Source organism: Roseicyclus sediminis, from assembly GCF_025515305.1.
In the GTDB taxonomy this organism is placed as follows: domain Bacteria; phylum Pseudomonadota; class Alphaproteobacteria; order Rhodobacterales; family Rhodobacteraceae; genus Roseibacterium; species Roseibacterium sediminis.
The window spans coordinates 1-55,753 of sequence record NZ_JAOPHT010000010.1 but is presented as its reverse complement, the minus strand read 5'-3'; the positions used below and the strand labels follow the sequence as shown (position 1 = coordinate 55,753).

The window sequence follows — 55,753 nt, the reverse complement described above, 5'->3', positions numbered from 1 at the left end:
AGAACGGGGGCGCGCGGAACCGCAGAGCGCAGGAGACTGCCCGATGACCGACACATCTCCGCTCGACGTCGCCCGGCCCGAGGACGAGCACCGGTTTCCCTGCAGCCAGTGCGGCGCCGACATGCGCTTTGCACCCGGCGAGGGAAAACTCGTCTGCGATCATTGCGGCAACGTCGAGGAGATCACCTCGGGCGAGACTTCCGGGCCGTGGGGCGACGGCACGGGCGGGATCCGGGAACTCGACTTCCGCACCGCGCTGCGCGACCGGCTGTCGGCCTCCGAGATGGAGGAAACCCGGGTCAGCCAGTGCCCCTCCTGCGGGGCGCAGGTCACTTTCGCGGCCGACGTCCACGCCCAGGAATGCCCCTTCTGCGCGACACCGGTCGTGACCGACACGGGCACGCACCGGCACGTCAAGCCACAGGCCGTCCTGCCCTTCGCCCTGACCGAGCGGCAGGCGCACGAGGCCATGAACAAATGGCTCGGCCGGCTGTGGTTCGCGCCGAACGGCTTGCAGGAATATGCCCGCAAGGGCCGCAAGATGGATGGGATCTACGTCCCCTACTGGACCTACGACGCCGACACGCGGACGCGGTATACCGGGCAGCGCGGCACCGCCTATTACGTCACCGTGCGCGGGCCGGACGGAAAGACGCGGCGCGAGCGGCGCATCCGCTGGACCCCGGTGTCCGGCCGCGTGGCGCGCGCCTTCGACGACGTCCTCGTGCTGGCCTCGCGCTCGCTGCCAAAGCGGTTCACCGATGGCCTTGCGCCCTGGTCGCTGAACGCACTGGCGGAATATCGGCCCGACTACCTCTCGGGGTTTCGCGCCGAGGGCTACACCGTCGATCTCGACGAGGGGATGGACGAGGCGCGCCTGATCATGGACGCCACGATCCGCAACGACATCCGCCGCGACATCGGCGGCGACGCGCAGCAGATCGGCCACGTCGACACCGACGTGTCCAACATCACCTTCAAGCACATCCTCCTGCCCGTCTGGCTGGCCGCCTACCGCTATCGCGGCAAGCCCTACCGCTTCGTGGTGAACGCGCAGACCGGCAAGGTGCAGGGCGAGCGGCCCTGGTCGGCGATCAAGATCGCGATTGCCGTGATCGTTGCGATCATCGTCGGGATCGCGGTGATCTACGGGCTGGACCTGGTGGACCAGGGCGGGTTCGACACCGGCTTCGGCACGGATTTCGGGACGGGGTTCTCCCCCGCCCCGATCGCGCCGACCGTGTCCAAGTAAGGCTCGCGCCTAACCTTTTCGGATCTGCACTTTCTTCGCGCCCTCCGGCGCCTTCTCCGCCTTTTTCGGCACCGTGATCGTCAGGAGACCGTCCTTCAGATCGGCCGCGATGGCCCCGGCATCCGCATCCGGCGGCAGGCGGAACGACCGCGAGAACGATCCGTAGGCGCGCTCGGAAAAGAACCAGGTCTCGCCCTTTTCCTCGCGTTCGGCGGTCTTCTCGCCCGAGACCGTGACCGCGCCGTCGTGGACGCGGATGTCGATGTCCTCCTCCGCCACGCCCGGCAGCTCCAGCGCGATCCGGTAGTTCGATCCGTTGACCGAGGCCTCCGAGGCGGGGGCGAACCAGTCGGCGACCCGCGTGCCGAGGCTGCGCAGGGGATCCATGAGCGAGGGAAAGAGACCGGACTTGTGGGACGATTCGACCATGGAAACCTCCTCCTCCATGTGGGTGATTGACCAGCGCGATTTTCACGATCGAAGGGAAGGCGTCCTTGACGTGCGTCAAATCCGCTGGAAGCGGACGCGCACGGGCGCTAGCAAGGGCGGGACGTCACACGGAGACCGCCATGATACTTTGCGCCGGAGAAGCCCTGATCGACATGCTGCCGCGCAAGACCGAGGAGGGGGAAAGCGCCTTCGCACCCTATCCCGGCGGCGCCGTCTTCAACACGGCAGTGGCGCTGGCGCGGCTGAAGACGCCGGTGGCGTTCTTCTCGGGCCTCTCGGATGACCTTTTCGGCGAAAGACTGAGCCGGGTCCTTGCGGTCAATGGCGTGGACCACGCGCTGGCCGCACGCTCCTCGCGGCCGACGACGCTGGCCTTCGTGACGCTGCACGACGGTCATGCAAGCTACACCTTCTACGACGAGAACACCGCGGGACGGATGCTGGGCGAGGCCGATCTGCCCGCCCTGCCCGAGACCTGCACCGCCGGTTTCTTCGGGGGCATCTCGCTGGCCGTGGAACCCTGCGCCGAGGCCTATGCCGCCCTGGCGGGTCGTGTCGCGGACGCGGGTCTTCCGGTGATGCTCGACCCCAATATCCGGCCCGGTTTCATTGCCGACGAGGCCCGCTACAGGGCGCGCATGGATCGGCTCCTCGCGATCGCCGATATCGTCAAGGTCTCCGACGAGGATCTCGAATGGCTGATGGGCGGCGCGGATATCGACGCCAACGCCGCCGCCCTGCAAGAGAAGGGGCCCGCGCTCCTGCTCGTCACCCGGGGCGCGGATGGCGTCAGCGCCTACGGTCCAGGCGGCACGCTTCACCACCCCGCGCCCAAGGCGAAGGTCGTGGACACGGTCGGCGCGGGCGACACCTTCAACGCGGGGCTGCTCGCGGGCCTTCACGAGGGCGGCGCACTGACGAAGCAGGCCCTTCGCGCCGGCCTGTCCGAGGATGCATTGCGGGCCGCGCTCGACCTCGGGGTGCGTGCGGCGGCGGTCACCGTCTCGCGCGCCGGGGCCAACCCGCCGACGCGCGACGAACTGGCATGAGGGCGCTGGTCCAGCGCGTGACCGGGGCCGAGGTCGCCGTGGACGGCACGGTGATCGGGCGCACGGGGCCGGGCCTGATGATCCTCGTCTGCGCGATGCAGGGCGACACCGAGGCCGAGGCGGAGAAGCTTGCCGCGAAGGTCGCCAAGCTCCGCATCTTCGAGGACGAGGCGGGCAAGATGAACCGCGCGCTCCTCGACACCGGGGGCGGCGCGCTGGTCGTCAGCCAGTTCACGCTCGCCGCCGACACGCGACGCGGCAACCGTCCGGGTTTCTCGACCGCGGCCCCGCCCGAGACCGGCGAACGGCTCTACCTCCACTTCGCCCGCGCGCTTGCGGCCCTTGGCCCCGCGGTCGAGACGGGACAATTCGGCGCCGACATGAAAGTCTCGCTGACGAACGACGGGCCGGTTACAATCTGGCTCGAAACCGAGGCATGATGCACAATAATTGGGCATCATGCGGCCTGCAGCCACCTCCTGCCTGCGGCGTGCTGGCGCTTTGCCACGGTTTTTGCAGCGATGACGGGAAGGGAGAGACGAGACATATCCCATGCAGAACCGACCCGGTTTCTTCGACGAAATGATCGGCGCGGGCGACACCGCCCGTGAGCCCTACACGTCCTACAATTCCTGGTTCTCGGGTGAGGACCTGAAGGAGCTGCGCAAGAAGTCGCTCGACGCCGAGACCTTCTTCCGCCGCACGGGCATCACCTTCAACGTCTACGGCGCGGCCGAGGCCGATGAACGGCTGATCCCCTTCGACATCGTCCCCCGCATCATTTCGGCCCGGGAATGGGCGCGGCTGACGCGCGGGATCGAGCAGCGCGTGCGCGCGATCAACGCCTTCCTGCACGACATCTACCACCGGCAGGAAATCCTGCGCGCCGGTCGCGTGCCTGTGGATCTCATCGCGCGCAACGAGGCCTTCCTGCCGCAGATGATCGGTGTGGCGCCTCCGGGCGCGGTCTACACCCATATCGTCGGCATCGACCTTGTGCGGACCGGCGAGGACGAGTTCTACGTGCTCGAGGACAACGCCCGCACGCCCTCCGGCGTCTCCTACATGCTGGAGAACCGCGAGACGATGCTGCAGATGTTCCCCGAGCTCTTCAGCCGCATCAAGGTGCAGCCCGTCCAGGACTACCCGCGCAACCTGCGACGCTCGCTGGCCGCCTCGGCGCCGCCGCGCTGCTCGAACGACCTGACCGTTGCGGTGCTGACGCCGGGCATCCACAACTCGGCCTATTTCGAGCATTCCTTCCTCGCCGACCAGATGGGCGTCGAACTGGTGGAGGGCCACGACCTCAGGATCGTCGACGGCAAGGTCGCGATGCGCACGACGCAAGGCTACAAGCCCATCGACGTCCTCTACCGCCGGGTGGACGACGATTTCCTCGACCCGATGAACTTCAATCCCAACAGCATGCTGGGCGTGCCGGGGATCATGGACGTCTACCGTTCGGGCGGCATCACCATCGCGAACGCGCCGGGCACGGGCATCGCCGACGACAAGGCGATCTACAGCTACATGCCCGAGATCGTGGAGTTCTACACCGGCGAGAAGGCGATCTTGCAGAACGTGCCGACCTGGCGCTGTTCGGATGCCGACAGCCTCGCCTACGTGCTCGACCACCTGTCCGAGCTCGTCGTGAAGGAGGTGCACGGCTCGGGCGGCTATGGGATGCTGGTCGGCCCCGCCGCCTCGAAGAAGGAAATCGCGGAGTTCCGCAAGAAGCTCGAGGCGCGGCCCGGCAACTACATCGCGCAGCCGACGCTCGCGCTGTCGACGGTGCCGATCCTGACGAAGGCGGGGCTGGCGCCACGCCATGTGGACCTGCGTCCCTTCGTGCTGGTGCGCCCCGACGGCTGCACGATCACGCCCGGCGGTCTGACGCGCGTCGCGCTCAAGAAGGGGTCGCTGGTGGTGAACTCGTCCCAGGGCGGCGGCACCAAGGACACCTGGGTCCTGGAGGAATAGGCGGATGCTGGGCAAGACCGCAGGCGGCCTCTTCTGGATGTTCCGGTACCTGGAGCGGTCCGAGAATACCGCGCGCCTCGTCGAGGCGGGGTTCCGCATCGCGCTGACCCGGCCCGACGGTGCCGACGACGAATGGGCCAGCGTGCTGCAGACCGCCGCCGTCGCAGGTGCCTACCAGGCGCGCCATGGCGAGGTGGAGGCCGCGCGCGCCATCGATTTCCTTCTGCGCGACACCACGAACTCCTCCTCGGTGCTGTCCGCGATCGCGTCGGCGCGGCAGAACGCGCGGCTGGTGCGCACCGCCCTGACCCGCGAGGTCTGGGAGGCGGTGAACGACACCTACATGATCCTCAAGGAGACACTGGCGCGGCCGGTGCGACCGCGCGACCTGCCCGAAGTGCTGGCCACGATCCGGCAGCAATCGGCGCTGGTGCGCGGCGCGCTGCACGGCACGATGCTCAGGAACGACATCTTCGACTTCTGCCGGCTGGGTACCTTCCTCGAACGCGCCGACAACACCGCGCGCATCCTCGACGTGAAATACTACGTGCTCCTCCCCTCGATCAGCCAGATCGGATCCTCCCTCGACAACGTGCAGTGGGAGACGATCCTGCGGTCGGTCGCGGGGCAGCGCGCCTATCGCTGGATCACGCAAGGCGAATCGAGCCCGATGGGCATTGCCGATTTCCTGATCTTCGACGGGCGCATGCCGCGCTCGCTTCGCTTTTCGGTTTCGAAGATCGCCACCAACCTCGCATATCTCGAAACCGGCTACGGAACCCGCCTGCCCAGCCGCGACCAGATCGACGTCCTGAAGGCGCGGCTCGACACCATGACGATCGAGCGGGTCTTCGAGGACGGCCTTCACGAGTTCATCATCGACTTCCTCGCCGACATCGCCAGACTGGGCCAACAGATCGAGAAGGACTACCGGTTCCTCGGATAGACCCACCCCATGCGCCTCAAGATCCTGCACACAACGACCTATCACTTCGACCAGCCGGTTCCCTACGGACTCCAGCAGCTGCGGCTGATCCCGAAAAGCCGTGCGGGACAGGCCGTGGTCGAATGGAAGATGGACATCGAGGGCGGCGTGGAACAGTTGCAGTTCAACGACCACCACCAGAACCGCGTCTCGCTGCTCTCCTTCGATCCGGGCGCGACCTCCATCGTGGTGCATTGCGAGGGCGAGGTGGAGACGGCGGACCTGCATGGCGTGATCGGCAAGCATGCCGGTTTCGCGCCGCTCTGGCTGTTCGGGCGCTCGACCGAACTGACGCGCGCAGGCCCCAATGTGCGGCGCCTCGCCAAGGGCCTGCGCGAGGAACACGACGAGGACATCCCGCGCCTGCATGCCCTGATCCGGCGCATCCTCGACGAAATCCCCTACGAGATCGGGACGACCAATTCCGACACCACCGCGGAAGAGGCGATCGAACATGGCTGCGGCGTGTGCCAGGACCATGCCCACATCTTCCTCGCCGCGGCGCGGTCCATGGGCTACCCCGCGCGCTACGTCTCGGGCTACCTGATGATGAACGACCGCGTGCACCAGGATGCGAGCCACGCCTGGGCCGAGGCGCATGTCGAGGGAATCGGTTGGGTCGGCTTCGACGTGTCGAACGGAATCTCGCCCGACGCGCGCTATGTCCGGGTCGCCACGGGGCTCGACTACCGCGAGGCGGCGCCTGTCTCGGGGCTCAGGTTCGGGCATGGTGGCGAGGCACTGAGCATCGACATCCAGGTGCAGCAGCAGTAGCTCTTCGAGGCGAGGGGCAAGGGGCAGGAACAGGCGGCGATGACCTATTGCGTGGGGCTGAAGCTCAACCGCGGACTGGTGTTCATGTCTGATACCCGCACGAATGCGGGCGTCGACAACATCAGCGTGTTCCGCAAGATGTTCCTCTGGCAGACCGAGGGCGAACGCTCGATCACGCTGATGACGGCGGGCAACCTCGCCACGACGCAGGCCGTCGTGAGCCTGCTGAGCGAGCGGGCCAAACCGGCCGATGAGCGCGGCGCGCCCTCGATCCTCGAGGCGCCGTCCATGTTCCAGGTGGCGCGGCTGGTGGGAGAGACCCTGCGCGAGGTGATCGCGCAGCAATCGGGCCTCGACGGGCCGCAGGCCGACAGCCCGTTCTCGGCGACGCTGATCCTCGGCGGCCAGGTGCGCGGCGGCGAGCCGCGGCTTTTCATGATCTACCCCGAGGGCAATTTCGTCGAGGCGAGTGCGGACACGCCCTTCTTCCAGATCGGCGAGACGAAATACGGCAAGCCCATCCTGATACGCGCCTACGACGCCGACATGAGCTTCGAGGAGGCGGTCAAGCTCCTGATGCTGAGCTTCGATTCGACGATCAAGGCGAACCTCTCGGTGGGCCTGCCACTCGACCTGCACCTCTACCAGGCAGACAGCTTCCGGACCGGCGCGCTGCGCCGGATCGAGCGCGACGACGTCTATTTCGAAACGATCTCCTCGGGCTGGGGCGAGGCCCTGAAGGAAGCCTTCCGGCAGATGCCTCCCTATTCGCTCGGCTGAGGAGTTTCGCCCTTCGGGCGACCCGCGCGAGAGGGGCTTCGCCCCCCTCGCGCTCCATTGCTCTTTGCGAGAGGGGCTTCGCCCCCCTCGCGCTCCACTGTTCTTTGCGAGAGGGGCTTCGCCCCCCTCGCGCTCCCCCGGGCGTATTTGAGGAAAGATGAAGCGTCAGGACTTCGTCACGTCGTGGCCGTGCACCCATTCGAAACGGGCCGTGACGAGGTGCGGCGCGGTGCGGGCCGCGAGGCGGAGCGCGGAATGGGCGGCGAAACGCAGCGGACCCGGCCGCAGGTGATAGGCGGTCGCGTTGTCTTCGGCGGCCTGCACGATCCGGGCGCAGCGGGGGCGGCGGAGCGCGGCATAGGCGGCGAGCGCCGCGGCGGTGTCCGTATCCTCGGCGAGGCAGCGGACCAGGACCCAGGCATCCTCCAGCGCCATGTTGGCGCCCTGCGCGAGAAACGGCAGCGTCGGGTGCGCGGCATCGCCCAGAAGCGCAAGGCGCCCGCCGGTCCAGACCGGTGCCACTGGATGGCGGAAGAGGCCCCAGAGATGCGCCGTCCCGACGCGCGCGAGGAGGTCGCGCACCTCGGGGCAGAAATCGGCGAAGGCGCGGGCGAGGTTCGCGGGATCGTCGGTGTGGTGCCAGCCCTCCGCGGCCCAGTCGTCGCGTTCCTCGACCGCGACGATGTTCACGAGCCGCCCCTGGCGCAACGGATAGCGCACGAGATGGCGGCCGGGGCCCATGAAGACATGCGCCTCGGCCGGCAGGCTGCCGTCATCGGGAAGCGTCGCGCGCCAGGCGACCTGGCCGGTGAAATAGGGCCTGGACCTCGCGTTCAGCGCGGTGCGGGCCGGCGAGGACAGACCGTCGGCGGCAAGGGTCAGGCCGTGGGTCTCCACGGTGCCGTCCGCGAGGGTGAGGCTGGTCTCGTCGCCATCGATGGCCACGGTCTCGACACGGGTTCCCAGGCGCAGGCGCACGCCCGCCGCGCGCGCGGCATCGGCCAGCGTATCGACAAGATCGGCGCGGTGGACGAAGTGCCAGGGCCGGTCCTCACGGGTGAGCGGGAAGGAGAAGACCTCGGCGCCGCGCCGGAAGTCGCGCAGCCGCACCGCCCGCGACCGCGGCGCCTTCGCCGCGATGTCTTCGGCGAGGCCCAGCGCCTTCAGGACGGCCCAGCCATTGGGACTGACTTGAATGCCTGCGCCGACCTCGGTGATCCCCGGGGCCTGTTCCAGCAAGGTGACCTCGGCCCCGCGGAGCGCCGCAGCCAGAGCCGCCGCGAGGCCGGCAATGCCGCCGCCAATGACCGTCACCCGTTGTCCCAGAAGCATGCCGCCCTCCGTCGCCCCCGAAAAGCAAAGGCGCCCCGGCGGGGCGCCCCTTGGTCTTCATCGCCGTTCGGCCCCGACCTCAGTCGTCGCGGTGGACCTTCTCGCGCCGCTCGTGACGCTCCTGCGCCTCGAGGCTCATCGTGGCGATGGGGCGCGCGTCGAGACGCTTGAGCGAGATCGGCTCGCCGGTCACCTCGCAATAGCCGTATTCGCCTTCCTCGATCCGCCGCAGCGCGCTGTCGATCTTGGCGATGAGCTTGCGCTGGCGATCGCGGGTCCTGAGTTCGAGCGCGCGGTCCGTCTCCTCGCTGGCCCGGTCGGCGACGTCGGGAATGTTCCGCGTGCCGTCCTGCAGCGTCTCGACCGTCAGGCGGCTCTCCTCCAGGAGATCATTCTTCCAGGTCAGAAGCTTGCGGCGGAAGTATTCGAGCTGACGCTCGTTCATGAACGGTTCGTCCTCGGCGGGACGGTAGTCTTCAGGCAGAAAGACTTCGGCTTTCATGGTGCTCCCCTCTGCGGAGCCGGTATCAAGAAATGGGTCTGTCATGAAATCCCCTCCGGCCACCGCGGCCCGATTACAAGACCGGACCCCGATTGTCACCACCCTTGTGGGAGAAGCGCATGGATTCTCATCGCGCCCGGGGCGGGCCTGCGCAAAATGAGGCAGAGGGTGCGCGGCTTGCACCAGCGAGGACCGTCCGCGCGCTGGACTCCGACGCGCCCTCCGCCTAGGTCGCAGGAACGAGGGACCGAGAGATGAGGGGCCGCCCATGCGCTTCGAAGGCACCGCCGACTACGTCGCCACCGAGGACCTGACCGTCGCGGTCAATGCCGCCGTGACGCTGGAGCGCCCGCTTCTGGTGAAGGGGGAGCCCGGGACCGGCAAGACCGAGCTCGCGCGCCAGGTCGCGGCCTCGCTCGGGCTGCCGATCATCGAGTGGCACATCAAGTCCACGACCCGCGCCCAGCAGGGGCTTTACGAATACGACGCGGTCAGCCGGCTGCGCGACAGCCAGCTCGGTGACGAGCGCGTGCACGACGTCCGCAACTACATCCGCAAAGGCAAACTCTGGCAGGCCTTCGAGGCGCAGGGCAAAACCGTCCTGCTGATCGACGAGATCGACAAGGCCGATATCGAGTTTCCCAACGACCTGTTGCAGGAACTCGACCGGATGGAATTCTTCGTCTACGAGACCGGCGAGACGATCCGGGCGCGAACGCGGCCCATCGTCATCATCACCTCGAACAACGAGAAGGAACTGCCGGACGCCTTCCTGCGCCGCTGTTTCTTCCACTTCATCCGCTTCCCCGACATGGAGACCATGCAGCGGATCGTGGAGGTGCATTTCCCGGGGCTGAAGGGGCAGCTTCTGACCACGGCGCTGACGCAGTTCTACGAGATCCGCGACCAGCAGGGCCTGAAGAAGAAGCCCTCGACCTCGGAGGTGCTCGACTGGCTGAAGCTTCTGCTCGCCGAGGACCTCTCGCCCGAGGACCTGCGCCGCGACGGCGCCTCGGCGCTGCCGAAGCTGCATGGCGCGCTGCTGAAGAACGAGCAGGACGTGGCGCTGTTCGAGCGGCTCGCGTTCATGGCACGGCGGCAGCGCTGAGGCGGGGACACAGCCGCCACACCCCGCCGCAAATCTGTGCGGGACGCGGCGGGAAATTGCTGTCTTGTTCACCGATTGGTGCCACATTGGCCCGATAAGTGCCGGCACAGGCACGAGCGAGACAACGACAAGGGCGACAAGCCCGGGCAGGTTCTGACGTGACGGACGGCATCGAGATCAGACCCCTGGAGTCCGGGGATCGCGCGGATTGGGACCGCCTGTGGCGGGCCTATCTCGCCTTCTACGGGGCCGAACGTCCGGCCCATGTCTTCGACACGACCTTCGCGCGCTACACGGATCCGGCGCGGACCGACATGCTGGCATGGATCGCCCGTCATGCCGGGCGGGCCGTGGGCCTCGTCCATGTCATCGTCCATTCCCATGGCTGGCAGGAAGCGCCGGTCACCTACCTGCAGGACCTCTATGCCGATCCCGACACGCGGGGGCGTGGACTTGGCCGCGCCCTGATCGAGACGGTCTATGCCGACGCCGACCGGGCCGGGCGGCCCAACGTCTACTGGATGACCCAGACCGGGAACGCGACCGCGCGGCGGCTCTACGACCGGATCGCGGTGGCCACCGACTTCATGAAATACAGCCGGAGCTGACCGCCTTGTCCCTGTCCCGCCGCATCCTGCGTGCCTCTGCGCTGCCTCTTGTCCTGGCTCTCGCGCTCGGCGCCTGCACCCCGAGCGTTTCGACCTCGGCCATCGCCGAGCGGCGGGCCGACACGCTTGCGGGCGATCTGCCGGGCATGAACCGCTTTGCCGGGTCCGCCCCCATGGCGCCGGGCCGCGCGAACAGCGAGATCGCCGCCGATTTCCTCGATCTCGCCTTCGCCATGGAATCGGGCCGCCCGATCACGGGCATGAGCCGGTTCGAAGGCCCGATCACCGTCACGGTGACGGGAACGCCGCCCGCGACCCTGACCGCCGATCTCGACGCGCTCATCGCCCGGCTGCGGGCGGAGGCCGGCATCGACATCGCGCGGATCGGCGCGGGCGACGGCCCCGCCGGCATCACGATCGAGACCCTGCCCCGCGCGCGCATGCAGCGCGTCGTGCCGCAGGCGGCCTGTTTCGTGGTGCCCCGCGTCAGTTCCTGGGGCGAGTTCCGCCGCGCGCGCAACAGCCGCGATCTCGACTGGACCACCCTCGCCGCACGCGAAAGGGTTGCCGTCTTCATCCCCTCCGACGTCTCCCCGCAGGAGGTGCGCGATTGCCTCCACGAGGAGGTGGCGCAGGCGCTGGGGCCGTTGAACGATCTCTACCGCCTGCCCGATTCCGTCTTCAACGACGACAATTTCCATGCCGTGCTGACCGGCTTCGACATGCTGGTCCTGCGGGCCTACTACGACCGCGAGCTTGCCACGGGCATGACCCGGGCCGAGGTCTCCGCGCGGCTGCCCGGCATCCTCGCGCGGCTGAACCCGCGGGGCGAGCGCGCCTCGCGCACGACCGTGCGGGCCACGTCGCGCGCCTGGATCGACGCGATCGAGACAGCGCTCGGGCCCGGAACCTCCGAAGCCGCGCGCATCCAGTCGGCCGAACGGGCCGTGACCATTGCACGCAACGCCGGATGGGACGACACGCGCCTCGGCTTCAGTTTCTTCGCGCTCGGCCGCCTGACGCTCAGCCGGGACGCCGACCGCTCGGTCCAGGCCTTCCAGACGGCCGCGGCGATCTTCGAGCGCGACGCGCCGGGCGGCATCCAGCTGGCGCATGTGGACATGCAGCTTGCCGCCTTCTCGCTGTCGGCGGGCCGCGCCGAGGAGGCGCTGCGCCTGACCACGCGTGCGATCCCGGCGGCGACACAGGCGCAGAACGCGGCGCTTCTCTCGACGCTGCTGATGATCCGCGCCGAGGCGCTGCAGGATGTCGGCCGCGCAAGCGAGGCGCGCGCGGTGCGCCTCGACAGCCTGGGATGGGGCCGCTATGGCTTCGGCTCGAACGCGGCGGTGGGCGCCCGGTTGACCGAGGTCGCCGCGCTCTCGCCATGAGGCGGGACCACGCGGAGGTGACATGCTGAACCTGATCGGAGCCCTGGGCGGCGCGGCGCTTGGCGTGCTCGTGGCGCGGCGGCGGGGCGGCAACCGCCTCGACATGGCGCAATACGCGGCCGTCTTCGCGATCCTCGGCTTTCTGCTGGGCACCTTCGCGATGCTGATGCTCCCCGCGCCGGGCTGAGGCGCCGCCGGAAACCCAGCTTTTCCGCCCCTCGAAGCCGCGGGGTCGCGCGGGCGGTCCGACACGACGATTCCCGTTTCCCCCGCCGCGCGACTGCCCTACCTTCGCGCCCATGTTCCTGCCCTTCTTCGACGCCCTGCGCTCTGCGCGCCTGCCCGTCTCGCTCCGGGAATACCTGAGCTTTCTCGAAGGCGTCTCCGCGGGCCTCGTGACCTATGACGTCGACGGGTTCTACTACCTCGCGCGCGCCGCGATGGTGAAGGACGAACGCCACCTCGACCGCTTCGACCAGGCCTTCGCCCATGTCTTCGGCGGGCTCGAGGCGATCACGCCCGAGGAGATGCTGGAGGCGACAGAGATCCCGCGCGAATGGCTGGAGAAACTCGCCGAAAAGCACCTGACGCCCGAGGAGCGCGCCGAGATCGAGGCGCTCGGCGGGTTCGACAAGCTGATGGAGACGCTGCGCGAGCGGCTGCGGGAACAGCAGGGCCGCCACCAGGGCGGGAACAAGTGGATCGGGACCGCCGGCACGTCCCCTTTCGGCGCCTATGGCTACAACCCCGAGGGGGTGCGCATCGGGCAGGATCAAAGCCGCCATCGCCGCGCGGTGAAGGTCTGGGACAAGCGCGAGTTCCGCAACCTCGACGACAGCGTCGAGCTTGGGACCCGCAACATCAAGGTCGCCATGAAGCGCCTGCGCCAATGGGTCCGGCAGGGCGCGCATGAGGAGCTCGACCTCGACGGCACGATCCGCGCCACGGCCGAACACGGATACCTCGACGTCAAGACCCGACCCGAGCGGCACAACGCGGTAAAGGTGATCCTGTTTCTGGATGTCGGCGGGTCGATGGACGACCATATCCGCGTGGTGGAAGAGCTGTTCTCGGCCGCACGCACCGAGTTCAAGCACCTCGAATACTACTATTTCCACAACTGCCTTTACGAAGCCGTCTGGCGCGACAACAAGCGCCGCTGGACCGAGCAGATCCCGACCCACGAGGTGATGAACACCTACGGATCGGACTACAAATGCATCTTCGTGGGAGACGCCTCGATGAGCCCCTACGAGATCGCCTTCGCGGGCGGTGCGAACGAGCACTGGAACGCCGAGGCGGGCCAGGTCTGGCTGGAGCGCGCGCGCACCCAGTGGCCGGACCATGTCTGGATCAACCCCGTGCCCGAGCGCTACTGGGACCACACCCAGTCGATCGGGATGATCCGCCAGATCTTCGAGGACCGCATGGTGCCGATGACGCTGGAAGGGATCGACCGCGGCATGCGGGTGCTGGGGCGCTAGCGGATGGCCGAACCCACCCAATCCGCGCTGGTCTTTCTCTGGGAGAGGCATCGGCCCGCGATGATCGCGCTGGCCCTTGCCGTGATCGTCGCGGGTTTCTTCGCGGTGCGTCTCGCGCTCTTCACAATCTACTGGTCCGACCCCGCGCATCGCGAGCAGCCGCTCGAAGGGTGGATGACGCCGGGCTATGTCGCCCATTCCTACGGGCTCGACCGGGACGCCTTCCGCGATGCGCTCAGGATCCCGCCGGGAACGCGCGCGACATTCGAGGAGCTTGCCGCCGCACGCGGCGTGCCGCTCGAGGACATGCTGGCCGGGGTTGAGACCGCCATAGCCGCGGTACGCTCCGAATGACCGAGACGCTTCTCGCGCTGGTCCCTGTCTACGGCCTCGGGCTTGTCGCGGTCGCCACCTTCCTCTCCTGCCTGGCGCTGCCCGTGCCGAGTTCATTGGTGATGCTGGCCGCGGGCGGCTTCGCGGCGGCGGGCGACCTCGTGCTGTGGCAGGTGGCGGGTGCGGCGCTCGTCGGCGCGGTCGCGGGTGACCAGGTGGGCTACCGCCTCGGGCGCGTGGGCGGGCGCCTCTTCGCGGGGCGGAGCCTGTCGCCCGCCCGCGCACGTCTGATGGGACAGGCGGCGGACTACCTGCGCACCCGCGGCGCCACGGCGGTCTTTCTCAGCCGCTGGCTCTTCTCGCCGCTTGGCCCCTACGTGAACTTCGCGGGCGGCGCGGCGGGCCTGCCACTCGGCGCCTTCACGCGGGCGGGCGTGGCGGGAGAGGCCGTCTGGGTCGCGCTCTATGTCGGCCTCGGCGCGGTCTTCGCCGACGACCTCCTCGCGCTTGCCGACATCCTCGGCAATGCCTCGGGACTCCTTGCAGCGCTTGCGGTGGCGGTGGCGCTGATCTTCTGGCTTCGCGCCGCGCTGCGCCATCGGCACCGGCCGGCCTGAAGCCCGCCGCTTGACAGCGCCCTGCCCTGCGCGCCCACTCGGGGGTGGAGGAGATCCCCATGCCCGACGCCCCCGTCTTCGAGGTCGACCCCAGGGCCTTCTGGTCCGACCCCTACCCCGATCTCGCGCGCATGCGGGCCGAGGCCCCCATCGCGCGCGTTCCGCAACTGGGCGGTGCGGTGCTCATGACGCGGCGCGCGGACATCCACCGCGAGGAGAAGAGAATCGAGGTGTTCTCCTCCCGCCAGCCCGAGGGCCTGATGACGAAGCTCATGGGCGAGAACCTCATGCGGCGGGACGGCGAGGCGCATCTCTCCGAGCGCCGCGCGCTGTTTCCGGCGCTCAGCCCCCGCACGGTGCGCGAAACCTGGCTGCCGCTGTTTCGCGAAAGGACCGCCGCGATCCTCGACGACCTCGCCCCGCGTGGCGAGGCCGACCTTGTGCGGGACTATGCCATGCCGGTCTCGGCCGAGGCGCTGAAGCTGATCACCGGGCTCACCAACATGGCCGCCGCCGAGATGGACCGCGTGAGCCAGGGCATGATCGACGGCTGTTCGAACTACGCGGGCGACCCCGCCATCGAGGCCCATTGCCACGACTGCACGGCCTCGATCGACCGGCATATCGCCGAGAGGATGCCGCGCCTGTCGGCCGCGCCGGACATGTCCGCGATCTCGGTCATGGAACGCGCGGGCCTCGGCCCCGACCGGATCTCGGCCAATACCAAGCTCATCATATCGGGCGGGCAGAACGAGCCGCGCGACGCCATCGCCGGTGCCGCCTGGGCCGTTCTGCGCCATCCCGAAGTGCGCGACGCGGCCGTGGCGGGGCTTCTCGGCTGGGACGCGGTCTTCGCGGAATATGCACGGTGGATCAGCCCCATCGGCATGTCCCCGCGCGAGGTGGCGCAGGCCGACACGGTCGAGGGCATCGACTTCACGCCCGGAACGCGCGTCTTCCTGATGTTCGGCTCGGCCAACCGGGACGAGGACGCCTTCGACGCGCCCGACCGCTTCGACCCCTGGCGCGACACCAGCGCGGCCATCCCCTTCGGCGCGGGTCCGCATTTCTGTGCGGGCGCTGCGGCGTCCAGGGCGCTGATCGCCGAGGTGGCGCTGCCCATGCTGTTCGAGCGGCTGAAGGGGTTGAGGCTCGCCGGGGAGGCGCCCTTCGGGGGCTGGGCCTTCCGCGGCCCGCTGGCGGTGCCCGTGGCCTGGGACGCGTGAGCGCGCGCACCGGTCCTGGCATACGAAAAACGCCGCGCCCCCGGGGGGACGCGGCGGCAGCGTGCAGGGCGAAAGGGTCAGGCCGTCTTGCGACGGCGGCGGGTCACGGCGATGGCGCCAAGCCCCGACCCCAGCAGGAGAATCCCGGCCGGAAGCGGAACGGGCGCGACCTGCCCGGTCAGGAGGTCCTGGTTGGTCCCTGAGGCGAAATAGGTGATCTCGTAATTCTCCTCCTGCCCGAGATTGGACAGCCAGGAATTGGCCTGCGCGACGACGCCGGAATTGTTCCAGGCCGAGAAGAGCCCGGTGCTCACGTCGAGCGGCCCCGAGAGGTTCTCGTAGACGATCTCCCAGATCGCGACCTGGAAGGCGGCGCCTTCCACGCCGGTATCGATGTCGTCGTAGTAGCTGGTGAAAAGCCGGTTCAGCAGCCCTTCGCGCGCCGAGCCGAGCGGGTTGCCCGCCACCTGGTAGCTGACGCCATCGGCGACGTTCTGGGCGATGTCGAAACACCAGGCGAAAAACTCTGAGACGCCGTCAGTAACGTGGAAGGGACCGGCCCGGACACCGATCGGACCGCGAACGGGGCTCTGGATGGTCACGTTCTGGGCCAGGTTGGGGGCGCCGAAGGCACCGGGGCCGACATAGTCGAGCGTCACGGTCGAGGCGGCGGCGGGTCCCGCCACGAAAAGAGAGGCCGCGGCTGCGGCAAGAATACGCTTCATCGAAATCACTCCAAAAAAAATGGCACGCGAGAATATGGCGACATTTGGGCAGACATGGCGGGCAAAAGCCAGCACCTCGTGCGGCGGGGCCACGGACGGCGGAAGGGCGAAACGGATTTAAAATACTGTTTATTAACAATTTTCAGAAAGTTTTCAACAATGGAACAACACCGTTTCCCGGTGTCTCACCGCCGCATTTTCGCCCGGTTTCCCCGCGGATGGCGGAATCGTCCGGACCATTGCCGCCCGCCGTTTCGCGCCCCATATCCGCCCCATGTTGAAGCTCACGCCGATCCTGCTGGCCGTCCTTTATGCGATCGCGATGTTCCAGTTCTCGGCCTGGCGCACGCGGCGAGAGCTGGACGCGCGCTCGACCGAGCTTGCGGATGCGCGGCTGAAGGCGCTGACCGACCGGATGGCGCAGGCGCTGGGGATCGAACGGATCCGCGTGAACCTCTACGAGGTCGAGGTGGTGAACGGCCTCGCCGCCCCCGATGGACGCATCTTCCTGACGCGCGGTTTCTTCGAGAAGTACCGGCGCGGCGAGGTCACGGCCGAGGAATTGTCCAGCGTCATCGCCCATGAACTGGGGCACGTCGCCCTCGGCCACACGCGGCGGCGGATGATCGACTTTTCCGGCCAGAACGCCATCCGCGTGGCGCTTGCCACGGTCCTCGGCCGCTTCCTTCCCGGCCTTGGCGTGTGGATCGCCAATGCGCTGGCGACGCTTCTGGCCGCGCGGCTGAGCCGCCAGGACGAGTACGAGGCCGATGCCTATGCCTCGGCGCTGCTGGTGAAGGCCGGGATCGGCACGGGTCCGCAGAAAAGCCTTTTCGGCAAGCTCGAGGGGCTGACCGGAATGGGCGGGCGCGGCATTCCAGCCTGGCTCATGAGCCATCCCAAGACGACCGAGCGGATCGCCGCCATCGAGGCGCTGGAGGCCCGCTGGTCCCGGGAACTGCCGCGGGAGTGACGCAGGCGGGCGTCGCATTGCGTATTTTCGGAAAGATGAAGCCGGGCTCAGGCGGCGAGCGCCTTGCCGAGCCGCGGCAGGCGCGCCCGTTTCAGGAGCGCGCGCAGGTCGAGGACCTGGCCTGACAGATGCTCTGCCTCGGCGTGGACGTCGCGGACGACGCGCTCCACCGTCTCCGGCGTCGCCGCGAGGAGGCCGAGGAGAAACGGGTCGGGATGGAGCGCGACGACGTTCAAAGGCAGGAGCTCGGCGCGGGGGAAGTCGCGCAGGTTCAGCGTCACGATCCCGTCGGCGCCCGCGGCCCGCGCGGTGGCAAGCACGTGGATGTCGGCGGGGTCCGGTAGCCAGAGCGCGGCCTCGGAGGCGGGATCGTGTCGGACGGACGCGCCGGGGAAACGCGCGGCAAGCCGCGCGATCTCGCCGCGCGCGATGGCCTCGTCGCCCGCACTGCCCTGCCGCGCGGCGGTCCGCGCCCATTCCTCCATCAGGCGATCCGACCAGACCGGCGCGAACAGCCCGCCGGACGCGCAGCCGATCAGGATCTCGCGCAGGACAGTGGGATAGAGGACGCAGGCATCGAGGACGAAAGCCCCGCCCGTCATGGCATCAGCCGGAACGCCAGCGCCTTGAGATACCCCGTCTCGGTCAGGGCCGGGTGCTGCGGATGGTCGGGACCGGCGAACCCGGTGTGGATCAGCCGCGGATCGCGGCCCGCCCGGCCGAGGCCGCGCAGGCACGCCATGCGGAACTTGGAAAGGTCGGCGGCGTGCGAGCAGGAGCACAGGATCACGATGCCCCCCGGCGCCACGAGGTCGGCGGCAAGCCGCGCCGTCCGCTCGTAGGCGCGCAGTCCCTGGGTCAGGGCCTGTTTCGACGGGGCGAAGGCCGGCGGATCGCAGATGACGAGGTCGAAGGTCGCGCGCTCGCCCGCCAGCGCCGTCATCGTGTCGAAGGCGTCGCCCGCCCGCGTCCCGAACCGGTCGGCGACGCCGCTTGCCTCGGCGCCCGACCGCGCGAGCGCCAGCGCCGCCTCCGAGGCGTCGACGGCAAGGGCCGAGGCCGCGCCGCCGGCAAGGCAGGCCAGCGCGAAGCCCCCGACATGGGAAAACACGTCGAGCACGCGCGCGCCGCGTGCCATCGAGGCGGCGAAGGCATGGTTCGGGCGCTGGTCGAAGAAGAGGCCGGTCTTCTGCCCGCCGGTCACGTCGGCCTTGTAGACAGCGCCGTTCATCGGCACGTCGAGCGCCGCCTCAGGGGCCTTGCCCACGAGGATCGTGGTCTCCTCCGGCAGGCCCTCGGCGGCGCGTGCGCGCCCCGTTCCGTTCTTGACGATGCAGGTCGCGCCCGTGAGCCCGGCCAGGATCCCGGTCAGGTCGTCGAGCCGTTCCTCCAGCCAGATCGCGTTCGGCTGGATCACGATCGTGTCGCCGAAGCGGTCGGCGATCAGGCCGGGCAGCCCGTCGCCCTCGGCATGGACAAGCCGGTAGAAGGGCGCGTCGAAGGCGCGGCTCCGCAGGTCGAGTGCCGCCGAGAGCCGCGCACGCAGCCAGTCACGGTCGATGAGGGCGCCGGGATCGCGGTCGAGAAGCCTGAGGCCGATCTTCGCCTCGACCGTGGCCACCCCCACCCCCAGCGCCACGCGCCCCGCATCCTCGAGAACAGCGAGCGCGCCGGGCGCGATCCCGCGCGCGCGCCGGTCGAGCACGAGGTCGTCGGACCAGGCCCAGGGATGGCCGTGGCGGATGCGGCGCGCATCGGCCTTGGGCTTCAGTCTCAGAACGGGAAGAGGGGATGGCGTCATGCCATCCCCTTTACGCCCGCGCGCGGAGACGCGAAAGGGCCGGCGCGCGCGTCAGGCGCGGACCGGCATGGCCTCAGGCCCGGAATTCCGTCGCGACCCAGGCCACCAGATGCTCGGTGATGCGGCTGCGTTGCGTGATGCCCTGCTGTTCGGCCTCGACCGCCTGGCGTCCGCCCAGCGCGCGGAAGGTCAGGTCGACGGAACGCGGAGCGGAGAGGACCTCGCCGGTCTCGGCATGGCGGACGGTGACGACGAATTCGATCTCGTGCTGCCCGCCGACCGTGTATCGCGCGCGCTCGGTCAAGGCATGGAAACGCGTGACCTCAATGTTCATCTCGACCGGGACGCTGCCCTGGAACCGCGCGAAGGCCGGTTCGAGCGCGCCGCGCATGATCGCCTCGACCTGGACGTAGCGGTCGCCCGGCGCGTCCTCGCGCCAGACGATGTCGGCCCGCGGCTTCAACCCGTGCGCTTCGGAAACGGAGAGACTGCGCGGCACCGTGATGTTCACGGCCGCGACCCCCCAATCATTGCTGAATGCCGGAAGCGGTGCCGCGGAAACGCCGCGGTCAATGTCTGTCTCGCCGCGGTCCGCGCGCGTCACGTTGCCCATGTTCGCGCAGCCAGATACCGCCATTGCCGCACACAGGACTCCTGCGGCGAAGAGCCGGTTCGCATTGATGCTCATATTGCCTGCCTCTTTCTCAGGACACTCACGAAAGCGCCCGAACTTCGTCGGATCGATACAATTCCACATATACTTTAGTATTGGTGGCGGAATGAGGGCGGCAAATAAGGCGATTTCAAGGCGAACGCCCCGGTCTTCAGAGGCTCAACCGATCTCGCGGATCCCCGAGACGGCGCGGCGCGCGCCCTGGAGCATCCAGGCGTGCTCGGAGGCGATGAAGAACCCCGTCACGCCACATTCCGCATGCAGGGCACGGGCGCGCTCGGCATCGGCGACGAAGGTCATGAAGGCACGACCCGAGGCGCGCGCGGCCGCCCCGGTCCGGGCATAGGCGCGGGCGACATCGGGGTTGTCCTGCACGCTGTGGCCATATCCCACGGTCAGGTCGGCGGGTCCGAGAAACAGCGCGTCGATCCCGTCGGTCGCCGCGATGGCCTCCACCGCCTCGACGCCTTCGGGGTCTTCGATCTGGGCGATGACGAGGGTGTCAGCGCTCTCGGCAAGGAGGTCGGGCATCGTCCGCGTGCCAAAGCCCGCCCAGCGCGTCGATCCCGCATAGCCCCGCCCGCCCGGACCGAAGCGCGCGGCGCGGGCCACGCGGGCGGCCGTCGCGGCATCGGTCACATGGGGCACGACGATACCGTGGGCGCCCGCGTCGAGCGCCATGCCGATCTGCTCGGCGGTGCCGGATGGCACGCGGATCACGACCGGGAAGTCCGCCGCGCGCGCCAGGGCGCAGAGCGCGTTCAGGGACGCGCGGTCGAAGGGGGCATGCTCGACGTCGAGGCAGACGAAGTCCAGCCCCGCCAGGATCAGGACCTCCAGCACGTCGACGGCGGGGGTTTTCATGAAGGTTCCGGCCAGGCACTCGCCCGCCATCACCCGGTTCCGAAAGGTCTTGCCGCTCATGTCGTCCGCCTCCACCCGCCAATGCGCGCGACGGAGACTGCAGCCCGCATGGGATGAATGCAAGAAGCCCGGGTCCTATGAACCGGGCGGGGACGGATCGACGGGCATGCTGCCCGGCGCGAAGTCCAGGGGCAGGTCACCTTCGGCCTGTGCAAGCTCGGGGTGCGCGCCGGCGACCATCGGCAGGGAACCGGGCATCGCGCCCGGCGGGGCGGGCATGGGCGCGGGCGCGGTCACGGGCACCGGCGTCGGGCCGTGATCGGGCGGCAGGTCGCGGACCATCGGAACCATGGCCGGCCCCTCGCCCACGACGGCGGACCGCACCCCGACCGCGCCATCGTCGAGGCGAAGCGCGCGCTGACCCCGGACCTGTCCCAGGCGCGCCGTCATGACACGCTGACCGGCCGGCGTTTCCAGCCGCACGCGCGCAAGGTCGGATGCGTCGAAGCCGATGAGGTCACCGGGCTTCAGCGCCTCCACCTCGCACAGGGGACGTCGCGTGCGCAGGAGGACCGCGACAAGGTCGAGTTCGGCTTCCTGCAGCGCGAGGGCGAGACCCTCGCGCCATTCCTCAGGCTGGCCGGGCGGCGGAGGACCGCCGGCATCGCCCGCCGCGATCCGCGGCACGGCCAGCACCACTCTCCCCTCGCGCGCGCCCTCCGCGCCGAGGCGAAGATCGGCCGTCAGGACGTGAAAGCGCGTGTCGGGCAGAAGCAGGTTCAGCTGCGCGCGGTCGGCGATGCTGCTGCCGAAGCTCAGGCGTTCGGGCCAGTCGCGCCCGCCCATCGCGTCGGTTTCCCGGGCGAAGGCGGCCAGCACGAGATCAAGGAAATCGCGGCAGAGCGCCTCGTCTATGCGGGTGACCGGGCGCGGCGGGAGTGTCTGCGCCTCGACCCGGCCGGTCGTCTGCACCTCGATCAGTGCGTCGACCAGGCCGTGGGAGAGCGCAAGAAGTCCGCGCCGCCCCTCCCGATCCTCCAGCGCCGCGACAAGTCCGTGATCGGGCAAGGCGGCGATGGCGCGGGCGAGGCCCATCCCCTCCTCCGCCGTGACCTCGTCGAGGACCGGATCGAGCCCGCGAAACGGCACCGCGGCATGACGAAGGGCCCGCCCCCAGGTGCGGGTCAGTTCGGGCCGGCGGTCGCGCGCTTCGGCCGCGCCGCGCCGATGGGCTGCGACGATACGCGAAAGCACGCTGGCCCGTTGCGGGGTCGCGGGGTCCTGGGTCTGGGTCATCTGTCGCGTGATCGGCGGAAAGCGGGTTCATCCGGTTCTGGCATGCCGCCGGTTAACAAACCGCCAACCGGGACCGGGACAGCCTCAGGCGGCGCGCCGCGCCCGCGCCGGCAGACGGACCGAGAAACTCGTGCCGCGCGTCCCCGGTTCGTGGACGAGGCTTCCGCCCAGCCGGGCCATGATCTCGCGGCTGATCGCAAGGCCGAGACCGGCGCCGGGGGCGCCCTTGGCGGTGTCGAGACGCGCGAATTTCTCGAAGATCAGCGCCCGCTGCCGCGCCGGGATGCCTTGCCCGTTGTCGGTGAAGGAGATCTCGACCGTATCGCCCCTCCGCGCCACCTCGATGCGCAGTTCCGGCGCCTCGGCGTCGCAGTATTTCTGCGCGTTCGAGATGAGGTTGATGAAGACCTGCGACAGCCGGTCGGCATCGGTGACGATCTCGATCCGTTCGGCGTCGCGGTCCCGGCGGATGGCGATGCGCCCCCCCTCCTCCAGCGCGCCCGCGGCGTAGATCGCCCGGTCGAGCACGTCGCCGAGTTGCGCCGGCGCCTCGTGCAGCGTCACCAGACCGTTCTCCAGCACGCTGAGGTCGAGCAGGTCGTCGAGAAGCCGGGTGAGCCGCAGGCTCTCGTCGTGGATGATCCGGCTGAAGCGCGCGCGGGCGGCGTCGTCGAGCGGATCGGACTGCATCAGGATTTCCGAGAACGATCGGATCGAGGTCATCGGCGTCCTGAGTTCATGGCTGATCTGGCTGAGGAAGGCGTCCTTCTGGACCGACAGCTCGGTGAGCTTCTGGTTCGCCTCGCGGAGCCGCGCGGCGGTCTGGGCAAGCTCGGTCGACTTGGCCTCGAGCTGGCTGGAATATTCCATGATCTGCGCCGTCTCGTCGGCCACGGCGAGCAGGTCGCGCACGCTGACGCTCGCGCCGCCGGTGATCTGGGCCACCATCGCGTGGGCGGTCGCGGCCCCGACGGAGCCCGCAAGCTCGCGCTCCAGCCGTTCGAGGAAGTCGGGCGTCGGTTCGGGCAGGTCGCCATCGCGGCCCTGCCGGCGCGCGGCCTCCTGGAAGAGGCGCCCGGCGCGGCCCGCGCCGAGGATGCGCTGCGCCATGGTCAGAAGGTCGTCCGCCGTCCCCGCCGCCCCGCGCCAGCCCAGAAGCGCACGGGAATGGTCGTAGACGTTGACGAACTGCGCGCCCTGCAGGCGCTCCAGCGGACTGGGGAAGGAAAAGAGCGAGCCGAGTATGAACAGAAGCGTGTTCACCCCGAGCGACAGCATCATGGCCGTCAGCAGCGGGTCCGTCGCCTGCAGGCCGAGGGGGGTCGCGGGGCTGAGCCAGGCGATGCCGAAGGGCCCCGCGTCGAGCACGGGCGGCACCAGCCCCCCGGTTTCGGCGATGTTCGGGATCAGCAGAAGCCAGGCCCAGATGGCAAAGCCCGAACCGATGCCGATGGCCGCGCCCGCCCGCGTCGCCCCGCGCCACAGGATGCCGCCGAGCAGTGCGGGCAGAACCTGCGAGACGCCGAGAAACGCGATCAGCCCGATCTCGGCCAGCGCGTCGGCACCGCCGGACAGCCGGTAGTAGCCGAGCCCGAGGAACAGGATGCCGCCGATCGACAGACGCCGCGCCGAAAGCGCCACCCGCCGCATGTCGCCCGACATCGGGTCCTCGTGGCGCGTCGCCCGGAGCCAGAGCGGCACGATGATGTGGTTCGAGACCATCGTCGACAGCGCGAGCGCCGCGACGATCACCATGGAGGTCGCCGCCGAGAACCCGCCGAGAAAGACGAGAAGGGCAAGGCCTTCGCGCCCGAGACCCAGAGGCACGGTCAGCACGAAGAGATCGGGGTTCGTCCCGGCCTCAGGCAGGCTGAGCCCGACCACCGCGATCGGTACGACGAAGAGGCTGATGAGAAAGAGATAGAGCGGAAAGGCCCAACTCGCCGTGGCGAGGTGCCGTTCGTCGGAATTCTCGACCACCAGAACCTGGAACATGCGGGGCAGGCAGAGGATGGCGAAGGCCGAGAGCGCGGTCAGCCCGAGCCAGCGCGCGCCGTTCCAGTCGGAGGCCGCGAGCGGGCTTTCCTCGATCCGGCGCATGATGTCGCCGGGTCCGTCGGCCACCCCCCAGACGACGAAGATGCCGACCGCAAGGATTGCGCAGAGCTTGACGATCGCCTCGAGCGCGATGGCCGAGACGAGACCGGGATGACGCTCGTTCACGTCGAGCGAGCGGGTACCGAAGACGATGGTGAAAAGCGCGAGGCCGGCCGCGACCCAGATCGCCGTCGCCTCCGTATCGGGCGCGCCGAGGGCGCCCGGGCGGGCGAAGACCGAGAAGCTGAGCGTCACGGACTGCAGTTGCAGCGCGATGTAGGGGGTCGTCCCGATGACGGCGAGCACCGTGACGAGCGCGCCGAGCCCGCCCGACTTGCCGTAGCGGCTGGAGATCATGTCGGCGATCGAGGTGATCCGCTGCGCCCGCCCGATCCGCACCATCTTGCGCAGGAGCCAGTACCAGCCGATGAAAATGAGCGTCGGGCCAAGGTAGATCGTTAGGAATTCCAGGCCCGAGCGCGCCGCCGATCCGACCGCGCCGTAGAAGGTCCAGGCGGTTGTGTAGATCGACAGGCTGAGCGTGTAGGTGATGGGCGAGTTCAGCCAGCGCGCCTTGCCTTCCATCGCGCGCTTCTCGGCCAGGAAGGCAACGCCGAACAGCCCCGCCACGTAGAGGACGCAGACCGCGACAAGGCCGTCGAAGCTCAGCATCTCAGGCCCGCGGCTCCGGGCCGGGCATGTCGGCGCCGGCCTCTGCGGACGCGGTGCCCGACGCGGTGTCGGGCGGGTCCTCGGCCAGTGCGCGGCTGACCAGCATGGTCACCGCGATCAGACCCAGCCAGACGACGAAGCAGTAGACCAGCCATTCCGCGAGGCCCGCGCCCTGCCCTTCCTCGCCGCCGATGAAGACCGGCCCGAAGAACAGGATCATCCCCAGCACCGGCAAGAGGCGCGCCGCGTCCTGCAACCGGTTCTTGCGGTAGGTCCTGCGTTCGAGAAAGAGACGCCGCGCCATGGTTCCGCCGCCCGCCGCCGCGCCCTCAGGCGTCGTCCCGCGGCGTGTCCGCGGGCTGTGCCGTTCCGGTCGCGTGGCCATTGGCCAGGGCGCGCACCGTGGCGATCAGTTCGTCGTTGGAGAACGGCTTGGTCAGGAAGGCGTTCGCGCCCAGCGACATCGCCTGCTCCCGGTCCCGCGCCTGGCCCTTGGCGGTCAGCAGGAGGACCGGAAGGTCCCGGGTCTCCGAGCGTGCCCGCACGTCGCGCAGGATGTCGAGGCCCGACCGGCCGGGCAGCATCACGTCGAGGACCAGCACGTCCGGTGCCACGCGATCGATTTCCTCGATCGCGGTCTCTCCCTTGCCATGGCCGCGCACGTCCCATCCGTCCCTCGACAGGATGAAGCCGATCGCCTCGAGGATGTTGGCCTCGTCCTCGACCAGGAGAATACGGTTCGCCAAGGGTCCGGCCTCCCTCCGGATTTAGGGGGCCAGTGTGCGAGATGCCCGTGATTTAGGCAATGGCCAAGTCGGGCCGCCGTCCGGGCAGACGCGGTCAGCGGCGCGCGGGGCAGGTTTCGCGCGGACAGACCGCGCAGCCGGGACCCGCAAGGATGGGCTGCGCCGCGAGGTTGCCGCCGGCAGAGGCCGGGCCGGTCGCCTCGTGCGGGGCGACCAGCATGGTGGCCTGTACGACGGGGGCGGTGCCGAACCCCGTCTGCGCCACGGGTTGCGCCACGGCCCAGACGCGAAACCGCGCGCCCTGCGGCATTTCCAGCAGGCCGGCGTCGGGCTGTCCGGGACGGGCGAGCGCGGCATAGAGCGGCCAGAGCGGGCATCCCGGCCCGAAGCGCGGGATCGAGAAGGACGCAAGCCGACGGCGGAACAGAAGCGCACCGGAGGCGTCGCAGATCGCAAGGCCGAAGGACGGTGCGGGCTCGGCCCGCGGAAGCGCGGCGAGCCGGCGCAGGACAAGCGCCACGTCGCCCGCACCCAGCCCCAGAAGCGCGCCGGGATCGAAGCCGCAGGCCCGCGCGGCCGGAAGCAGGCGCGACAGCGGCAGGCGCTGCGCATCCTCCGCGTAGCGCGACAGCATCCGTTCGCCGAGCGCGCGGGTCGCCGCGTCCTCCATGCCGGGACTGCGGGCAAGAATGGCCGGGATCGCCTGCGCGCCCGCCTCCTCGATCTCGGGGAAATGGTGGGCGGAGGCGTCGAACAGGGCCTCGACCGTCTCGATCGGCGTCGCCGAAAGCGCCGCGCCGCGCGCGTCGGGCGCCTCGAAATGGCCCAGCATCGCCGTGGCGCGCGCCGACAGCCGCTCGGCCTCCTCGTGGAGGTTGCGGTGGAACCGCGCGCGCCAGGCGGCGTCGAGGTCGCGCTCGCGGGCCAGGATATCGGCCGTGGAACGGATCGCGGCGACCGAGGACAGGACCTCGTGCATCGCCTCGGCCAGCACGGGGTCGTGCGAAAGCCGGTCGCGCAGCCCCTCGACGGCGGCCTCCAGCCCGGAAATCCGCTTCTGCTGGGCCGCGATGAGGCCGGTCCATCCCGGAAACCGCGCCGCGAGGTCGTCGATCCGTCCCGTCTCGGGCACGGTGCCGAAGCTGTCGACGGCCGCGCGCGCCGCGGCCTGAAGCGTGTCGTGGATCGTCGCGTCCGCGCCATCGGCGAGAAAGCCCGGCTCGACCTCGAGCGTGCGGGCCAGCTGGACCAGTAGCTTGCCGCCGATCTTCCTGCGGTTGTGCTCGATGAGGTTGAGATAGGAGGCCGAGATTCCCGCCGCCTCGGCGAGCGCGGCCTGTTTCATGCCGATCAGAAGCCGCCTTTCGCGGATGCGATGTCCGGTAAGGTGCGCCCGCGGCGTCGGATCGGGTAACGGCGGCATCGTCTCACCCCGGCTGGCTTTACAAATGTGCTTAACAGCTTTGTATCGACGAACCAAGGGCTTGACCGTGCGATCGCTGGCCTTTCTGTAAAGTCGCCTGCGACCATCCCCCGCTTGCCTCCGCCGCGGCGATGCGGAACACTCGGCCCGAAGCCCGGGACACGAGGGAGACGTCCGGGCGCCATGCACCGACCCCTGGGAGGAGACCCCGAGATGTCTGACGCCACCACGCCGCCGTCCGCCGCGTTCGCCTCTGAGGCGCATATCGACGCCGCCGGCTACGAGGAGATGTATGCCGCTTCGATCGCCGATCCCGAGGCCTTCTGGGCCGAGCACGGGCGGCGGATCGACTGGATCAAGCCCTACACCAGGGTGAAGGCGACGAGCTTTGCGCCCGGCAACATCTCGATCAAGTGGTTCGAGGACGGAACGCTCAACGTCTGCGCCAACTGCGTCGACCGGCACCTCGCCACGCGGGGCGATCAGACCGCCATCATCTGGGAGCCGGACGATCCCAATGACGCGGCGCGGCACATCACCTACCGGGAGCTTCACTCCGAGGTGTGCCGGATGGCGAACATCCTCGAGGACATGGGCGTTCGCAAGGGCGACCGGGTGGTCATCTACATGCCGATGATCCCCGAGGCGGCCTATGCGATGCTGGCCTGCGCGCGGATCGGCGCGATCCATTCCATCGTCTTCGCCGGCTTCTCGCCCGACGCGCTGGGGGCGCGGATCAACGGCTGCGACGCCAAGGTGGTGATCACCTCCGACGAGGCGCCGCGCGGCGGCCGCAAGACGCCGCTGAAGTCGAACACGGACGCGGCCCTTCTGAACGTGCTGCACGAGGTCAAGGTGCTCGTGGTCAAGCGCACCGGCGGACAGACCACCTGGATCGACGGCCGCGACTACGATTACAACGAGCTGCGGCTCGAGGCGGACGACCACAACACCCCCGCAGAGATCGACGCGGAGGACCCGCTCTTCATCCTCTACACCTCGGGCTCCACGGGCCAGCCCAAGGGCGTGGTGCACACGTCGGGCGGCTACCTCGTCTATGCGGCGATGACGCACCAGTACACGTTCGACTACCATGACGGCGACATCTTCTGGTGCACCGCGGACGTCGGCTGGGTCACGGGGCACAGCTACATCGTCTACGGGCCGCTTGCGAACGGGGCGACGACGCTGATGTTCGAGGGGGTGCCCACCTACCCCGACGCTGGCCGGTTCTGGGCGGTCTGCGAGAAGCACAAGGTCAACCAGTTCTATACCGCCCCCACCGCGATCCGGGCACTGATGGGACAGGGCGACGAGTTCGTCACGGAATACGACCTGTCGTCCCTGAAGCTTCTCGGCTCGGTGGGCGAGCCGATCAACCCCGAGGCCTGGAACTGGTACAACACCGTGGTCGGCAAGGGGAAATGCCCCATCGTCGACACCTGGTGGCAGACCGAGACCGGCGGCCACCTCATCACGCCGCTTCCGGGCGCGATCCCGACCAAGCCGGGCAGTGCGACGAAGCCCTTTTTCGGTGTTCAGCCCGTGGTCCTCGACGCCCATACCGGCCAGGAGATCACCGCGACCGAAGCCGAGGGTGTCCTGTGCATCAAGGATAGCTGGCCGGGCCAGATGCGCACCGTCTGGGGCGATCACGAGCGGTTCGAGAAAACCTATTTCTCGGACTACAAGGGCTACTACTTCTCGGGCGACGGCTGCCGCCGCGATGCCGACGGCTACTACTGGATCACGGGCCGGGTCGATGACGTCATCAACGTCTCGGGCCACCGGATGGGCACCGCCGAAGTCGAAAGCGCGCTCGTGGCCCATGCCAAGGTCGCCGAGGCGGCCGTGGTCGGCTACCCGCACAACATCAAGGGCCAGGGCATCTATGCCTACGTCACGCTGATGAACGGGGTCGAGCCCACCGACGAGCTGCGCAAGGAGCTCGAGGTCTGGGTCCGCACCGAGATCGGCCCGATCGCCAAGCCCGACCTCATCCAGTGGGCACCGGGCCTGCCCAAGACACGCTCGGGCAAGATCATGCGCCGCATCCTGCGCAAGATCGCCGAAAACGACTTTGGCGCGCTCGGCGACACCTCGACGCTGGCAGAACCCGCCGTGGTGGAAGATCTGATCGCCAACCGCATGAACAAGGCCTGACGCAGGCGCGGGAGGGGGGCCGGCGCCCCCTCCCGCTTCCGCCTTCCCCGCCGTCATCGGCGGAAACCGGCGCTTGAGCCACCGCCCCCGGGCCGTTAAGTGCGGCGCATCCGAAGGGGACCGCCATGTCCGCAGTGCTCAAAATCGCCATCGGCAGCCTCGTGGTCGGGACCGCCGTTCTCGGGCTGAAGGCGCTGGCCTGGTGGCTCACGGGGTCCGTCGCGCTTCTTTCGGACGCGCTGGAGAGCACGGTGAACCTCGCGACGGCCTTCGCGGCCCTCGTCGCGATACGCGTGGCCGCCCGCCCCGCCGATGCCGAACACCCCTTCGGTCACCACAAGGCGGAGTTCTTCAGCGCGGTGCTGGAAGGCGTCATGATCATCGTGGCCGCCCTCTTCATCCTGCACGAGGCGTGGTCAGGCTTCCTCGAGCCGCGCGTGATCGACGCGCCGGTCGAGGGGCTGCTCGTCAACGGTGCCGCAACGGCGCTGAACGCGGCCTGGGCCTTCATCCTCGTCCGGCAGGGGCGGAAGCTGCGGTCACCGGCGCTTGCGGCGGACGGACGCCACCTCTGGGCCGATGTCGTCACCTCCGCCGGCGTGGCGGTGGGTGTCGTCCTGGCCGTCCTCACCGGCTGGTGGGTGCTCGACCCGATCATGGCCGCGCTCGTGGCGGTGAACATCCTCTGGTCGGGCTCGCGCGTGGTGAGGGAATCGCTCTCGGGCCTGATGGACGAGGCGGTGCCCGAGGAGACGCTCGGCCGCATCCGCGACGCGATCTCGGCCGAGGCCGACGGCGCGGTAGAGGCCCACGACCTCAGGACCCGCCATGCCGGAAGCGCCACCTTCGTGGAGTTTCACCTCGTCGTGCCGAGCGACATGACGGTCTACGACGCCCATGAGATCTGCGACCGCGTCGAGGCGGGGATCGCGCGGGCCGTCCCGGATGTGCGCGTCACGATCCACGTCGAGCCCGAGCACAAGTCGAAGCAGACGGGCATCGTCATCGTCGACTGACCGCCCGACGCAATGTGGCGGAACCGTGGAGTTTGCCGCGAATTCTCGGAATCCCCTTGGTGCGCAGGGGCTTTCGTGGCATGACACCGGACGCGGTGGGGGCTCTGTCAGATGGAGCGATGGTGATGACACCGACCGCACCCTCCGGCCTTCCCGCCGCCACCGGCTCCGCGCCGCAAGCGGCAGCGCCGCGCATGAGCCCGACGGGCGCCGAGCCGCCCGCAGCCCCCAGGCCGGAACTTGCCCGGGCCGCCGTCACGCAGGCCGAGGCGACGGCGAAGGCCGCGCTCGGCGTGCCGGGCGCAGGCCGCCCCGTGCCGGAAATCCCGCCCGACCCTCCGCCGGTCAAGGGCCTCGGCATTCCGCCGCTCGACACCGCGCGGGTCGGCGACTTCGACCGGCGCGAGCCTGCCCCTCCCCCGCCCGAAGCGCCGCCGCCGGCGATGAGCGACCTGTTGCAGGCCTTGCAGGACCGCGCGCCGCCGGGCCTCGACCGGAAGGCCTGAGACGGGCGGCCATACGAAAACAGCCCCGGCGCGAACCGGGGCTGTCTCCTGGTGTCGGAAAGCCGTGCTCAGTTGGCGAGCGCGGCGTCCGTGATGATGTGCGTGAAGGCACCCTCGGGCGCAGCCGAGATCACCGGATCCGAACCGCCGGCGAGCAGCGTGTCGACCGTCCGCTGATAGGCGGCCTCGTCGAGCGCGCCGTCACCGCCTTCCACGAGCAGGCCGATCTCGCGCATCATGCGCAGCTGGTGCTGCTCGGTCTGCGCGCCGGTCTCGTCGTAGTCGAGCACGATCATCGCCGCATCGTCGGGGTTCTCCGCCGCCCACTGCCAGCCGCGCATCGAGGCGCGGACGAAGCGGACCATCTTGTCGACGAAGGCCGGATCCTCGAGGTTCTGCTCGAGCGTCCAGATCCCGTCTTCCAGCGTGGCGACGCCATAGTCCTCGTACTTGAAGGTCACGAGCTCGTCGGGGCTGACGCCCGCGTCAATGATCTGCCAGTACTCGTTATAGGTCATCGTCGAGATGCAGTCGGCCTGCCGCTGCAGCAGCGGATCGACGTTGAAGCCTGCCTGCAGCAGCGTGATGCCCCCTTCGGACCCATCCACCGGGATGCCGAGCTGGCTCATCCACGACAGGAACGGATACTCGTTGCCGAAGAACCAGTGCGCCACCGTCTTGCCTGCGAGATCGGCAGGCTCGGTGATGCCGGTGTCGGCCCAGCAGCTGAGCATCAGGCCCGAGCGCACGAAGGGCTGGGCGATATTCACCACCGGCAGCCCGGCCTCGCGCGCGGCGAGTGCGGAGGGCATCCAGTTCAGCATGACGTCGGCCGCGCCGCCCGCCAGCACCTGCGGCGGTGCGATGTCGGGGCCGCCCGGCATGATGTTCACGTCGAGCCCCTCTTCTTCGTAGTAGCCGTTCTCGAGCGCCACGTAGTAGCCCGCGAACTGCGCCTGGGTGACCCACTGAAGCTGCAGGTTTACCGTGTCCTGCGCCTGCGCCGCGCCCGCAAGGCCGAGGCCCGCAGCCAGCGCCGTCATCGTGATCTTGTTCATGTCTTCCTCCTAGTTGGACTTCTTGTTGCCGTCCGCTCCTCAGGACCCTCGTTGCGACGGGTGCCAGAAGGTCAGCCGCCGCTCGACCAGGGCCACGAGCCCGTAGAACGCGGTCCCGGCCATCGCCGCCACCGCGATTGATGCCCAGACCATATCCATGGCTAGGCGACCCACCTCGATTTTTATCCGAAAGCCCATGCCCACGACGGGAGAGCCGAAAAACTCCGCCACGATGGCCCCGATCAGCGCAAGGGTTGTGCAGATCTTCAACCCGTTGAAGATGAAGGGAAGCGCGGTGGGAAGGCGCAGCTTCATGAGCGACTGCCAATAGCTCGCCGCGTAGGTGTGCATGAGGTCGCGCTGCATCGCGTCGGCGGCCTTCAACCCCTGCACGCAGTTCACCAGCATCGGGAAGAAGACCATGGCGACGACGACGGCGGCCTTGGACTGCCAGCCGAAGCCGAACCACATGACGAGGATCGGTGCGGTGCCCACGATGGGAAGTGCCGCGATGAAGTTGCCGACGGGCAGAAGGCCCCGCTGCAGGAAGGGCGAGCGGTCGATGGCGATGGCCGTCAGGAACGCCGCGCCGCAGCCGATGGCATAGCCCGAGAGCGCCCCCTTCAGGATCGTCTGCCGGAAATCCGCCCAGAGCGTCGACGTGTTCTCGGCGAAGGTCGCCGCGATGACCGAGGGCGCCGGCAGGATGATCGGCGAGATATCGTAAAGCCGGACGGCGGCTTCCCAGAGACCCAGAAGCGTGGCGCCGAAGATTACCGGTACGAGGAATCGGACGCCCCCGCCCCTGCCGACGTTCGACAGCAGCGCATTCACCGCCCAGGCCCCGAGCCAGAGCGCCAGGATCGCGCCGAGCCTCCAGTCGAGAAGCAGGCCCAGCGCGATCAACGCCGCGCCGAGCGCGGGCAAGGACCAGGGCGGAAGGGCGGACAGCGACCTCATGGCGCGACCCGCTGAAAACTGCGGTTTTCCCGCATCCGCGCCCCCGCCCCGCTCATCGGTCGAGCCCCATGCGCCGGAGCGTCATCCGTTCGATCAGGCCGAGCGTCGCCACCAGCGCGGCGGCACAGATCGCCGCCATGAACAGCGCCGACCAGATCTGGATGGTCTGCCCGTAATAGCTTCCGGTCAGGAGCCGCGCGCCGAGGCCGAAGCGTGCGCCGGTGGGCAACTCCGCCACGATGGTGCCGACGAGCGCGGCGGCGATGCCGACCTTGAGCGAGGCGAAGAGGAACGGCACCGAGGCCGGGAGACGAAGCTTCCAGAACGTCTCGGCACCGCTGGCCGAATAGGTGCGCAGAAGGTCGAGGTCCATGGCGTTCGGGCTGCGCAGGCCCTTCACCATCCCCACCACGACCGGGAAGAAGCTGAGATAGGCCGAGATCAGCGACTTGGGGATCAGCCCCTCCAGCCCGATGGAGTTCAAGACCACGATGATCATCGGCGCGATGGCGAGGATCGGGATGGTCTGGCTGGCGATGGCCCAGGGCATGACGGAAAGGTCCATCGCCCGGTTGTGGACGATCCCCACGGCCAGCAGGATGCCGGCGAGCCCGCCAATGGCGAAGCCCAGAAGCGTCGGCGCCAGCGTCTGCCAGGCATGGAAGAAGAGGCTGCGCGGATTGGGACGGTATTCGCCGCGCCGCTCGCGCAGGATCGGCTCGCCCATCGTTGTGGCCCAGAGCTCGTCGAAGACCTGGTGGGGGGCGGGCAGAACGGGTCGTTCCTGGCTCATCGCGTCGGCGAGGATCTCGCCCGCCGTCAGCTCCACGCCCTGCCGCTGCGCCTGGTCGAGCGTCCAGGCGCGGTTCAGCCCGATCGCCGCCGCATACCAGAGCGCGACGATGGTCGCGACGACGGTCAGGACCGGCAGGACGCCGCCGGCGATCCGGCGCAGAAGCGCGCAGACGGCGCAGGGCGCGGCTGGCGTGGATGCCACGGCCTCGCTCATGGCAGCCCCCGGATCAGGCCCCGGATCAGGCCCCCGATCAGGCCCGGTAGGCGACGGGTATGGCGGCCGTCAATCGTCATAGGCATGTCCGGCGCGAAGGCCCTCGCGCACCCGGTGGGCAATGGCGAGGAATTCCGGCGTATCGCGGATGTCGAGCGGCCGGTCGGGGCCGAGATCGCTTTCGATGACGTCGGTGATGCGGCCCGGACGCGGGCTCATCACGACGATCTTGGTGGACAGGTAGACCGCCTCGGGGATCGAATGGGTGACGAAGCCGATGGTCTTCTCCGTCCGCCTCCAGAGCGCGAGCAGCTGCTCGTTCAGGTGGTCGCGCACGATCTCGTCCAGCGCGCCGAAGGGTTCGTCCATCAGCAGAAGGTCGGCATCGAAGGCGAGCGCGCGGGCGATCGAGGCGCGCTGCTGCATCCCCCCCGACAGCTGCCAGGGGAATTTCTTGCCGAACCCCTCGAGATCGACCAGCCGCAGCACATCGTCCACGCGCCGCGCCTGTTCGGCCCGGTCGAAGCCCATGATCTCCAGCGGCAGAGCGATGTTCTTCTCGATGGTGCGCCAGGGGTAGAGCCCGGCCGCCTGGAACACGTAGCCATACGCGCGTTGACGGCGCGCCTCGTCCGGGGTCATGCCGTTGACGGTGATGGTGCCGCCGGTCGGACGTTCGAGCGCCGCGACGACGCGAAGGAACGTGGTCTTGCCGCACCCCGAGGGGCCGATGAAGCTGACGAAATCGCCCCTGTCTATGGTCAGGTTCACGTCGCGCAGGGCCTGGACCGGGCCGTCCGCCGTCTGGAACGTCAGATCGAGGCCACGGGCCTCGATCACGGGGGCCGCCGTCGTCGCCATCTTCGCCACTGCCTCGGCCGCCATGCTCATGCGCACCTCTCTTCGTCCGCCCCGGGATCGTGTTCCGACCGCGGGGCACCCCCTGGAATCAAAAGCCCTGGCGCCTCAGACGCCCGTCACGGGAATCCCCGTCCGCTGCACCGGGCGCGGCGCGGTCAGTTCCTTCCACTGGCTGAGCGCGCGGTTGACCGACCCGTTCGGCGGCCGCTTCACGAACTTGCCATGGCCCTCCTGCGTCCGCACCTCGCCGTCGTGGATCGCCACCTGGCCCCGCGTCAGCGTGAAGCGCGGCAGGCCGGTCACCTCCTTGCCCTCGAAGACGTTGTAATCGATGGCCGATTGCTGCGTGCCGGCGGTGATCGTCTTGGATTTCTCGGGGTCCCAGACCACGATATCCGCATCAGCGCCGACGAGGATCGCGCCCTTCTTCGGGTAACAATTCAGGATCTTCGCGATGTTTGTCGACGTAACGGCAACAAATTCGTTCATCGTCAGGCGCCCCGTGCGGACGCCATGGGTCCAGAGCATCGGCATCCGGTCCTCAAGGCCGCCCGTTCCGTTCGGGATCTTCGTGAAGTCCCCCACGCCCGTGCGCTTCTGCTCGGTCGTGAAGGCGCAATGGTCGGTCGCCACCACCGAGAGCGAGCCCGACATGAGACCGGCCCAGAGGCTGTCCTGGTGCGCCTTGTTGCGGAACGGCGGAGACATGACGCGGCGCGCGGCATGGTCCCAGTCGGGATGGAAATACTCGCTTTCGTCCAGCGTCAGGTGCTGGATCAGCGGCTCACCCCAGACGCGCTTGCCCAGCTGCTTGGCACGCCGGATCGCCTCGTGCGCCTCCTCGCAGGAGACATGCACGACATAGAGCGGCACGCCCGCCATGTCGGCGATCATGATGGCCCGGTTCGTGGCCTCGCCCTCGACCTGGGAGGGACGCGAATAGGCGTGCCCCTCGGGGCCGTTGTTCCCCTCGGCCAGCAGCTTCTGCTGCAACTCGGCCACCACGTCGCCGTTCTCGGCATGGACCATCGCGGTCGCGCCCAGCTCGGACAGGCGCTTGAACGACGCGAAAAGCTCGTCGTCGTTGACCATCAGCGCGCCCTTGTAGGCCATGAAGTGCTTGAAGGTGTTGATGCCCCGGTCGCGGACGACGCCCTCCATCTCGTCGAAGACCTGCTCGCCCCACCACGTCACGGCCATGTGGAAGGAGTAGTCGCAGTTGGCGCGGGTCGACTTGTTGTCCCACATCTGCAGCGCGTCGAAGAGGCCCTGACCGGGCGAGGGAAGCGCGAAGTCGACGACCATCGTCGTGCCGCCGGACAGGGCCGCGCGCGTCCCGCTCTCGAAATCGTCGGAGGAATAGGTGCCCATGAAGGGCATCTCGAGATGCGTGTGCGGGTCGATCCCGCCCGGCATGATGTAGCACCCCGTGGCATCGAGCACAGTGTCGCCCTTGAGCCCCGGGCCGATCTCCGTGATGACACCGTTCTCCACCAGGACATCGGCCTCGTAGCTGAGGTCCGCGGTCACGACGGTGCCGCCCTTGATTACCGTGCTCATCGCATCTCTCCCCGTTGTTTGACCGCGCCCGTCCTTATTGCGGGCGCGTGCAGATCATCCGTCCGTCCCGCGTGAGCAGCGGGAGATAGGTCACCTCGACGGGACCGACATAGCGATACCAGTAGCAGCCATCGCTCTCGATCCGGACGTTGGACATGTCCTGCCCCGGAGCAACGAGCGCCATGAGCTGTTCGGTCAGCGTCTCGGTCTCGCCCTGGGGCGTCGGCGGCGCGCCGCAGGCAGCCAGAAGCGTCAGAAGCGCCACGGGCGCCAGGATAGTCCTCGTCATTCCACGATCTCCGCAGTTTCAACCACGGCGTGGAATAGCACATCGGCGCCCGCTGTCGCCCATTCCCGCGATATTTCTTCCGCCTCGTTGTGCGAAAGCCCGTCGACGCAGGGGCACATGATCATCGCGGTCGGCGCCACGTCGTTGATCCAGCACGCGTCATGGCCCGCGCCCGACACGATATCCATATGCGAATATCCAAGGCGTTCAGCGGCTTGCCGCACGGCGTTCACGCAGTTCTCGTCGAAGGCCGGTGGATCGAACTGCCCCACGATCTGCGCCTCGAAGCCGACGCCGATCTCTTCGCAAAGCTTCGGCGCACGCTCCATGAACTCGGCGACCATCGCGTTCAACTTGTCGAGAAGATGGGTGCGCATGTCGACCGTGAAGACGACCTTGCCGGGGATGATGTTGCGGCTGTTGGGGTAGACATCGATATGCCCGATCGCGCCCACGGCGTTCGGCTGGTTCTTCATCGCGATCTCGTGGACAAGCTCGGTGACGAGGGCCAGGCCCCGGCCCGCGTTCTTGCGCATGTGCATGGGCGTCGAGCCGGTGTGGCTCTCCTTGCCGGTCACGGTGCACTCGATCCACCTGAGGCCCTGCCCGTGGGTGACGACGCCGATATCCTTGCCCTCGGCCTCGAGGATCGGGCCCTGCTCGATATGCAGCTCGAAGAAGGCGTGCATCTTGCGGTCGCCGACCTTCTCTTCGCCCTTCCAGCCGATCCGCTCCAGCTCGTCGCCAAAGCGCTTGCCCTTGGCGTCGACCCGGTCATAGGCCCAGTCGAGGCTGTGCTTTCCGGCGAAGACGCCAGAGGCGAGCATCGCGGGGGCAAAGCGCGTCCCCTCCTCGTTGGTCCAGTTCGTGACGACGATGGGATGCTTCGTCCTGATCCCCAGATCGTTGAGCGTCCGGATCACTTCCAGCCCGCCGAGGACACCCAGAACGCCGTCATACTTGCCGCCCGTGGGCTGCGTATCGAGGTGGGAGCCGACATAGACCGGAAGCGCCTCGGGGTCCGTCCCCTCGCGGCGGGCGAACATGTTGCCCATCTCGTCGAGGCCCATGGTGCACCCCGCCGCCTCGCACCAGGTCTGGAACAGGGCGCGGCCCTCGGCGTCCTCGTCGGTCAGCGTCTGGCGGTTGTTGCCGCCCGCGACGCCGGGGCCGATCTTCGCCATTTCCATCAGGCTGTCCCACAGCCGCTCGCCGTTGATCTTCAGGTTCTCGCCGGGTGCCGGCATGCCGTCGTCCTTACTTCAGTTCCGTTTCCATGAACGCCATGGGCGCCGTGCCGCCGTTGATCACGTTGTGCTCCACGCCCGCATCGCGGCGGTAGACCGTGCCCTGCGCCACCATCACCTCCCGCGTCGCCCCGCCCGGCTCGACAAGCCGCATCTGACAGTCGGTCAGGGCCGTGATGACGTAGTCGAGGCCGTGGCGATGCCAGCCCGTTTCGTCACCCGGCGCGAAGTCGAACCGCGTGACCCGGACCCGGTCGTCGTCGATCAGGATTTCGGACCGGCAGGCCGCCATCAGTTCAATCCCTTCAGGATATCCCTCAATGTCCCGAACAGCGTATCGATATGCCCCTTCTCGATGATGAGCGGCGGGGAAAGCGCGATGATGTCGCCCGTCGTGCGGATCAGGACGCCCTTCTCGTAAGCCTCGAGGAAGGCAGTGAAGGCGCGCTTGGTCGGTTCGCCCGCGATGGGCTCCAGTTCGATCCCGGCGATCAGGCCCATGTTGCGGATGTCGATGACATGCGGACAGTCGGCGAGGCTGTGAACCGCGTCCTCCCAGTAGGGCGCAAGCTCGGCCGCGCGTTCGAAGAGACCCTCTTCCCTGTAAGTCTCGAGCGTCGCGAGACCGGCGGCCGAAGCGATCGGGTTCCCCGAATAGGTATAGCCGTGGAACAGCTCGATCATGTGCTCGGGGCCTTGCATGAAGGCGTCGTGGATCTCCTTCGTGGCCAGCACCGCGCCCATCGGGATCACGCCGTTGGTCAGGCCCTTGGCGCAGGTGATCATGTCCGGCATCACCCCGAAATGATCGGCCGCGAAGGGGCTGCCGAGGCGGCCGAAGCCCGTGATGACCTCGTCGAAGATCAACAGGATGCCGTGTTTCGTGCAGATGTCCCGCAGCCGCTCGAGGTAGCCCTTGGGCGGCATCAGGACGCCGGTGGAGCCCGCCATCGGCTCGACGATCACGGCGGCGATGGTCTCGGGACCATGCAGCGCGACGATCCGCTCCAGCTCGTCGGCAAGCTCCGCCCCATGCTCGGGCTGGCCGCGCGTAAAGGCGTTCTTCTGCGGCAGGTGGGTATGCGGCATGTGATCGACGCCGTTCAACAATGCGCCGAAAAACTTGCGATTGTTGACGATACCACCAACAGAGATGCCGCCGAAGTTGACCCCGTGATAGCCGCGCTCGCGCCCGATCAGGCGGGTCCGCGTGCCCTGGCCGATGGCGCGCTGATAGGCGATCGCGATCTTCAGCGCGGTCTCCACGCTTTCCGAGCCGGAATTGGTGAAGAAGACATGCTCCATCGGTTCGGGCGCCATGTCGCGCAGCCGGTTGGCAAGCTCGAAGGCCTTGGGGTGACCCATCTGGAAGGCGGGGGCGTAATCCAGCTCGCCCGCCTGCTGCCGGATCGCCTCGACGATCTTCGGCCGGTTGTGGCCCGCGTTGCAGCACCACAGGCCCGCCGTCCCGTCCAGAACCTCGCGCCCGTCCGCAGTCTTGTAGTGCATGCGGTCGGCGGAGACGAACATCCGCGGCGTCTTCTTGAACTGCCGGTTCGCCGTGAAGGGCATCCAGAAGGCGGAAAGGTCGTTCGGAACCGGGTTGGTGCGGTCGAGGGCCATGGGGCTCACCGATGTCTTGCGGCCGGGCTTGACGCCGCCCTAACCGCGGGTTGGCTGTTTTGACCATTCGGTCAAGATCACGCTAGCAGAGGCGCCGTGCCAGTCAACGGATTGAACCCCGCCGACTGCCCGTTCGCAAGGCAAATGATGTTCTCTTGGCCGCTCCTGACGCCGCATTGGGCGATGGGCAAAGCCATGCTTGCCCCCGCCCGCGGCAGAGTGCCATTCTCGGAGACATGAACGTCCAGAAGCCGCGCACGCGCATCCAGAAGAAGAACCGCAGGGCGATCCTCGATGCCGCGCTCGACGTGTTCTCGGCACATGGCTTCCGCGGCGCGACCCTCGACCGGATCGCCGAGGCGGCGGGGCTGTCGAAGCCGAACCTGCTCTATTATTTCCCGTCGAAGGAGGCCATCCACGTCGCCCTTCTCAGCCAGCTCATGGACACCTGGCTCGACCCGTTGCGCGAACTCGACCCGGGCGGCGAGCCGGTCGCCGAACTCCTGGGCTACGTGCGCCGCAAGCTGCAGATGAGCCGCGATTTCCCCCGCGAATCCCGGCTCTTCGCCAACGAGATCCTGCAGGGCGCGCCACGGATCGGCCCGGCGCTCGAGACCGAACTCAAGGACCTCGTGGACGAGAAGGCAGCCGTGATCCGGGGCTGGGTCGAGGCCGGCCGCATCGCCCCCGTGGACCCCCATCACCTGATCTTCTCGGTCTGGGCCCTGACCCAGCACTACGCCGATTTCGACGTCCAGGTGCGCGCCGTGCTCGGCGCCGCGCGCGATCCGCTCGACGAGGCCGAGCGCTTCCTCGACACGCTCTTCGCGCGCCTCGTCACGCCCTGACGCCCCCGCTTCACCCTGGCAGGAAACTCCCGGGGGAGCGCGAGGGGGCAGGCAGCCCCCTCGTTCCCCGGATCCGCCACCTAAACCACCGCCGGTGTCCCGGCCCTCACTCGGCCGCCTTGACCGCGGCCGGGTTGTTGGGGTGCGTCGTCCAGTTGGCGTAATCGTCCGACACCGTCTTGCCGGTCCGCAGGTCGGTCGTGCCCGCGGGCAGACGCTCCATCGTGATGCAGTCCTCGACCGGGCAGACGTTCACGCAGAGGTTGCAGGCCACGCATTCCTCGTCGATCACCTCGAAGACGCGGTCGGGGCTCATGCTGATCGCCTGGTGCGAGGTGTCCTCGCAGGCGGCATAGCAGCGACCGCACTTGATGCAGGCGTCCTGGTCGATCCGCGCCTTGGTGACGTAGTTGAGGTTCAGGTACTGCCAGTCGGTGACGTTCGGAACCGCGCGGCCGATCAGCTCGTCGAGCGTGATCCCCTTCTCGTCGAGATACTGCGACAGGCCCGACTTCATCTCCTCGACGATCTTGAAACCGTAGGTCATGGCCGCGGTGCAGACCTGCACCGTGCCCGCGCCGAGGCTCAGGAACTCGGCCGCGTCGCGCCATGTCGTGACGCCGCCGATGCCGCTGATCGGCAGGCCCGCCGTCTCGGGATCGCGGGCGATCTCGGCCACCATGTTGAGCGCGATGGGCTTCACCGCCGGACCGCAATAGCCGCCATGGGACCCCTTGCCGTCGATCGAGGGCTCGGGGCTGAAATCGTCGAGGTTGACGGACGTGATCGACGAGATCGTGTTGATCAGGGAGACCGCGTCGGCGCCCCCCTTCTTCGCCGCCCGCGCCGGGTAGCGGATGTCGGTGATGTTGGGCGTCAGCTTCACGATCACCGGCATGCGGGTGTTCTGCTTGCACCAGCGGGTGACCATCTCGATGTATTCGGGCACCTGCCCCACCGCCGATCCCATGCCGCGCTCGGACATGCCATGCGGGCAGCCGAAGTTCAGCTCGATCCCGTCCGCGCCGGTCTCCTCGACATGGGGCAGGATCGCTTTCCAGGCCTGCTCCTCGCAGGGCACCATGATCGAGACGATCATCGCCCGGTCGGGCCAGTCGCGCTTGACCTGCTTGATCTCGCGCAGGTTCACCTCGAGCGGGCGATCGGTGATCAGCTCGATGTTGTTGAGCCCCAGAAGGCGCCGGTCCGCGCCCCAGATCGCGCCGTAGCGCGGGCCGTTGACGTTGACGATGGGCGGGCCTTCCTCGCCCAGCGTCTTCCAGACGACCCCGCCCCAGCCGGCCTTGAAGGCGCGGACGACGTTGTATTCCTTGTCGGTCGGCGGCGCGGAGGCCAGCCAGAACGGGTTGGGCGACTTGATGCCCAGGAAGTTGGTGGAAAGGTCTGCCATGGTCCTGGTCTCCCCTGTCTCTTCCGGGCGCAGCGCGGCCCCTTCATCTTTCTGCAAATACGCAATGCGGCGGGTGCCGTCCGGCGGCACCGCCGGCCGGATCAGTCCATCAGGCTGGCATGGATGTCCTCGGCCGCATCGCGACCCTCCGCGACCGCCGTCACCGTCAGGTCCTCGCCGCCCGAGGCGCAGTCGCCCCCGGCCCAGACGCCCGCGACGCTGGTGCGCCCCGCGCCCGTCACCGCGATCTTGCCCCCGGCCAGTTGCAGCGCCTCCGGCGCCCCCTCGAGCGTCTGGCCGATCGCCTTCAGCACCTGGTCGGCGGGAATGTCGAAGGTCTCGCCCGTACCGGTGAGCGACTTGCCTTCGCTGCGCGTATACTCGACGCGCACCCCCGTCACCGCGCCGTTCCCCAGGATCTCGACCGGCATCGCGTTGAAGACGAAGCGCACACCCCTGGAGGCCGCGAGGTCCTGTTCGTAGGTCGAGGCCGGCATCGCATCGCGCCCGCGCCGGTACAGGATGGTCACGGTTTCCGCGCCGAGAAGCTTGGACTGCACGGCCGCGTCGATCGCCGTCATGCCGCCGCCGATGACCACCACGTTGCGGCCGACGGGCAGCAGGCCGAGATCGCCGGTCTGGCGCAGGTCCTCGATGAATTCCACCGCGTCCTCGACGCCCTCGCGCGTCTCGCCATTGGCCCGCAGCGCGTTCACGCCCTGAAGGCCCATGCCGAGGAAAACCGCGTCGAAGCCGTCGCGCAGGCTCTCCAGCGTCAGGTCGGGGCCGAGCGCCTTGCCGGTCTCCATCGTGATCCCGCCGATCTTCATCAGCCAGTCGACCTCGGCGCCCGCGAACCCGCCCACCGTCTTGTAGTAGGCGATCCCGTATTCGTTGAGGCCGCCGCCCTTGGGCTTGGCCTCGAAGATCGTGACGTCATGGCCATGCATCGCCAGCCGATGCGCGCAGGCCAGACCCGCGGGCCCCGCGCCCACCACGGCGACCTTCTTCCCGGTCGCCGGCGCACGCGTGTAGGGGTGCAGCCCCGCCTCCATCAGCGTGTCGGTGGCGTAGCGCTGCAGCCGCCCGATCTCCACCGGCTTGCCCTCGGCCGCCTCGCGCACGCAGGCCTCCTCGCACAGCGTCTCGGTCGGGCAGACCCGCGCGCACATGCCTCCGAGGATGTTCTGGTCGAAGATCGTCTTCGCCGCCGCCTCGGGCGTGCCGGTCGCGATCTGGCGGATGAAGAGCGGAATGTCGATCGAGGTCGGGCAGGCCGTGATGCAGGGCGCATCGTGACAGAAATAGCACCGATCCGCCGCGACAAGCGCCTCGTGATCGTCGAGCGGGGGGTGGAGGTCGGAGAAGTTGGCGTCCAGCGCCGCGGGATCTAGGCGCGCGGGCGCGATGCCGGGTGTAAAGGGGCTGTTCGTCATGGCGTTCCCTGTCGGATGGCTGGCTCTGGTCGGCCGCTGTCTGGAAAAATGCTGGCACGGGTCCGGTTTTTTATCAAACGGTAAATTTCTTCGGGCGGCCTTCAGGGCCGGCCTCTGGCCGCGCAAGCGCGGCAAATGCCGAAAAAACGGGCAGAGACGGGCTGAAACCGCGCTCCGCAGGCCCTATGTCGGCACCTACCGCGCGCACTTTCCCCGCGCCTGCCCTTGCGTTATAGGGCGCAGAACGGCCGGGCTCGGTGCAGGGTCAGCGACCCGACGCCGTCTCCTGCGAAGCGACGAAGGCGAGACGAGGGCAGAATAGAATGACCGAGAACACCCGCGAAAAGGACGTGGCCTTCATCAGGGCCCTGGCCGAGCTTCTGCGCGAAACCGAGCTGAGCGAGCTTGAAGTCAAACGCGAATACGGCGAGGCCGACCGGCTCAACGTGCGCGTGGCAAGGCAGATGGCCGCCCCCGCGGCCCCCGTCAGCGTCAGCATGCCCGCCGCGATGCCCGCGCCCGTGCCCGCCACGCCCGCGGCGCCGTCCGCGCCCGCGCCCGAGGATCCGGCCCAGCACGCGGGCGCCGTCACCTCGCCCATGGTCGGCACCGTCTATCTTCAGCCCGAGCCGGGCTCCAAATCCTTTGTTTCGGTCGGCGACAAGGTCTCCGAGGGACAGACGCTCCTGATCATCGAAGCGATGAAGACCATGAACCAGATCCCGAGCCCGCGGGCCGGGACGGTCAAGCGCATCCTCGTCGAGGACAAGTCGGCCGTCGAATACGGCGCGCCCCTGATGATCATCGAGTGACGACGGGGGCCACGATGTTCCGCAAGATCCTGATCGCCAACCGCGGCGAGATCGCGCTCCGGGTCGTGCGCGCCGCGCGCGAGATGGGCGTGGCCAGCGTGGCGGTGCATTCCACCGCGGATGCCGACGCGATGCATGTGCGCATGGCTGACGAGGCCATCTGTATCGGCCCGCCACCCTCTTCCGACAGCTACCTTTCCATGGCCGCCGTTCTTTCCGCTGCCGAGATCACCGGCGCGGAGGCGATCCATCCCGGCTATGGCTTCCTGTCGGAGAACGCCAATTTCGTGCAGGCGGTCGAGGACCACGGGATCAAGTTCATCGGCCCCTCGGCCGAGCACATCCGCATGATGGGCGACAAGATCACCGCCAAGGAGACGATGCACCGCCTCGGCGTGCCCTGCGTGCCCGGCTCCGTCGGCGGGGTGGCGCACCTGGAGACCGCGCAGATCGTGGCGCGCGACATCGGCTACCCGGTCATCATCAAGGCCACTGCCGGCGGCGGCGGACGCGGCATGAAGCTCGCCCGGTCCGAGGACGAGCTTGAGAACGCCTTCCGTACCGCGCGCTCGGAGGCAAAGGCCGCCTTCGGCAACGACGAGGTCTATATCGAGAAGTATCTCGGACGGCCCCGCCACATCGAGGTGCAGATCTTCGGCGACGGCAAGGGCGGCGCGGTGCATCTGGGCGAACGCGACTGTTCGCTGCAGCGGCGCCACCAGAAGGTTCTGGAGGAGGCCCCCGGCCCCGCCATCGACCCCGAAACCCGCGAGCGGATCGGCCAGACCTGCGCCAAGGCCGTGGCCGATCTCGGCTACGAGGGGGCCGGCACGATCGAATTCCTCTACGAGGACGGCGAGTTCTACTTCATCGAGATGAACACGCGGCTCCAGGTCGAGCACCCCGTGACGGAGGCCGTCTTCGGCGTCGATCTCGTGCGCGAGCAGATCCGCGTCGCCGCGGGCCTGCCGATGTCGTTCCGGCAGGAAGACCTGCGCGTGAACGGCCATGCCATCGAGGTCAGGATCAACGCCGAGAAACTGCCGAACTTCTCGCCCTGCCCCGGCAAGATCACGCAGTATCACGCGCCGGGCGGCCTCGGCATCCGGATGGATTCGGCGCTTTATGACGGCTACCGGATCCCGCCCTACTACGACAGCCTCATCGCCAAGCTGATCGTCCACGGCCGCGACCGGCCCGAGGCGCTGGCCCGTCTGAAGCGGGCGCTCGGCGAGTTGATCGTCGACGGAGTGGACAGCACGGTCCCGCTTTTCCATGCCCTGTTGCAGGAACCCGCGATCCTGCAGGGCGACTACACGATCCACTGGCTCGAGGACTGGCTGAAGCGCAACGTCGGCTGATCCTGGCGCGGGTTTCGTCGCGGTGCCGCCTGCCCCGCGGGCAAAATGGCCGGCAATTTGCCGCTATTGCCCGCATCGGGACCTCTCGGACGTGGCCCGGTCGCGATTTTGGGGCGTGATTTGAGCCGCGGCGCACCTAGATACGGATCATGGCCCACGACATGTACCGTCCGACCCGTCCGCCGCTCAGCCCCTCGCTGATGCTGCGGGCCTATTCGGCGGGCATCTTCCCCATGTCTGAGGGTGCCGACGATCCGTCGCTGTTCTGGGTCGACCCGCAGCGGCGGGGGATCTTCCCCCTCGACGGGTTCCATGTCTCACGCTCGCTTGCGCGCCGCATCCGGCGCGGCGGTTTCGACGTGCGCATCAACAGCGACTTCAGCGGCACCGTGGCGGGCTGCGCCGCCCGCGACCCCACCTGGATCAACGCCGAGATCTTCCGCTGCTATCTGTCGCTTCACGCGATGGGCCGGGCGCACTCGGTCGAGGTCTGGCAGGACGGCGCCCTGGCAGGCGGCGTCTTCGGTGTCGTTCTCGGCGGCGCCTTCTTCGGGGAATCGATGTTCTCGCGGCGCACGGACGCCTCGAAGATCGCGCTCGCCTGGCTGATCGCCCGCCTGAATTACGGCGGCTTCCGCCTGTTCGACACGCAATTCGTGACGGAACACCTGGAAAGCCTCGGGGCGGAGGAAGTTCCGCGCAGCGTCTACCGCGACCGGCTGCAGGACGCGCTCGCCGCGCGCGCCGACTTCATGGCGATGCCGGTCGGCCTCGGCCCTCAGGAGGTGCTGGAGCACCTCAGCACCCAGACGTCATAACGCGGATGCTCGAGCGCGTTCAGCGCGGGCGATGACGCGACCATCCACCCATCGAAAAGCGTGTTTCCGTCGGTATCCAGAACGCGGACATGCGCGAAGGCGTCCGACGAGGGGTTGTCGACGGGATACCGGCATTCCTCGATGTGGATCGCGATGCGCCCGAACAGGACCGTCTGGCCGACCTCGAGCTCGATATCGGTGGGCCTGCCCAGCATCCGGTCGAGCGCGCGGAGCGTGATGCGGTTTCCATCGCGGGTGACGGCCTGGCTGACGGAGGTGACGGGCCCCGAAACGCCGGGGAAGGTCTCGAGCCGGACTCCGCTCTGGCCCGACGGATTGGTCTCCAGCAGGACGCCGCTGTCGCTGTCGGGCAGGATGACCCCCTGGCCATCGAGCCAGGGCAGGTCGAAACCGCCGCCCTGGGGATTGGGCAACGTCTCGCCCTCGCCAAGGGGCGGCAGGGTCGACTGGCCGAAATTGTCGAAGGATTGCGCATCGGCGGGCCATGCGGCGAGCATGGCAAGGACGGCAAGGACGCGCATGCCCGCCCTCACGATCCGTTCTCCCCGGTCACGAAGCGCATCAGGAGCGTGATGAGGCTGACCGAGCTCTGGGTATCGAGGATCTCGGCCCCGGGCTCCAGCACGAAGGGCGAGCCGCCGGGGATGATCTCGACGAAGCTGCCGCCCAGCAGGCCCTCGGAGGCGACCGCCACGGCGCTGTCGTCGGGCAGTTCGAGGTCGCCCGAGACGGTGAAGGTCGTATCGGCTCGGAAGGTCTCGGGGTTGAGCGCCATGCCCGTCACCGTCCCCACCCGCACGCCGGCCATGCGAACCTCGGTGCCCACGGTGATCCCCTCGGCCGACCGGAACGAGGCCGACAGCTCGTAGACATCGGCGCCGCGCATCGTGCCGCCATCCGAGACGGAGGACGCATAGAAGAAGAACCCCGCAGCCGCGGCCAGAACCGCCGCCCCGACCAGGATTTCCGCGATCGTGTCGTCACGCTCGGCCATTGCGGCCCTCCCTCGCGTCGCCCCGTGGCGAGACGGCGCGCATCCTTGCCGGCCGGACGATTGCCGTCACTCCGGGCTCCAGGCCTCGTAGTCGCGGCGCTGCTCCGGCTCGGCGCGGCGGATCGACCCGACCGGCGCATAGGCCTGCGCCGTCCCGGTGAGGTTCGGCAGGTGCGGCTTTTCCCACGCCTTGTGCACCATCGGCCGCTCGGTCGGGGGCTCGTCCCAGGTGTGGTGCAGCCAGCCGTGCCAGTCCGGGCTGACCCGGCTTGCCTCGGCCTCGCCGTTGAAGATCACCCAACGCCGCTTGCCGTCGCGCGTGCGGTAGAAGACATTGCCGGCCTCGTCCTCGCCCACCTTCACGCCATTGCGCGCGGTGAAGATCTGGGTGCCGAGCGTCTGCCCGTTCCACCAGGTGACGAGGCGCTTGAGGAAATCGAGCATGGGCGGGGCCCTTTCGGCATGGCTTCCGGTCGCTGGGGTTTTGCCCCAAGTGCCGCGGGCCGTCCAGTGGCATCGGGTCGCGTGCGCGGCGACACGCGGGTCGCGGACCGCTTTGGCGAGGCGCCTCGAAGCGCCTTGCGCGGCCTGCGCAATGGACATCTCGGCGGACGCACGGCCGCCGGACCAGGGCGCGACGGCACGGGGGTCCCGCGCGCCCGCGGTCCACGGAACGCCCGGCCTTTCCCGAAACCCCGCGATTGTCGCTGACCGCGCCATGGCCTAATCCTTGCCGCGACACGGATTCAAACGGGGGAGAGAGACCCATGACCGACGGCCCGACCTACGGTTTCGACACGCTGCAGATCCATGCGGGCGCACGCCCCGACCCGGCCACCGGCGCGCGGCAGACACCGATCTACCAGACCACGGCCTATGTCTTCCGCGATGCGGAACATGCCGCGGCCCTCTTCAACCTGCAGGAAGTCGGCTACATCTACTCGCGCCTCACGAACCCCACCATCGCCGTCCTGCAGGAACGGATCGCGACGCTGGAGGGCGGCGTGGGCGCAGTCTGCTGCTCGTCCGGACACGCCGCGCAGATCATGGCGCTCTTCCCGCTCATGGCGCCGGGGCGCAACATCGTCGTGTCGACACGGCTTTACGGCGGCACCGTCACTCAGTTCAGCCAGACGATCCGGCGCTTCGGCTGGTCGGCGAAATTCGTCGACTTCGACGACCTCGACGCGGTCAGCGCCGCCATCGATGACGACACGCGCGCCGTCTTCTGCGAATCCATCGCCAACCCCGGCGGCTATATCACCGACCTGCCCGCCATCGCCGCCGTGGCCGACGCAGCGGGCCTGCCGCTCATCGTGGACAATACTTCGGCAACTCCCTACCTGTGCCGTCCGATCGAGCACGGCGCGACGCTCGTCGTCCATTCCACCACGAAATACCTCACCGGGAACGGCACCGTCACGGGCGGGGCGATCGTCGATTCCGGCAGGTTCGACTGGTCGGCCTCGGACAAGTTCCCCTCGCTATCGGCGCCCGAGCCGGCCTATCACGGCCTGAAGTTCCACGAGACCTTCGGACCGCTCGCCTACACGTTCCACGGCATCGCCATCGGCCTGCGCGACCTCGGCATGACGATGAACCCGCAGGCGGCGCACTACACGCTCATGGGGATCGAGACCCTCAGCCTGCGGATGGAGCGTCACGTGGAGAACGCGGTAAAGATCGCCACCTGGCTCGAGAACGACCCGCGCGTGGATTACGTGACCTACGCCGGCCTGCCCTCCTCGCCCTACTACGAGCGCGGCCGCGAGATCTGTCCCCGCGGGGCCGGCGCGCTGTTCACCTTCGCGGTGAAGGGTGGCTACGAAGCCTGCGTCAAGCTTGTGGATTCGCTCGAGATCTTCAGCCACGTGGCGAACCTCGGCGACACGCGGAGCCTGGTGATCCACTCGGCCTCCACCACCCACAGGCAGCTCACGCCCGAGCAGCAGAAGGCCGCGGGCGCGGCGCCCAACGTGGTGCGCCTGTCCATCGGCATCGAGGATGCCGACGACCTGATCGCCGATCTCGACCGGGCTCTTTCGGCGGCGACGGCCTGAGTCGGCGCCGCCCGTTCATCCACAGGACTGCCGACTTATCCACAGGCTGCGGGCCGCCCTGCAACGGGCTGGCCCGCAAGGCTTTTTATGCGGCCGAATCCGCGTTAGACTGGAATCCGCCGATATGGGGGCTGCGACCGTGGGGACATGTTTCCGCGGGCGCAAGCTTCCTATATGGAAGAGCGATTGCCGGGAGATGACCCGGCAAGACTACGGCAGAGGTCCGCCTTGACGGTACATGTAGCCCTGTTTCTTTCGTCCAACGGCATCGCGCTGGCCCATCGCCAGTCCGCGGGCCACTGGACATTCCTCGGTGACACCGAGTTCTCAGCGCCAGACCTCGACAAGGCGATGGCGAAGTTGCGCGCGGCCGGTGAGGCGCGCGAGGGCGAGCATTGCCCGACGCTCGTCATGCTGCCCGACGACCAGATCCTCTATACCTCGCTGACGGCGCCGACGGACGATCCCGAATTGACGGCGTTCCGCATCGAGGAAGGACTCGAGGGCCTTACGCCTTACGCGGTGTCGGAGTTGCTCTACGATTGGCGCACCGTCGACGAGGATCGCGTGAAGCTTGCCGTCGTCGCGCGCGAGACGCTGGACGAGGCGCGCGCCTTCGCGGAGGGCCACGGCTTCAACGTGTCCGGCTTCGCCGCGACGCCGCCGCAGGAACGATTCCCAGGCGTGCCGCTGTTCGATCTCGCCCCCGAGGCGCATGGCCTGAGCTTCCCCGAGGAAGGAATCGCCTTCGGCCTCGACACATGGGCAGAAGACGGGGCGGAAGCTGAGACTGACGGCGACGACGAGACGGCGACCGAATCGGCCCCCGGGGCGGACGAGGACGCGGTGGCCGCGTCCACGGAGGATGGCCGGGAGCCGGACGTGGCCGACGAAAGCCTTCCGGACGAGTCCGCCACGGACGAGACGCCTGAGACGGCTGAGACCGGGGGCGAAACCGACGGGAAGGACGCCTCCGACGCGGAGGCCGCCGCTGCGGACGCGGCCGTCGACGAGGCCGCCCCGGACACGGCGGACACGGATACGACGGACGCGACGGACGCGGACACGGCGGAGACGGATGATGCGGCCGCCGAAGCCGAGGCAGAGGCCGCCGACCGCGACCCCGAGGAAGTCATCGCCGCCGCCTCGGATGCCGTCGAGGCGCCATTGGGCGGCTTCGGCGGCGAGGTGGAACAGGACGCCGAAGACACGTCGGCCAGCGAGGAGGCCACCGTCACCGCGGAGGCGCAGACGCCGCCGCTCGAGGATCCCGCGCTCACCGGGCCGGTGACACCGCTCGACGATGAAGCCGCGGCTGGGGCGGACGACGACGACCTGCCCCCCGCGCCGTCCTCGGCCGTTCTCGCGGCCCGCAAGGCGAGCGCGGCCATCGGATCGGAACCGACCCCGGAATTCTCGGCGCGGCGCGACCGTGTTCCCGCCCGCGACCGGGACGATGACGGGTCAAGCTCCACCGGCACGCGCAAATCCCGGATCGGCGGCCTGACGGACGGCGCACCCCGTGGCGACGCGGCGGATCAGAACGACGTATCGGCCCGCAATCCGCTGGCAGAGCGCCTGTCGCGCGTGCGGGACGCAAGCCGGAACCGTGGACCGGGCGGCGCGGCGGAAGACGAGGACGCGGCGCTGCGGCCCGCGCCAAGGCGCGGCGACGCCAAATCCGCACGCCCCGTCCTGCCGCCCGGGCGCGGTACGGGCCAGGCCGAAGCGCCTCGCAAGGGCCGCCTGTCGGGCCTGACCGCCGCGGCCCAGCCCGGTGACGGCACGCGCGCCGGGCCGGAGACAGGCACAGCGGCAGGATCCCTCGGGGCGCGGCTGAAGGGCTTTGTGTCCCGCGTCGGGCAGAACCGGCCCGGCCCGGCGACCGAAGCACCCGAGCCTGCCACGAACGCACCGAGCCTCAGCGCGGATGGAGCCGGACGCCTCTCCGCCCTCGGCGCGGCGTTGCGCGGACGCGAGACGGACGGGGCGCCGCCCGGATCCGCACCGGCCCGGCCTGCCCCCCTTCAGACCGACGACGACGCGCTGACAGGCGGGCTTCTCGGGCGCAAGACCGAGCAGGCGCCAGGCCCGTCGATCAGGACCGGCCTGCTCCTGACGATCATCCTGCTGATCCTCCTTGCGGCCATCGCGGTATGGTCGGCCCTGTTCCTGCCCGATAGCCCGGTCGCGCGGCTCTTCGGTAGCGGGTCCGAAGTGGCGAGCGAGGACCCGTTCGATGCGCCCGCGCCGCCCGAGGCGATCACCGCACCGCCCGCCATCGGAGAGATTGCCGGGTCGGGCGCGCCGCCCGGCGAACTGCTCGACGAAGCCCCCGCCCAGGCGTCGCCGGACCTGGCCGGGACCGAGATCACCCCCGCGCCGGAGGACGAGGCCGCGGCGGACGGAATCGACCTCGCCGCACTCGAGGAGGCAACGGAGGAGGCAACGGAGGCGGAACCGCCCCTGCCCGCTGCCTCCGAGGCCCCGGCCGCCGGCACCGTCGAGGTCGCGGCGGCCCCGCCGGTGCCGCCCCTGCCGCCTCTTCCCCAGGACGTGCTGCCGTCGCTCGAAGAAACGCAGGCGGTCTACGAGGAATACCGCATCTGGCAACGCCCCCCCGACCGGCCCGACGTCGCGCCGCTGGACAGCCTGTCCGACCTGAGCCTCGCCTCGGTGGATACGGCCGTCGGCGCGCTCGATGCCGTGTCCCTTCCTGCGCCCCGGCTCGACCCCGCCGAAACGCTGCGCCGGATCCCGCCGCCGCCGCCCTTCGGCACCAGCCCCGCGACCGACGCGTCCGGCCTCGTCGCCGCGACGCCGGAGGGTGTCGTCACACCCGACGGCGTCCTCGTCACTGCGGGCCCGCCACCCGTCGCCGCGATCCCGCGCCCGCGCGAGGTCGACCTGCCGCCGCCGGCACCGAGCTTCAGCATCGAGGACGCGATCCTGGGAACCTTCCGCCCGACGCCACGGCCCGACGATCTGGGCGCGGTCGAGGCGCCGGCCCTGCCCAATGCGGCCCCCGCAACCGCCCGCGCCAGCCTTCTTCAGCCGCAGCCCCGCGCCATCCCGTCGACCGGGACCGGAACCGCGGCAGCCGCCTCGCTCTTCCCCGGCGACGACGCCGCGGCGGAGGTCACCGAGGCGGCTGCCCCGGCCCCGGATGCGGGTCCGATCGATGCCAGCCAGTTCGCGGTCGCCCGCTCGCTGGTTCCGGCCACGCGCCCCTCGGACATGGCGACCCTCATCGCCAATGCGGACCGCGCCGCGCCCGCCCCCGAAGGCCCCGTCGTCGAGGCCGCCGCCATCGCCCCGGGCCCTTCGATCCCGTCGAATGCCGACGTGGCCCGCGCCGCGACCCAGAGGGGCGAGCTTCGCCTGCGCAACATCAACCTGATCGGGGTCACGGGCACGCCCTCGGACCGCCGCGCGCTGGTTCGCCTTCCCTCGGGCCGCTTCGTGCGCGTGGGCGTCGGCGACAGGCTCGACGGCGGCCGCGTCGCCGCCATCGGCGAGAGCACGCTGCAATATGTCCGTGGCGGGCGCACCGTCACGCTCGACATTCCCGGCTGATCATCCCCCGGCCCGCGCTTCCTTCATCCTGGCAGGAAACTCCCGCCGGAGGCACCAGCCGCGGCCGATCGCTCCCGGGCACCGGGGGCGTGAGGACGCGGCTTCGCCCCGGGACGCCGGTCAGAGCAGGAAGATCACCGCCAGACCCAGGAAGGCGAAAAAGCCCACGACGTCCGTCACCGTCGTCACGAAGGCCCCCGAGGCAAGCGCCGGGTCGATCCGCAGGCGGTCCAGCACCACGGGGATGAGAATCCCGGCCAGACCCGCCGCCAGGAGGTTGATCACCATCGCCGCCGCGATCACCGCGCCAAGCATCGGCGAGCCGAACCAGATCAGCCCCACGATCCCCATCACCACCGCGAAGAGCACGCCGTTGATGAGGCCCACCATGGCCTCCCGGCTGACCACCCGCATCAGGTTCGCGCTCGTGAGGTCCTTCGTGGCCAGCGCGCGCACGGCCACGGTCAGCGACTGGGTCCCCGCGTTCCCCCCCATCGAAGCGACGATCGGCATCAGCACCGCCAGCGCCACGATCTGCGCGATGGCATCCTCGAACTGCGCGATCACCAGCGAGGCGAGGATCGCGGTCACGAGGTTCACCAGCAGCCAGGGCAGGCGCTGTTTCGCCGTCTCCACGACCCGGTCGGAGATGCTCGATTCCTCGCCCACGCCGGCCAGGCGCAGGATGTCTTCCTCGTTCGCCTCGTCGAGCACGTTCATCGCGTCGTCGATGGTGATGACACCGACAAGCCGTCCGTCCTCGTCCACGACGGGGGCCGAGATCAGGTGATACTGGTTGAACGCATAGGCGACCTCGTCCTCGTCCTGCGTCGCGGGGATGATGCGGAAACTGTCCTCCGTGATCTCGGCCAGCGGTGTCTTGCGCTCCGTCGACAGAAGCCGGCCAAGCGTGACGTAGCCCGTGGGCTTCAGCCGCGGATCGGTCAGGATCACATGGTAGAACTGCTCGGGCAGGTCGGTCTTGTGGGCGCGCAGGTAGTCGATCATCTCGCCCACGCTCCAGTGCTCGGGCGCGTGCACGACCTCGCGCTGCATCAGGCGGCCGGCCGTCTCCTCGGGATAGGCCAGCGCCTGTTCGACCGCCGTCCGGTCACGATCGTCGAGCGCCAGCAGGATCGCGGCGGCCTGCTCGTCCTCGAGATCCTCGAGGATGTCGACCACGTCGTCCGAATCGAGTTCGCGGACTGCCTCGGCCACGACCTCTGGCGGCAGCAGGCCGATCACCTCCTCGCGCAGGCCCCAGTCGAGCTCCGACAGGACCTCGCCGTCGATCCCCTTGGACCAGAGCGCGAGCCAGGCCGCGCGCTCGCCCGCCGAGACCTGTTCGAGAAGGTCGGCGATGTCGGCGGGGTGCAAGGGCTCCATCAACGCGTCGATGACCGAGACGTCGCCGGCCTCGACAGCGGCACGCAACGACCGGCGCAGGCTCTCGTCGAGCGCGTAGCCGTCCCGCGCCTCCTCGGCGGTGTCCTCGCGGATATCGTCGGTCTGCTCGTTCATCTCACTCTGTCCCGTCGCCTCGCCGAACGTCGATTTGCACCTAACATAGCGCGTGGTGCGCGGCTATGAATGACCCGCCGGGATGATGGGATCCCGGCCACAGATGCAGACCGGGGGCACGCGCATGACCGAACGGCTGATCCTTGGGCAGACCCTCTCCCTCGATGCCGACCCCAGGCTCACGGGCCCCGAGGCGGTCCACCACGAGCGGCACGGCGCCGTCCTCATCCGTGACGGACGCATCGCCGAGGTCGGCCCCGCCCCGGAGCTCCGCGCGCGCCACCCCGCGCTGCCCGTGGACGACCATGGCGCGGCGCTGATCGTGCCGGGCTTCGTCGATGCCCATGCCCATTATCCCCAGACCGCGATCATCGCCTCCTGGGGCAAGCGCCTGATCGACTGGCTGAACACCTACACCTTCCCCGAGGAAGCGCGGTTTTCCGATCCCGCCTACGCGCGCGAGGTGGCCGGGCGCTACCTCGACCTCCTGCTCGTCAACGGAACCACGACCGTCTGCAGCTACTGCACGATCCACCCCGCGAGCGTCGACGCGATCTTCGAGGCGGCCGAGGCGCGCGGCATGCGGGTTCTGGCCGGCAAGACCTGCATGGACCGCGAGACGGCGCCCCCCTTCCTGCGCGACACGGCACAATCGGCCTACGACGACAGCCTCGCGCTCCTGCGGCGCTGGCACGGGCGCGGGCGGCTCTCCTACGTCATCACCCCGCGCTTCTCGCCCACGTCCACCGTGGCGCAGCTCGACGCGCTCGGCAGCCTCTGGGCCGAGCATCCCGACTGCCTGATGCAGACCCACATCTCCGAACAGACCGACGAGATCGCCTGGGCGAAATCGCTCTACCCCGAGGCCCGCGACTATCTCGACACTTACGAGACCTACGGGCTTCTGGGCCGGAACGGCCTCTACGGCCACGCGATCCATCTCGAGCCCCGCGAGATCGACCGACTGGCCGAGGTCGGGGCGGCGCTGGTGCATTGCCCAACCTCCAACACCTTCATCGGCTCGGGCCTTTTCGACATGGGCCTGCGCGCGAGGCTCAGGGTGGGGCTCGCCACCGACACCGGCGGCGGCTCCTCCTTCTCGATGCTGCGCACCATGGCCGCGGCCTACGAAGTCGCACAGCTTCGCGGCACGGCGCTCCACCCGTCCGAGCTTCTGTGGCTGGCCACGGGCGCCTCGGCCGAGGCGCTGGGGCTGCAGGGACACATCGGCCGCATCGCGCCCGGTTGCGAGGCCGATCTCACGGTGCTGGACCTCGCCTCCACCCCCGCCATAGCCCAGGCGACGGAGCGCGCCGGCGATATCTGGGAGGCGCTCTTTCCGACCATCATGATGGGCGACGACCGGGCGGTGACGCAGACCTATGTCGCGGGAAAACCGATGAAGACCGCCTGAGCGTTCCTTCATCCTGGCAGGAAACTCCGGGGTCTGCGGGGCAGCGCC

54 protein-coding genes are annotated in these 55,753 nt (G+C 68.9%); 26 read left to right on the top strand and 28 right to left on the bottom strand.

What is annotated here, in order from left to right:
* Window positions 1-43 precede the first annotated feature (43 nt).
* On the top strand, window positions 44-1,252 hold the full coding sequence (locus N8I71_RS13310; protein ID WP_262878492.1) for a TFIIB-type zinc finger domain-containing protein: 1,209 nt from the start codon (window positions 44-46) through the stop codon (window positions 1,250-1,252).
* A gap of 9 nt (window positions 1,253-1,261) precedes the next feature.
* Here N8I71_RS13310 and N8I71_RS13305 read toward each other — a convergent pair whose 3' ends face one another.
* Window positions 1,262-1,681, bottom strand: coding sequence for an Hsp20/alpha crystallin family protein (locus tag N8I71_RS13305; protein ID WP_262878491.1), 420 nt, complete (start codon window positions 1,679-1,681; stop codon window positions 1,262-1,264).
* A gap of 140 nt (window positions 1,682-1,821) precedes the next feature.
* Between N8I71_RS13305 and N8I71_RS13300 the strand changes: the two genes are divergently transcribed.
* From N8I71_RS13300 to N8I71_RS13275, 6 genes are all read left to right on the top strand, one after another.
* Entirely contained in the window at window positions 1,822-2,751 is a 930-nt protein-coding gene (locus tag N8I71_RS13300) for a carbohydrate kinase family protein (protein WP_262878490.1), read from the top strand.
* Window positions 2,748-3,191, top strand: a complete 444-nt coding sequence (gene dtd, locus N8I71_RS13295; RefSeq protein WP_262878489.1) for a D-aminoacyl-tRNA deacylase — start codon at window positions 2,748-2,750, stop codon at window positions 3,189-3,191. Before N8I71_RS13300 ends, dtd begins: the two co-directional genes overlap by 4 nt.
* 112 nt (window positions 3,192-3,303) lie before the next feature.
* Window positions 3,304-4,731, top strand: a complete 1,428-nt coding sequence (locus N8I71_RS13290) for a circularly permuted type 2 ATP-grasp protein (RefSeq protein ID WP_262878488.1) — start codon at window positions 3,304-3,306, stop codon at window positions 4,729-4,731.
* 4 nt (window positions 4,732-4,735) lie between these two features.
* Window positions 4,736-5,677, top strand: coding sequence for an alpha-E domain-containing protein (locus tag N8I71_RS13285; protein WP_262878487.1), 942 nt, complete (start codon window positions 4,736-4,738; stop codon window positions 5,675-5,677).
* Window positions 5,678-5,686: 9 nt separating this feature from the next.
* Window positions 5,687-6,490, top strand: a complete 804-nt coding sequence (locus N8I71_RS13280) for a transglutaminase family protein (protein WP_262878486.1) — start codon at window positions 5,687-5,689, stop codon at window positions 6,488-6,490.
* A gap of 39 nt (window positions 6,491-6,529) precedes the next feature.
* Window positions 6,530-7,270, top strand: coding sequence for a proteasome-type protease (locus N8I71_RS13275; protein ID WP_262878485.1), 741 nt, complete (start codon window positions 6,530-6,532; stop codon window positions 7,268-7,270).
* A gap of 165 nt (window positions 7,271-7,435) precedes the next feature.
* Here N8I71_RS13275 and N8I71_RS13270 read toward each other — a convergent pair whose 3' ends face one another.
* Window positions 7,436-8,602, bottom strand: a complete 1,167-nt coding sequence (locus N8I71_RS13270) for an FAD-dependent oxidoreductase (RefSeq protein WP_262878484.1) — start codon at window positions 8,600-8,602, stop codon at window positions 7,436-7,438.
* Between the two features lie 79 nt (window positions 8,603-8,681).
* Window positions 8,682-9,104, bottom strand: coding sequence for an RNA polymerase-binding protein DksA (gene dksA, locus N8I71_RS13265; RefSeq protein ID WP_262878483.1), 423 nt, complete (start codon window positions 9,102-9,104; stop codon window positions 8,682-8,684).
* 268 nt (window positions 9,105-9,372) lie between these two features.
* Here dksA and N8I71_RS13260 point away from each other — a divergent pair, with 268 nt between their 5' ends.
* The 8 genes from N8I71_RS13260 (at window position 9,373) to N8I71_RS13225 (ending at window position 15,871) form a co-directional block, all read left to right on the top strand.
* Entirely contained in the window at window positions 9,373-10,212 is an 840-nt protein-coding gene (locus N8I71_RS13260) for an AAA family ATPase (protein WP_262878482.1), read from the top strand.
* A 158-nt stretch (window positions 10,213-10,370) separates the two neighbouring features.
* Window positions 10,371-10,820 carry a GNAT family N-acetyltransferase gene (locus tag N8I71_RS13255; protein WP_262878481.1) on the top strand — a complete coding sequence of 150 codons (450 nt, stop codon included), beginning with the start codon at window positions 10,371-10,373 and terminating at the stop codon, window positions 10,818-10,820.
* Window positions 10,821-10,831: 11 nt separating this feature from the next.
* The gene (locus tag N8I71_RS13250) at window positions 10,832-12,211 is read left to right on the top strand and encodes a DUF2927 domain-containing protein (RefSeq protein WP_406676101.1); all 1,380 of its coding nucleotides are present in this window, start codon (window positions 10,832-10,834) and stop codon (window positions 12,209-12,211) included.
* A gap of 22 nt (window positions 12,212-12,233) precedes the next feature.
* Window positions 12,234-12,398, top strand: coding sequence for a hypothetical protein (locus tag N8I71_RS13245; RefSeq protein ID WP_262878477.1), 165 nt, complete (start codon window positions 12,234-12,236; stop codon window positions 12,396-12,398).
* A 112-nt stretch (window positions 12,399-12,510) separates the two neighbouring features.
* On the top strand, window positions 12,511-13,695 hold the full coding sequence (locus N8I71_RS13240; RefSeq protein ID WP_262878476.1) for a vWA domain-containing protein: 1,185 nt from the start codon (window positions 12,511-12,513) through the stop codon (window positions 13,693-13,695).
* A gap of 3 nt (window positions 13,696-13,698) precedes the next feature.
* Window positions 13,699-14,049, top strand: coding sequence for a hypothetical protein (locus N8I71_RS13235; protein ID WP_262878475.1), 351 nt, complete (start codon window positions 13,699-13,701; stop codon window positions 14,047-14,049).
* Complete coding sequence (locus N8I71_RS13230) at window positions 14,046-14,645, top strand: DedA family protein (protein ID WP_262878474.1); 600 nt, start codon at window positions 14,046-14,048, stop codon at window positions 14,643-14,645. The genes N8I71_RS13235 and N8I71_RS13230 overlap by 4 nt, the downstream gene beginning before the upstream one ends.
* A gap of 59 nt (window positions 14,646-14,704) precedes the next feature.
* Window positions 14,705-15,871 carry a cytochrome P450 gene (locus N8I71_RS13225; protein WP_262878473.1) on the top strand — a complete coding sequence of 389 codons (1,167 nt, stop codon included), beginning with the start codon at window positions 14,705-14,707 and terminating at the stop codon, window positions 15,869-15,871.
* Window positions 15,872-15,948: 77 nt separating this feature from the next.
* On the opposite strand, the gene N8I71_RS13220 is transcribed toward N8I71_RS13225, so the two are convergent.
* Window positions 15,949-16,596: a VPLPA-CTERM sorting domain-containing protein gene (locus N8I71_RS13220; RefSeq protein WP_262878472.1), complete on the bottom strand. Its 648-nt coding sequence runs from the start codon at window positions 16,594-16,596 to the stop codon at window positions 15,949-15,951.
* 274 nt (window positions 16,597-16,870) lie between these two features.
* Here N8I71_RS13220 and N8I71_RS13215 point away from each other — a divergent pair, with 274 nt between their 5' ends.
* On the top strand, window positions 16,871-17,569 hold the full coding sequence (locus N8I71_RS13215) for a M48 family metallopeptidase (RefSeq protein WP_262878471.1): 699 nt from the start codon (window positions 16,871-16,873) through the stop codon (window positions 17,567-17,569).
* A gap of 47 nt (window positions 17,570-17,616) precedes the next feature.
* On the opposite strand, the gene N8I71_RS13210 is transcribed toward N8I71_RS13215, so the two are convergent.
* The 9 genes from N8I71_RS13210 to N8I71_RS13170 form a co-directional block, all read right to left on the bottom strand.
* Window positions 17,617-18,171, bottom strand: coding sequence for an RSP_2648 family PIN domain-containing protein (locus N8I71_RS13210; RefSeq protein WP_262878470.1), 555 nt, complete (start codon window positions 18,169-18,171; stop codon window positions 17,617-17,619).
* Window positions 18,168-19,370 (bottom strand): RSP_2647 family RNA methyltransferase, encoded by a 1,203-nt coding sequence (locus N8I71_RS13205; protein ID WP_262878469.1) that lies wholly within the window; start codon window positions 19,368-19,370, stop codon window positions 18,168-18,170. Before N8I71_RS13205 ends, N8I71_RS13210 begins: the two co-directional genes overlap by 4 nt.
* Window positions 19,371-19,443: 73 nt before the next feature.
* Window positions 19,444-19,983, bottom strand: coding sequence for a DUF6778 family protein (locus tag N8I71_RS13200; protein WP_316249252.1), 540 nt, complete (start codon window positions 19,981-19,983; stop codon window positions 19,444-19,446).
* A gap of 219 nt (window positions 19,984-20,202) precedes the next feature.
* On the bottom strand, window positions 20,203-20,967 hold the full coding sequence (locus tag N8I71_RS13195; protein ID WP_262878467.1) for an HpcH/HpaI aldolase family protein: 765 nt from the start codon (window positions 20,965-20,967) through the stop codon (window positions 20,203-20,205).
* Between the two features lie 75 nt (window positions 20,968-21,042).
* Window positions 21,043-22,203, bottom strand: a complete 1,161-nt coding sequence (locus N8I71_RS13190) for a FliM/FliN family flagellar motor switch protein (protein WP_262878466.1) — start codon at window positions 22,201-22,203, stop codon at window positions 21,043-21,045.
* A gap of 84 nt (window positions 22,204-22,287) precedes the next feature.
* Window positions 22,288-24,972 carry an ATP-binding protein gene (locus N8I71_RS13185; protein ID WP_262878465.1) on the bottom strand — a complete coding sequence of 895 codons (2,685 nt, stop codon included), beginning with the start codon at window positions 24,970-24,972 and terminating at the stop codon, window positions 22,288-22,290.
* Between the two features lies 1 nt (window position 24,973).
* Window positions 24,974-25,276, bottom strand: coding sequence for a hypothetical protein (locus N8I71_RS13180; protein WP_262878464.1), 303 nt, complete (start codon window positions 25,274-25,276; stop codon window positions 24,974-24,976).
* Window positions 25,277-25,301: 25 nt separating this feature from the next.
* Window positions 25,302-25,718, bottom strand: a complete 417-nt coding sequence (locus N8I71_RS13175; RefSeq protein WP_262878463.1) for a response regulator transcription factor — start codon at window positions 25,716-25,718, stop codon at window positions 25,302-25,304.
* Between the two features lie 94 nt (window positions 25,719-25,812).
* Window positions 25,813-27,141 carry a helix-turn-helix transcriptional regulator gene (locus N8I71_RS13170; protein WP_262878462.1) on the bottom strand — a complete coding sequence of 443 codons (1,329 nt, stop codon included), beginning with the start codon at window positions 27,139-27,141 and terminating at the stop codon, window positions 25,813-25,815.
* 213 nt (window positions 27,142-27,354) lie between these two features.
* On the opposite strand from N8I71_RS13170, the gene acs reads away from it, so the two are divergent.
* The 3 genes from acs (at window position 27,355) to N8I71_RS13155 (ending at window position 30,826) form a co-directional block, all read left to right on the top strand.
* A complete protein-coding gene (acs, locus tag N8I71_RS13165) occupies window positions 27,355-29,304 on the top strand; it encodes an acetate--CoA ligase (RefSeq protein ID WP_262878461.1) in 1,950 nt (649 codons plus the stop codon).
* Between the two features lie 125 nt (window positions 29,305-29,429).
* On the top strand, window positions 29,430-30,320 hold the full coding sequence (locus tag N8I71_RS13160; protein ID WP_262878460.1) for a cation diffusion facilitator family transporter: 891 nt from the start codon (window positions 29,430-29,432) through the stop codon (window positions 30,318-30,320).
* A gap of 125 nt (window positions 30,321-30,445) precedes the next feature.
* Window positions 30,446-30,826 carry a hypothetical protein gene (locus N8I71_RS13155; protein ID WP_262878459.1) on the top strand — a complete coding sequence of 127 codons (381 nt, stop codon included), beginning with the start codon at window positions 30,446-30,448 and terminating at the stop codon, window positions 30,824-30,826.
* A gap of 68 nt (window positions 30,827-30,894) precedes the next feature.
* On the opposite strand, the gene N8I71_RS13150 is transcribed toward N8I71_RS13155, so the two are convergent.
* The 9 genes from N8I71_RS13150 to N8I71_RS13110 form a co-directional block, all read right to left on the bottom strand.
* The gene (locus N8I71_RS13150) at window positions 30,895-31,884 is read right to left on the bottom strand and encodes an ABC transporter substrate-binding protein (RefSeq protein ID WP_262878458.1); all 990 of its coding nucleotides are present in this window, start codon (window positions 31,882-31,884) and stop codon (window positions 30,895-30,897) included.
* Between the two features lie 39 nt (window positions 31,885-31,923).
* Window positions 31,924-32,844 (bottom strand): ABC transporter permease, encoded by a 921-nt coding sequence (locus N8I71_RS13145; protein WP_262878457.1) that lies wholly within the window; start codon window positions 32,842-32,844, stop codon window positions 31,924-31,926.
* Between the two features lie 52 nt (window positions 32,845-32,896).
* Window positions 32,897-33,790, bottom strand: a complete 894-nt coding sequence (locus N8I71_RS13140) for an ABC transporter permease (RefSeq protein ID WP_406676100.1) — start codon at window positions 33,788-33,790, stop codon at window positions 32,897-32,899.
* Window positions 33,791-33,922: 132 nt separating this feature from the next.
* Window positions 33,923-34,744, bottom strand: a complete 822-nt coding sequence (locus N8I71_RS13135; protein WP_262878455.1) for an ABC transporter ATP-binding protein — start codon at window positions 34,742-34,744, stop codon at window positions 33,923-33,925.
* 75 nt (window positions 34,745-34,819) lie between these two features.
* On the bottom strand, window positions 34,820-36,274 hold the full coding sequence (gene hydA / locus N8I71_RS13130; RefSeq protein WP_262878454.1) for a dihydropyrimidinase: 1,455 nt from the start codon (window positions 36,272-36,274) through the stop codon (window positions 34,820-34,822).
* Between the two features lie 34 nt (window positions 36,275-36,308).
* Entirely contained in the window at window positions 36,309-36,563 is a 255-nt protein-coding gene (locus tag N8I71_RS13125; RefSeq protein WP_262878453.1) for a hypothetical protein, read from the bottom strand.
* Window positions 36,560-37,810, bottom strand: coding sequence for a Zn-dependent hydrolase (locus N8I71_RS13120; protein ID WP_262878452.1), 1,251 nt, complete (start codon window positions 37,808-37,810; stop codon window positions 36,560-36,562). The genes N8I71_RS13125 and N8I71_RS13120 overlap by 4 nt, the downstream gene beginning before the upstream one ends.
* Before the next feature lie 10 nt (window positions 37,811-37,820).
* A complete protein-coding gene (locus N8I71_RS13115; protein ID WP_262878451.1) occupies window positions 37,821-38,102 on the bottom strand; it encodes a cupin domain-containing protein in 282 nt (93 codons plus the stop codon).
* Window positions 38,102-39,433 carry an aspartate aminotransferase family protein gene (locus tag N8I71_RS13110; RefSeq protein ID WP_262878450.1) on the bottom strand — a complete coding sequence of 444 codons (1,332 nt, stop codon included), beginning with the start codon at window positions 39,431-39,433 and terminating at the stop codon, window positions 38,102-38,104. Before N8I71_RS13110 ends, N8I71_RS13115 begins: the two co-directional genes overlap by 1 nt.
* 236 nt (window positions 39,434-39,669) lie before the next feature.
* Between N8I71_RS13110 and N8I71_RS13105 the strand changes: the two genes are divergently transcribed.
* The gene (locus N8I71_RS13105; protein WP_262878449.1) at window positions 39,670-40,281 is read left to right on the top strand and encodes a TetR family transcriptional regulator C-terminal domain-containing protein; all 612 of its coding nucleotides are present in this window, start codon (window positions 39,670-39,672) and stop codon (window positions 40,279-40,281) included.
* Between the two features lie 106 nt (window positions 40,282-40,387).
* On the opposite strand, the gene preA is transcribed toward N8I71_RS13105, so the two are convergent.
* A complete protein-coding gene (gene preA / locus N8I71_RS13100; protein ID WP_262878448.1) occupies window positions 40,388-41,692 on the bottom strand; it encodes an NAD-dependent dihydropyrimidine dehydrogenase subunit PreA in 1,305 nt (434 codons plus the stop codon).
* Window positions 41,693-41,793: 101 nt separating this feature from the next.
* Entirely contained in the window at window positions 41,794-43,128 is a 1,335-nt protein-coding gene (locus N8I71_RS13095; protein ID WP_262878447.1) for an NAD(P)-dependent oxidoreductase, read from the bottom strand.
* A 323-nt stretch (window positions 43,129-43,451) separates the two neighbouring features.
* Between N8I71_RS13095 and accB the strand changes: the two genes are divergently transcribed.
* From accB to aat, 3 genes are all read left to right on the top strand, one after another.
* Window positions 43,452-43,940, top strand: coding sequence for an acetyl-CoA carboxylase biotin carboxyl carrier protein (gene accB, locus N8I71_RS13090; protein ID WP_262878446.1), 489 nt, complete (start codon window positions 43,452-43,454; stop codon window positions 43,938-43,940).
* A gap of 14 nt (window positions 43,941-43,954) precedes the next feature.
* A complete protein-coding gene (accC, locus tag N8I71_RS13085) occupies window positions 43,955-45,301 on the top strand; it encodes an acetyl-CoA carboxylase biotin carboxylase subunit (protein WP_262878445.1) in 1,347 nt (448 codons plus the stop codon).
* 149 nt (window positions 45,302-45,450) lie between these two features.
* Window positions 45,451-46,119: a leucyl/phenylalanyl-tRNA--protein transferase gene (gene aat / locus N8I71_RS13080; protein WP_262878444.1), complete on the top strand. Its 669-nt coding sequence runs from the start codon at window positions 45,451-45,453 to the stop codon at window positions 46,117-46,119.
* Here aat and N8I71_RS13075 read toward each other — a convergent pair.
* From N8I71_RS13075 to N8I71_RS13065, 3 genes are all read right to left on the bottom strand, one after another.
* Window positions 46,080-46,673 (bottom strand): DUF2155 domain-containing protein, encoded by a 594-nt coding sequence (locus tag N8I71_RS13075; RefSeq protein WP_262878443.1) that lies wholly within the window; start codon window positions 46,671-46,673, stop codon window positions 46,080-46,082. The two genes, aat and N8I71_RS13075, sit on opposite strands and share 40 nt — an antisense overlap.
* Window positions 46,670-47,134, bottom strand: coding sequence for an outer membrane lipid asymmetry maintenance protein MlaD (gene mlaD / locus N8I71_RS13070; RefSeq protein ID WP_262878442.1), 465 nt, complete (start codon window positions 47,132-47,134; stop codon window positions 46,670-46,672). The genes N8I71_RS13075 and mlaD overlap by 4 nt, the downstream gene beginning before the upstream one ends.
* A 66-nt stretch (window positions 47,135-47,200) precedes the next feature.
* Complete coding sequence (locus N8I71_RS13065; RefSeq protein WP_262878441.1) at window positions 47,201-47,578, bottom strand: NADH:ubiquinone oxidoreductase subunit NDUFA12; 378 nt, start codon at window positions 47,576-47,578, stop codon at window positions 47,201-47,203.
* Window positions 47,579-47,901: 323 nt separating this feature from the next.
* On the opposite strand from N8I71_RS13065, the gene N8I71_RS13060 reads away from it, so the two are divergent.
* Window positions 47,902-49,194 carry an O-acetylhomoserine aminocarboxypropyltransferase/cysteine synthase family protein gene (locus N8I71_RS13060; RefSeq protein ID WP_262878440.1) on the top strand — a complete coding sequence of 431 codons (1,293 nt, stop codon included), beginning with the start codon at window positions 47,902-47,904 and terminating at the stop codon, window positions 49,192-49,194.
* Window positions 49,195-49,422: 228 nt separating this feature from the next.
* Window positions 49,423-52,770 carry a hypothetical protein gene (locus tag N8I71_RS13055; protein ID WP_262878439.1) on the top strand — a complete coding sequence of 1,116 codons (3,348 nt, stop codon included), beginning with the start codon at window positions 49,423-49,425 and terminating at the stop codon, window positions 52,768-52,770.
* A 120-nt stretch (window positions 52,771-52,890) separates the two neighbouring features.
* Here the strand turns inward: N8I71_RS13055 and mgtE are convergent, their stop codons facing one another.
* A complete protein-coding gene (mgtE, locus tag N8I71_RS13050; protein ID WP_262878438.1) occupies window positions 52,891-54,291 on the bottom strand; it encodes a magnesium transporter in 1,401 nt (466 codons plus the stop codon).
* A gap of 124 nt (window positions 54,292-54,415) precedes the next feature.
* On the opposite strand from mgtE, the gene guaD reads away from it, so the two are divergent.
* Window positions 54,416-55,705: a guanine deaminase gene (gene guaD, locus N8I71_RS13045; RefSeq protein WP_262878437.1), complete on the top strand. Its 1,290-nt coding sequence runs from the start codon at window positions 54,416-54,418 to the stop codon at window positions 55,703-55,705.
* The last annotated feature ends 48 nt before the right edge of the window (window positions 55,706-55,753 follow it).

What these genes read in the sequence shown, in the direction of transcription:
- N8I71_RS13310 (WP_262878492.1), top strand. Translation starts at nt 44, where the DNA reads ATGACCGACACATCTCCGCTCGACGTCGCCCGGCCCGAGGACGAGCAC.
- N8I71_RS13305 (WP_262878491.1), bottom strand. Translation starts at nt 1,681, where the DNA reads ATGGTCGAATCGTCCCACAAGTCCGGTCTCTTTCCCTCGCTCATGGAT.
- N8I71_RS13300 (WP_262878490.1), top strand. Translation starts at nt 1,822, where the DNA reads ATGATACTTTGCGCCGGAGAAGCCCTGATCGACATGCTGCCGCGCAAG.
- dtd (WP_262878489.1), top strand. Translation starts at nt 2,748, where the DNA reads ATGAGGGCGCTGGTCCAGCGCGTGACCGGGGCCGAGGTCGCCGTGGAC.
- N8I71_RS13290 (WP_262878488.1), top strand. Translation starts at nt 3,304, where the DNA reads ATGCAGAACCGACCCGGTTTCTTCGACGAAATGATCGGCGCGGGCGAC.
- N8I71_RS13285 (WP_262878487.1), top strand. Translation starts at nt 4,736, where the DNA reads ATGCTGGGCAAGACCGCAGGCGGCCTCTTCTGGATGTTCCGGTACCTG.
- N8I71_RS13280 (WP_262878486.1), top strand. Translation starts at nt 5,687, where the DNA reads ATGCGCCTCAAGATCCTGCACACAACGACCTATCACTTCGACCAGCCG.
- N8I71_RS13275 (WP_262878485.1), top strand. Translation starts at nt 6,530, where the DNA reads ATGACCTATTGCGTGGGGCTGAAGCTCAACCGCGGACTGGTGTTCATG.
- N8I71_RS13270 (WP_262878484.1), bottom strand. Translation starts at nt 8,602, where the DNA reads ATGCTTCTGGGACAACGGGTGACGGTCATTGGCGGCGGCATTGCCGGC.
- dksA (WP_262878483.1), bottom strand. Translation starts at nt 9,104, where the DNA reads ATGAAAGCCGAAGTCTTTCTGCCTGAAGACTACCGTCCCGCCGAGGAC.
- N8I71_RS13260 (WP_262878482.1), top strand. Translation starts at nt 9,373, where the DNA reads ATGCGCTTCGAAGGCACCGCCGACTACGTCGCCACCGAGGACCTGACC.
- N8I71_RS13245 (WP_262878477.1), top strand. Translation starts at nt 12,234, where the DNA reads ATGCTGAACCTGATCGGAGCCCTGGGCGGCGCGGCGCTTGGCGTGCTC.
- N8I71_RS13240 (WP_262878476.1), top strand. Translation starts at nt 12,511, where the DNA reads ATGTTCCTGCCCTTCTTCGACGCCCTGCGCTCTGCGCGCCTGCCCGTC.
- N8I71_RS13235 (WP_262878475.1), top strand. Translation starts at nt 13,699, where the DNA reads ATGGCCGAACCCACCCAATCCGCGCTGGTCTTTCTCTGGGAGAGGCAT.
- N8I71_RS13230 (WP_262878474.1), top strand. Translation starts at nt 14,046, where the DNA reads ATGACCGAGACGCTTCTCGCGCTGGTCCCTGTCTACGGCCTCGGGCTT.
- N8I71_RS13225 (WP_262878473.1), top strand. Translation starts at nt 14,705, where the DNA reads ATGCCCGACGCCCCCGTCTTCGAGGTCGACCCCAGGGCCTTCTGGTCC.
- N8I71_RS13220 (WP_262878472.1), bottom strand. Translation starts at nt 16,596, where the DNA reads ATGAAGCGTATTCTTGCCGCAGCCGCGGCCTCTCTTTTCGTGGCGGGA.
- N8I71_RS13215 (WP_262878471.1), top strand. Translation starts at nt 16,871, where the DNA reads ATGTTGAAGCTCACGCCGATCCTGCTGGCCGTCCTTTATGCGATCGCG.
- N8I71_RS13210 (WP_262878470.1), bottom strand. Translation starts at nt 18,171, where the DNA reads ATGACGGGCGGGGCTTTCGTCCTCGATGCCTGCGTCCTCTATCCCACT.
- N8I71_RS13205 (WP_262878469.1), bottom strand. Translation starts at nt 19,370, where the DNA reads ATGACGCCATCCCCTCTTCCCGTTCTGAGACTGAAGCCCAAGGCCGAT.
- N8I71_RS13200 (WP_316249252.1), bottom strand. Translation starts at nt 19,983, where the DNA reads ATGGGCAACGTGACGCGCGCGGACCGCGGCGAGACAGACATTGACCGC.
- N8I71_RS13195 (WP_262878467.1), bottom strand. Translation starts at nt 20,967, where the DNA reads ATGAGCGGCAAGACCTTTCGGAACCGGGTGATGGCGGGCGAGTGCCTG.
- N8I71_RS13190 (WP_262878466.1), bottom strand. Translation starts at nt 22,203, where the DNA reads ATGACCCAGACCCAGGACCCCGCGACCCCGCAACGGGCCAGCGTGCTT.
- N8I71_RS13185 (WP_262878465.1), bottom strand. Translation starts at nt 24,972, where the DNA reads ATGCTGAGCTTCGACGGCCTTGTCGCGGTCTGCGTCCTCTACGTGGCG.
- N8I71_RS13180 (WP_262878464.1), bottom strand. Translation starts at nt 25,276, where the DNA reads ATGGCGCGGCGTCTCTTTCTCGAACGCAGGACCTACCGCAAGAACCGG.
- N8I71_RS13170 (WP_262878462.1), bottom strand. Translation starts at nt 27,141, where the DNA reads ATGCCGCCGTTACCCGATCCGACGCCGCGGGCGCACCTTACCGGACAT.
- acs (WP_262878461.1), top strand. Translation starts at nt 27,355, where the DNA reads ATGTCTGACGCCACCACGCCGCCGTCCGCCGCGTTCGCCTCTGAGGCG.
- N8I71_RS13160 (WP_262878460.1), top strand. Translation starts at nt 29,430, where the DNA reads ATGTCCGCAGTGCTCAAAATCGCCATCGGCAGCCTCGTGGTCGGGACC.
- N8I71_RS13155 (WP_262878459.1), top strand. Translation starts at nt 30,446, where the DNA reads ATGACACCGACCGCACCCTCCGGCCTTCCCGCCGCCACCGGCTCCGCG.
- N8I71_RS13150 (WP_262878458.1), bottom strand. Translation starts at nt 31,884, where the DNA reads ATGAACAAGATCACGATGACGGCGCTGGCTGCGGGCCTCGGCCTTGCG.
- N8I71_RS13145 (WP_262878457.1), bottom strand. Translation starts at nt 32,844, where the DNA reads ATGAGGTCGCTGTCCGCCCTTCCGCCCTGGTCCTTGCCCGCGCTCGGC.
- N8I71_RS13135 (WP_262878455.1), bottom strand. Translation starts at nt 34,744, where the DNA reads ATGAGCATGGCGGCCGAGGCAGTGGCGAAGATGGCGACGACGGCGGCC.
- hydA (WP_262878454.1), bottom strand. Translation starts at nt 36,274, where the DNA reads ATGAGCACGGTAATCAAGGGCGGCACCGTCGTGACCGCGGACCTCAGC.
- N8I71_RS13125 (WP_262878453.1), bottom strand. Translation starts at nt 36,563, where the DNA reads ATGACGAGGACTATCCTGGCGCCCGTGGCGCTTCTGACGCTTCTGGCT.
- N8I71_RS13120 (WP_262878452.1), bottom strand. Translation starts at nt 37,810, where the DNA reads ATGCCGGCACCCGGCGAGAACCTGAAGATCAACGGCGAGCGGCTGTGG.
- N8I71_RS13115 (WP_262878451.1), bottom strand. Translation starts at nt 38,102, where the DNA reads ATGGCGGCCTGCCGGTCCGAAATCCTGATCGACGACGACCGGGTCCGG.
- N8I71_RS13110 (WP_262878450.1), bottom strand. Translation starts at nt 39,433, where the DNA reads ATGGCCCTCGACCGCACCAACCCGGTTCCGAACGACCTTTCCGCCTTC.
- N8I71_RS13105 (WP_262878449.1), top strand. Translation starts at nt 39,670, where the DNA reads ATGAACGTCCAGAAGCCGCGCACGCGCATCCAGAAGAAGAACCGCAGG.
- preA (WP_262878448.1), bottom strand. Translation starts at nt 41,692, where the DNA reads ATGGCAGACCTTTCCACCAACTTCCTGGGCATCAAGTCGCCCAACCCG.
- N8I71_RS13095 (WP_262878447.1), bottom strand. Translation starts at nt 43,128, where the DNA reads ATGACGAACAGCCCCTTTACACCCGGCATCGCGCCCGCGCGCCTAGAT.
- accB (WP_262878446.1), top strand. Translation starts at nt 43,452, where the DNA reads ATGACCGAGAACACCCGCGAAAAGGACGTGGCCTTCATCAGGGCCCTG.
- accC (WP_262878445.1), top strand. Translation starts at nt 43,955, where the DNA reads ATGTTCCGCAAGATCCTGATCGCCAACCGCGGCGAGATCGCGCTCCGG.
- aat (WP_262878444.1), top strand. Translation starts at nt 45,451, where the DNA reads ATGGCCCACGACATGTACCGTCCGACCCGTCCGCCGCTCAGCCCCTCG.
- mlaD (WP_262878442.1), bottom strand. Translation starts at nt 47,134, where the DNA reads ATGGCCGAGCGTGACGACACGATCGCGGAAATCCTGGTCGGGGCGGCG.
- N8I71_RS13065 (WP_262878441.1), bottom strand. Translation starts at nt 47,578, where the DNA reads ATGCTCGATTTCCTCAAGCGCCTCGTCACCTGGTGGAACGGGCAGACG.
- N8I71_RS13060 (WP_262878440.1), top strand. Translation starts at nt 47,902, where the DNA reads ATGACCGACGGCCCGACCTACGGTTTCGACACGCTGCAGATCCATGCG.
- mgtE (WP_262878438.1), bottom strand. Translation starts at nt 54,291, where the DNA reads ATGAACGAGCAGACCGACGATATCCGCGAGGACACCGCCGAGGAGGCG.
- guaD (WP_262878437.1), top strand. Translation starts at nt 54,416, where the DNA reads ATGACCGAACGGCTGATCCTTGGGCAGACCCTCTCCCTCGATGCCGAC.